Genomic DNA, 54,943 nt, shown 5'->3' on the forward strand with positions numbered 1-54,943 from the left:
AGTCCACATCCGACTATGTTTTTAATTCAATTAGGTGGTGGCTTTGTCGATGGTGACCGCTACCGGATGCACATACACTTTGAAAAAAATGCGCATGCTGTTTTAACAAATCAAGGGGCGACCATTGTTTTTAAAACGTTGGCAGATCGTGTGGAACAATATCAAACTTTCATGTTGGAGGATGAAAGTTTTATGGAATACATTGGAGATCCAATTATTGGTTATACACACGCTAAATTTTACCAACATAATGTTTTTAAACTGTCAAAGCATGCGACAATGTTTTATTCAGATATTCTGACTCCGGGTTATGACAAAGAAGGGCGTATGTTTCAATACGACTACTTACATTTATTAAATGAAATTGAAGTGGATGGTCAATTGGTTGTTTATGATCATTTACGATTAGACACTCATAAAAATAAAGTATCTGATATTGGATATATGGAAGGCTTTACCCATCTAGGGACATGTTTTTATATGAGTCCACACGTGAACCAAAAATGTGTTGAAGCGGTTCAGGATGTGGTCACTCAGCACATTAATCCTACATGTCGTGTCGGCGTCACATTATTGCCGACACATGGGCTAACGGTACGTATATTAGCACAGTCTACGGATGTCATTAATCGCGTGATTCATGATGTACATCAATTTGTGATGACGACCTATCACGAAGAAGATGCACAATTTTTACGGAAGTATTAATTAGTGGTGCATACGCTTAAAAAGTTGCTACCTCAACTTTAATTGACTCTAAAATAAAAAAAGGCAGTGACAAAGCAGACCTGTTAATTAAAAATAAGCCAACAAAATTCATTGATACATGAACTTTGTTAACTATTATTTATCTATATATATCGATTTAGTCTTAGTGATAGACACTATGATGCATTGTGATTGATCCCTTAGCCGAGACTTCTGAGGCATTTAGCCGTAATCGAAAATCCATTTTGAGAGCAAAAATCTAAAAGATTTTTGCTCTCAAAATTAGTTGAGGTAAGGCGCCTAGAAAAGCGAGGCGTTAGGGACAATCATAAGTTTAATGATTTATATCCCAGCTCTTTTTTATTAATGATATCATCTTGTTTAAATGATTTATAATGCGATGAAACCATTGCTATCTAACGTATTATTAAATTCTTCTAAATCTTCTTCTGAATTTAATTCGTCAATTTCTTTAGTCGTATCGTCTTTGGTTAATCGGTTGCCTTCTAAAAGATAATTTGAGTAACCAGAGTACGCATATTTTACCTCTGGGTCAGAGTATTTGCTTGTTTCAGTGACTTTTACTGCAGTAATTAACGTCACTCTAGTGTCTTCGATGTCGTTCACGGGTGAGATTTTTTCAGACGTGTCATCACTATCGCTTGAACCAAAAGCAAATTCTGATTCTACATTATTGCTCGTTTTAAAGTATTGACCAATTTGTTCGGTAGAGGATTTTGAATAACTTGAACTTTTAAAACGATCATTAATAAGTTTAGTGTTGTCTTCTAATAAAGCGCTCACGTTTTCTAGCTTATTAATGTCTTTTAAATCTTTTACTTCTAATTCATATGTTGTATTGCCCTTAAAGTTCGTGGATTCACTATCATTAATTTGCTTGACAACTTCTTCAGGTACTTCTAACTTGACTTTATCTCCATTTTTCAGTTTTCCATTATTTGGGACGGTAAATTCAAAGTTTGAAAGAGATAGCTTTTTGATTGATTCAGGTGCATCTTTATATAAAAGATGTAGTTGCCCGCTACCATTCAATCCAGTAAATGTTGGATTTAAGCCTTCAAATAAAGATTTTGCATCAAGAGATTTCGGATTTTTTAAACCGGACACTTTAAATTCTTTAGTGAATTCTTTTGCTTTTAGTTGATACTCTTTTGACATGTTTTTCTTAATTTTTAACGTGACTTTAATTTTGTCACCATTTGATAATTTATCTTCTTTATCAATATCAAGGTCAAAGCTTTCTAATATCTTTCCTGCTTTCAACAATTGATCTTGTTCTTCTTTAGTGAATTTTTCGCTATCTAAGTCGTCTGTATTACCTTTTTCAATCATCTCAATGACATCTTTATTTTTAAAATCTGCCTGTCTTAATGCTTGAGCTAAAAGTTTATTTGTAATTTTTTCTAAGGACTTATCAGTGATATGTGCATAACCTGATCCGTTGTATCCTGAAAATTCGACTTTGACATCATCTTCTACATTTACTTTCTTATTTTTAATGAATACGAATGTGAGTAAAATAATGACAGCTAACGCCACAATACCACTGATAATAAACCATTTGTACTTTTTAATGAAATCCATCTGCGCTCCCACCCTTTTTTAAGTTTTTAAATATCAATAAAAATTGTATTGTGGTAATCATAACATAAAATGATAAAATGTAGGTTGGTATATATACTTTAAATAATATAAGTTGTTATTGTTTTTAAAATTACAAAAATAACATTCTATAAATCTATTAAGTTAAAGTGCATTTAATGAGATAACATTTATATGGATGCCGAAAAAAAAGAGAGGTGATATTGAACACCTCTTAAGAAAGTTAAATATAAGTAGAATTATAAAAGTTGAAGAATGTTTTTAAGGATGATGATTGCTACGACAATGATAATGATACTTGAGCATTTGTTTAATATAATAATAAATTTACCCGTACGATCGACATGACCTACAAAACGTCCCAATAAGACTAACGTGATAAACCATACCCATGATACCGTAATCGTTGCTAGCGTAAAGATGACTTTTTCACTTCCTGTATAAAGCGCTGCACTTGTCCCGATAACGCCGATAGTATCCATAATCGCATGCGGATTTAACAGTGAAACTGAGAGGGCAAAGCCAATTTGTTTCTTAGCCGACATTTGTGTCTGCTTTTCTATTGACGCAGGCTTTTCACGCCATAATGACCAGGCCATATAAAGTAAAAAAATGAAACCAATGATATAAACGACCAATTGAAGCGTAGGTAAAGACATCAACACTAAAGAGACGCCTAAAACCGCAAGTAAAATTAATAACGTATCACATAAACCTGCAGTCACGATGACCGGTAGGGTACGCACCCAATTTTTGTGATTTGCCCCTTGATTAAAAACAAAGACATTTTGAGCACCTAACGGTAAAATCAAGCCTAATGCGAGTAAAATGCCATGTAACACTGCTTGCAACATTTTAATCACACTTTCTCTTGATATTTCGGTTTATTACGTTCTTTGATTGTTAATGTAATATTAATCACCATCCAAGTAAATTGAATCGTGAACGGAATAATGAATTGTGCCAGCCAAATTAGGATTATAACGAAATAAATATGTATAGCGTCAGATGAAATTTGATGAGCTGGGCCATTCATATTTAATATGACGATTACTCCAATAATAGACAATAATAACCAAAAGGCATTAAAAATCCACCATATAATCCACGATATTTTCATAAAAAATCCCCCTAAGATAAGTATGACATTGATGTTGATGCATCATTTAAAAAATATGACGTCATCATTAACGTTGATATATGTAAACTTTTGAATACGAAATAATGCAATTTTTGCTTGGTGTTGTATTAGCGGTATAACGGCTATTTTTTAGATTTAATCAGATTGAAAATGAACCATATGATTTGAATGCAACATGGAATGATATAAAATACACTCCATACACCGATGGAAATCAGTTTTAATTCTGGCGTTTGAACTGTACCGGTACCGTCAACTTCACGTAACCATAAAAAAGCCGATACACTTAAATATAAAATGAACCAAAAAGCTGTTATGATGCTCCACAACACCCACGATGCTCTCAACATAACGTCCTCCTATAAAAATTATTTATTATTAAATATAATAACATAAAAATGATGGATAGGACGTAAAGCTTTTCAATTTATAATTGTCCCTAACACCTCGCTTCTAGGCGTTTTACCTTAAAAAGGAATTTCGGATTCGGCTTTATGCCTCAGAAATCTCGGCTAAGGAATCAATTGCAAGTCATCATAGTGTCCATCATTAAAAATATATTTATTTATATAGAAAAATAATAGCCAACAAATTCATTAGTTCATGAAATTTGCTGGCTTTTTGATTTTTAGAGTTGTTATTTTTGAGTCCCCGATAAATTATCATTTTTTATTCTGGAAGTATCGCAAAACTACGCACAGGAAATCCAGGAGCTTGATCAGGTTTTGGCGGGATGTGATAAATGATTGCGCCACGTGTAGGAAGTTGATCTAAATTGTTTAAAAGCTCAATTTGATACGTATCTTGTCCTAAAACATAACGTTCACCTGCGATATCACCATGTTTTCGAATATCAACAGAAGCATCGGTATCAAATGTTTCATGACCAATGGCTTTTACGTGACGTGTTTCGATTAAAAATTTTAAAGCATCAAGCCCCCAACCGGGAAGATGTTGATGGCCTTCAGCATCTTTATTTTCAAATTGTTCCGTATGAGGCCAACGTTTCGACCAATCACTTCGAAAGGCGACGAACGTGTCAGGTTCGATTGTCCCATTTTGTGCTTCCCACTGTTCAACGTGTTCACGTGTAAGCACAAAGTCAGCATTTTCCGCTACTTCTTTAGAAAAATCGAGCACAATTAACGGGAGTACCAATTCTTTAAGCGCCAATTCATGTAAGTACCGTGTGTGATCTACAAAGTGAATAGGGGCATCAATATGGGTGCCGTATTGTGTCACAAGCTGCCACTGTTGAACAAAAAATCCATCTTTTTGAACAGTGAATGGGGTGTCAATTTGAGCACCTTCAAACGCACTAAAGTGAGGGGAGTGTGCGTTGAAGGTATGTGTTAAATCCACCCATGTCAGGGACTTTAAATGATCAAGTTGTTGCCATAATGGATAGGACATGGCTATCATCCTTTCTAAAAGTGATTATGCTGTCGGTGTTGTCGTATGTTGACGTAGTTTTTTCGCGCTGTTCACGAGAACGTTTAAAGCGTCTTTCACTTCTGCTTCTTTACGCGTTTTCAAACCACAGTCTGGGTTCACCCAGAAGAGTGAGCGGTCAATTTGTTGTAAGCCTCTTTGAATGGCCGTCGTTATTTCATCTTCAGTAGGAATACGCGGACTATGAATATCGTATACGCCTAAGCCGATACCTAAATCATAATTGATATCTTCAAAGTCTTTGATTAAATCGCCATGACTACGTGATGTTTCAATAGAAATAACATCCGCATCAAGTTCATGAATCGCATGAATGATTTGACCAAATTGTGAGTAGCACATATGTGTGTGGATTTGTGTATGATCCGCCACTGATGATGTCGCCAGTTTGAAGCTATGCACGGCTTTACGTAAATAATCTTCATGATAGGCTTTACGCAGTGGTAAGCCTTCACGTAATGCAGGTTCATCCACTTGAATGACTTTAATACCAGCTTCCTCGAGCGCTAACACTTCCTCATTAATAGCTAAAGCGATTTGGTTTTGTACCTCTTCTCGCGGTAAGTCTACACGTTCAAATGACCAGTTTAAAATCGTCACAGGACCCGTAAGCATACCTTTGACAGGTTTGTCTGTTAAGCTTTGTGCATAAACAGTTTCTTTGACTGTTAGCGGTGCTGTCCATTTCACATCACCATATATAATCGGTGGTTTCACCGCACGAGAACCATAAGACTGCACCCAACCGAATTTTGTCACTAAAAATCCTTGAAGTTTTTCACCAAAGAATTCAACCATGTCGTTACGTTCGAATTCACCATGGACAAACACGTCTAAGCCAATATCTTCTTGAATATCGATCCAACGTCCAATTTCCGCTTTTAAGAATGTTTCGTATTCCTCATTTGAAATACGATTGTTTTTCCAATCCGCACGTTTTTTTCGTACTTCTGGAGATTGTGGAAATGATCCAATCGTCGTTGTAGGTAAATCAGGTAAATTTAAACGTTCTTGTTGTAATACTTTACGTGTTTCAAACTTAGATTCACGTGAAGCACGCACACTGTCAAAGTCGTATGTTAAATTTTTGAAATCTTGATTTTGGAAACGATCATATTGGGCCTGTAATGTGTCTAATTTTTCATGATTTCCTTCATTGATTGCACGCTTTAATGCATCTAATTCTTCTAATTTTTCTGTCGCAAAACTTAAACCATCACGTACCGTTTCATCCAATGTTTCATCATCTAATGATACCGGAACGTGAAGCAATGATGATGAAGGGTTGATATAAAGATCATCTGTATAAGTTGTTAATGTTTCAATGAGCGCTTTTTTAGCTTGAACATCAGCCGCCCATACATTACGACCGTCAATGATACCAGCGAATAATGTTTTAGATGAATCGAAGTCACCGTTTTTAATTTGTTTCAAGTTTTCTCCACGGTCATGTACAAAATCTAAACCCAACCCTTTTACCGGAAGGCTGCTTAAGAATTTGACGTTAGCGCGTTCAAAATACGTTTGAATGATTAATTTTTGAGCCACTTCAGCCCCTGCAAAAGCCTCATACGCCTCACGTGTAATGGCCTCTAAATCTTCACCATCATCTGTGACTAACACGGGCTCATCAACTTGAATCAATTCCGCACCTGCTTGAATTAAAGCTTCGAAAGCTTCGATATATAGTGGAAGTAGGGTACGTACTTTTTCTTCAAGTGATTGTTCGCCGCCTTTTGATAATTTGACGAAAGTAATAGGGCCGACAATCACAGGGTGCGCATTAATGTTAAGCGATTTCGCATAGTTAAAGCGTTCTAAAATGACATGACGCCCTAATTTAGGTGTGACATGATCCCATTCAGGTACAATATAGTGATAGTTTGTATTAAACCATTTAATGAGTGCACTTGCGACGTGTTCTTTATTACCACGTGCAATATCAAAAAGTAAATCATCATCAACCTCACGTCCTTGGAAACGTTCAGGGATAATATTAAATAGTAAAGATGTATCTAGAATATGGTCATAAAGTGAAAAGTCACCGACTGGTACACTATCTAAATGATGATTTTTTTGAAGTAATAAATTTTCACGTTGTAAATTGAGTAACGTTTCATCTAATTCTGCTTTCGTAATCGCTTGATTCCAGTAGTTTTCAATCGCTTTTTTCCATTCACGTTTACGTCCAAGTCTTGGGAATCCTAAGTTAGTTGTTTTAATTGTCATAATATAACCTCCTGATTGGTTGATGTGATTGATTTTGAGTAAGCTGCAAGTTCTAAAGAATAGTCGACACGTTCGAACGGTGTAATGAGATATAAACCATTAAAGTATTGATGTACGGTATCAATTAATGATTTACAAATGGAAATGGAAAGTTCGTATGTCGCCGCTTTATCACCTGCAACAGCTTTGAAGCGTGCTAATACATCGTCAGTCATTTTGATGCCCGGCACTTCGTTATGAAGAAATAGCGCATTGTTATAACTCGTGATAGGCATGATACCTATAAATAAAGGCACGTTGAGATGTTTCGTTGCTTCATAAATTTCAACAATTTTTTCTTTAGTAAATACGGGTTGCGTAATGAAATAATGCATGCCACTTTCAATTTTAGTTTCGAGTTTTCGGACAGCTGCATCAATATTTCTGACATGAGGGTCAAAACCACCAGCGATGTTGAAATTGGTACGTCTCTTCAGCGCATCACCGTCTGTGTTAATACCTTCATTAAAGCGTAAGGCAAGTTCTGTTAATCCTTTAGAGTTCACATCATAAACATTCGTCGCACCTGGGAGATGGCCTACTTTTGAAGGGTCTCCAGTTATGGCTAAAATTTCGTTAATACCGAGTAGTGATAAGCCAAGAAGATGTGATTGTAAACCGATGAGATTACGATCACGGCAAGTAATGTGAACAAGTGGCTCAATATGATACTTTTGTTTGATTAAACTTGCTGCGGCCACGTTGGAAATGCGGACCGTAGCGAGTGAATTATCTGCTAGCGTTACGGCGTCAATATTGGCGCGATCCAGCGCTTCGATATTTTTAAAAAAACGCCCGGTATCAAGGTGTTTTGGTGTGTCCAACTCAACAATAATGGTAGGTTGTCTTGTCACGCGTTCTTTTAAATTAAGTTTTGATGACGGATGTTGCGTACTCTCTTGTTTCTTATGAATGGGTATCACTTTTTTATGTTTAATCGGTTTTAACCCCTGCACGGACGTTTTAATATGATGAATATGTTCTGGCGTGGTCCCACAACAGCCGCCGATAATCCGAACACCTTCTTGAATTAATTGTTCTGCGACTTCTCCAAAGTACGTCGCATTATTACTGTATTTAAAGTTATTATTTTCAATATCTAACAAGCTGGCATTTGGATAACAGGAAAGATACGCGTGCGATGGTAGGGCAATATGGCTAAAGGTATTTTTCATATGGTGCGGTCCATGGTGACAATTTAAACCGACGATATTGGCCCCAGCCTGAATGACTTGTTCTAGTGCATCATTAATCACAGTGCCATCTCTTAAATAATTTGTATTCGAAGCGGTTAATTGGGCTATGATTGGAATGTTGTACTTTTTACGCGTCGCTTTAATAACGGTGAGCAGTTCATCCAAATCGTAGTATGTTTCAAATAAAAGACCATCCACACCGCCTTGTACTAAACTATCTACTTGAATTTCAGTATGATATTGAATGGCAGGTAGTGAGAAATTACCTTGTTTAATGCCGCGAAAGCCACCTATAGTGCCAAGGATGAACGTATCTTCTTTAGCAGCACGCTTTGCGATGGCAACAGCAGCTTCATGAATGTCACGTACTTTATGTTCTAAACCGAACGCTTTTAACTTTTCAAAATTGGCACCGTAAGTGTTAGTTTGAATAATGTCAGCGCCAGCCTGTATATAGGAACGATGAATATGTTCAACTTTTTCTGGGTGCGTTAAATTGTAAGCTTCTGGACATGTATCAAGTCCTTCAGAGTAAAGGATTGTTCCCATTGCGCCATCAGCCACTAGAATATTGTCTTTTAGGGTGTTTAATAAGCGACTCATCGTAAACCTCCTTTAATGCGTCATCTAAGTCTTTAATTAATGTATCGGTGTCTTCTAAGCCAACGCTAAGTCTAAATAATCCAAATGTGATGCCCCTTGCTTCTCGAATGTGTTGAGGTATGGCCGCATGGGACATAGAGTGGGGATGTGATAGTATCGTTTCTACGCCACCCAAACTTACAGACACTAACGGCAGGTGTAATGCATCGACAAAAGTTTGTGCAAGATGTTCGTGTTTAAGTCTAAATCCAAATACAGCACCACCATGCGTGGCTTGGTTAAGATGCACGGGGCTATAACCTGGGTAATATACGTCAGCAATAGCCGGATGTTGTTCTAAAAATCGCACGATGCGTTGAGCACTTTTAGATGCGTATTGAAAGCGCACATCGAGCGTTTTAATGTGTTGTGTTAATGTCCAACTGTCGTAAACAGAAAGGCCTGAACCTGTACCGTTTTGTATTAAATAAATGGCTTCAGCAAACGTAGCATGATTTGTAACAACGGCACCGGCAATTAAATCGCTATGACCGCCCAGAAATTTCGTAGCACTATGAATCACGATATCAGCGCCTAAATCTAATGGATTCTGAGCCATTGGTGTCATAAACGTATTGTCTACAGCTAATAAAAGATTGTGACGTTGTGCAATTTTAGCGACTGCGCGAATATCCGTTATTTTAAATAATGGATTAGACGGTGTTTCAATATAAATCAATTTTGTACGAGGTGTAATATATTTTTCAAAATTTTCTGTCTTTTCAGCGTCGACTGTTGTGAACTGAATATCGAATTTACTTAAAATTTGTTCTGTTAATCGGAAGGTGCCACCGTAGACGTCGTCAGGCAATAGGACATGATCACCTGCTTTTAGAGTAAGAAAAACACTCGTAATCGCACTAATACCTGAGTTAAATGCAAAGCCATGTGTACCGTTTTCGAGTTCAGCCAGTTTTCTTTCGAGTAGTTCTCGATTAGGATTACCACTTCTTGCGTAATCATATGTGGTTTCTCCACCTAGCTTATGTTGGTGATACGTCGATGAATAATACAAGGGTAAATTCGCACTTTGATACGTTTTGCCGCGATGGTGGTCATGAATCAGTTGCGTTGTTTTGGAATGGGTCATTGTATCACCCCTTCTCGTGATTGATTTAAAGCCTGTATAAAATCTGATTCAATATCTTCATAGGCTTCGATACCTAAAGACAAACGTATTAAGTGTTGATCGATACCACGTGCATCTTTTTCAGCGTCCGGCATATCGACATGTGTTTGCGTGTAAGGAAAAGTGATAAACGTTTCCGTTCCACCTAAACTTTCTGCAAATCGAGAAACATGAATATGATCGAGTAACTTTTCCACACTATAATTTTGTTCTAAACGTAAACTTAACATGCCCGTTCGTCCACTGTAGAGGACCTCTTGAATACCCTCTAAATGTTTACAGCGTGCAGCTAAACGTTGCGCATTTTCTTGAGCGCGTGCGACTCGTAAATGTAATGTCTTTAAACCACGTTGTAATAAGTAGCTGTCAAATGGTGACAATGTAGCACCAATCATGTTGTGAAGGAGCGCAAACTGATTGACCAAATCAGGATCTTTGACAGTAACAACGCCAGCTAACACATCATTATGTCCACCGATATATTTTGTGGCGGAGTGTAATACGATATCTGCGCCGTCATTTAATGGCGTTGATAAATAAGGTGTTAAAAATGTATTGTCTATAATCGTGATAAGTCCATGTTGTTTGGCTAACGAGTAGTATGGTTCAAGGTCTATTTCGATCATTAATGGATTGGAAATCGGTTCAATAAAAAATGCTTTTGTATGGGATGAAATCTGTTGTTGTACATGCGTAACATCTTCAAAATGCACATATTTAAAATGAACTCCGTATTGCTCTTCGTAATATTGAAACAGCCTAAACGTCCCACCGTATAAATCATAGGAGACAAGGATTTCATCTCCTGGTTTAAAAAGGCTACAGACTAGTTGTACGCTTGCCATCCCACTCGCAGTTGCAAAGGAGGCTACTCCGCCTTCAAGTTTCGCAAACGCAGTTTCAAAAGCATGACGTGTGGGATTTTTTGTACGTGTATAGTCATAGCCCTTAGAGAGACCCAAACCTTGGTGCTGGTAAGCAGTAGATAAATAAATGGGATTTGCTACAGCACCTGTCGTATCTTCAGTCAATGCAATTTGCGCGAGTTCTGTATCTTTCATATGGTTTAACCTCCTCTATCGTTTTAGAATAAACAAACAAAAAAGCTTCCTTCCTTTACACCCGATTTGTAAATCGGAAATAAAGGACGAAAGCTTTGTTCGTGGTACCACCTTAATTTGCTACGCCATCACTGAAGTAGCCTCTTCCAGTACGCCATGTTAATAAAAGGTACATAGAAGTGTGGAACAATTCCAGTACGCCATTAAAACATGTTAATACTGTATCGCTATAACGGGCGAACCCGGTGACACCTCATATCGGCGCCAACACTCCAAGGCCATTTTCAAACTTTCTTTCAATATCTTCTCTCAGCAAATGAAGACTCTCTGTAAAAGCAGTGTAAGTTCTACTTTCCTTTTTATCGTGTTTAAAATCATGCGGTTGTAATTGGATAGTCACACTTTAGCATGGTAATTATTTATATGTCAACACATTTTTCAGAAAATTATGATTTAACACACTATTTTAAGTGCCTTGTAATTTTGTGAAAGTCTTGTATATCAAGGCATCAAACAGTACAATAAAAACGTAAAAATTTTTGAAAAGAGGGATGTGGATGGCAGATTTACACGATATGCCACTTTCGGAAAATATAGTGCAACTGAACCTTGAAGAAATCCGTCCCAATCCATATCAACCACGACAACATTTTGATCAAGACAAGTTAGCAGAGTTAGCAACGTCTATACAGCAACATGGTGTACTTCAGCCCATTGTCGTCACACCTTCCGTAAAGGGGTATTACATCGTAGCAGGTGAACGTAGGTTCCGTGCTTCTGAACGTGCAGGTCTTCAAACAGTGCCAGCTATAATTAAAACGATGGACGATTCACGTATGCGTGAGCTCGCAATTATTGAGAATCTACAACGTGAAGATTTAAACCCTCTGGAAGAAGCAGAGAGTTATCAACAACTGATGGAGGCATTAGGTCTTACCCAACAACAAGTTGCAGAACGTCTTGGGAAATCACGACCTTATATTGCAAATATGTTGCGCTTACTACAATTGCCTGTTAAAATCAGAACTTTGATTCGAGAGGGACAATTGTCAGGAGGTCACGGACGGACATTGTTAGCACTTAAAGATGCCTCATTAATGCAACAATATGCGCAAAAAGTAATTCAAGAATCTTGGAGTGTGCGCACATTAGAGGCAAAAATTGCTGAAAAACAACCAAATGTTAAAAAGAAGACATCCGGGAGTCTAAATGCGTCAAAAAAAGCGAAACCTTCAATAATCAAACAACATGAACAACAGTTAGCTGTTCAATATGGCACAAAGGTGGATGTCTCGACTTCTGGTACAACGGGTAAAATTACATTAGAATTTTATTCGGAACAAGATTATCGTCGCCTCATACAGTTATTGAAAAAAGACATTTAATATGACTTAAAAAGAAAGGACATTTACATGAAACAGCTCGAGAGTATACTAAAAAATATGATTCAACCTTTATTAGAGCCTGAAACGTATTCCAATCTTTTAACGAAATTAATCATTGTGCTGATATACGTACTCGCAGCATTTATTGTGACGCGAATTTTAAATAAAGTCATTGCACAATTTTTCAAAGTGAATAACAAATCTAAAAAGACGCCGCGTGCAAAACGGTCTAAAACATTAATTACACTTGTGCAAAACGTCGTTGGTTATATCGTATGGTTTATTACGGGAACAACGATTTTAAGTAAATTTGGTATTAGTGTTGAAAGTATTCTCGCCGGAGCAGGGGTTGTCGGTCTTGCGATTGGTTTTGGTGCTCAGACGCTAGTTAAAGATATTATTACTGGATTCTTTATCATTTTTGAAAATCAATTTGATGTCGGCGATTACGTCAGTATTAAAAATAATAGCTCACCGATTGCTGAAGGAACTGTTAAATCCATTGGGCTACGCTCTACACGCATTATGTCGATTACAGGTGAATTATCCACGATTCCAAATGGTACGATGAGTGAAGTCACCAACTTCTCGGTAACCAATGGGGTGGCACTGGTCGATATTCCCATTTCGACCAGTGAAAATATTGAATTGGTTGAACAAAAATTGGGCGTATTTTTAAAATCAATTCCAAAAAAATATGGTATTTTTATAGATGTACCGCAAGTGTTAGGTGTGGATTCTATTGAAACGTACCAAGTGACATTACGTGTGTCTGCCGAGACGTCGCCAGGTGAAAATTTTAAAGGGGCGCGTATTTTACGTCGAGAAATTAGAGGGTTTTTACAATCTGAAAATATTGAAGCACCTGTCCCAAACTTAGCACAAATGTATAAAAACATGACGCAACCGAAACCGTGATGATGAATAAATTAGGATGAGGAGTAGATCGATGTCTTCAAAATATGAAATCAATGATATAGTAGAAATGAAGAAACAACATGCATGTGGTGCCAATCGATTTAAAATCATTCGTATGGGTGCAGATATAAGAATTAAGTGTACCGCTTGTCAACGAAGTATCATGTTGCCACGTCAGACGTTTAATAAAAAATTAAAAAAAGTACTCGAAAAAGCGAGTCAAGATGAGAAGGAGTAATGAAATATGGCTTTAACAGCTGGAATTGTTGGCTTGCCAAACGTAGGGAAGTCTACACTTTTTAATGCAATTACAAAAGCGGGTGCGCTTGCGGCGAACTATCCATTCGCAACTATCGATCCAAACGTTGGGATTGTAGAAGTACCTGATACACGTTTATCAGAATTAGCACGTATCGTTAACCCGAAAAAAACGATTCCGACAACGTTTGAATTTACAGATATTGCTGGGATTGTAAAAGGTGCGTCTAAAGGTGAAGGACTTGGGAATAAGTTCTTATCACATATTCGTGAAGTAGATGCGATTTGCCAAGTGGTTCGTGCGTTTGATGATGAAAATGTGACGCACGTCGCTGGCCGTGTTAACCCAATTGATGATATTGAAGTCATTAATATGGAGCTTGTTTTAGCAGATTTAGAATCTGTTGAAAAACGCTTACCACGTTTAGAAAAATTAGCGAAACAAAAAGATAAAACAGCATTAAATGAAGTACGTATTTTGTCACAAATTAAAGAAGTACTTGAAAATGGGCAACCTGTACGTAGCATTGAATTTAATGAAGAAGATCAAAAATATGTGAACCAAGCACAACTCCTTACAGCTAAAAAAATGTTATACATCGCAAACGTTGGTGAAGATGAAATTAACGATGCGGACAACGAAAAAGTACAAGCGATTCGCGATTATGCTGCCCAAGAAGGTTCAGAAGTCATCGTGATTAGTGCGAAAATCGAAGAAGAAATTGCGACATTAGACGATGAAGATCGTGAAATGTTCTTAGAAGATTTAGGTATTGAAGAACCAGGACTTCACATTTTAATTCGTAAAGCGTATGAATTACTAGGTCTTGCTACTTACTTTACAGCTGGTGTACAAGAAGTACGTGCTTGGACGTTTAAAGAAGGTATGACAGCACCACAATGTGCAGGGATCATTCACACAGACTTTGAGCGTGGTTTCATCCGTGCCGAAGTGACAGGATATGAGGATTTTGTTACGAATAATGGCGAACAAGGTGCGAAAGAAGCAGGTAAAATGCGCCTTGAAGGTAAAGAATATATTATGAAAGACGGCGACGTTGTTCATTTCAGATTTAATGTATAATGATAAAAACATCCATTTCGAAGTTATGTTCGAAATGGATGTTTATTTATAAACGCACAGTTTTGCGACGACGGAGTAAAAATGGATTAAATCTACGTTTGATTTTTAGCGATATCTTACTTTTACATCCAGGGCATTTGTTAGGTTCTGAATCTAACGTAATCAGTACTTCTTCACCACAATTCGGACAAAATACAGACGGTCGACCTTCTGGATGGCTAAGGCTTTTTTCAAACTTTCTACTTTTAACTTTTAGCTCAACACTCATTGATGACACTCCCTTTTATGTGACATATGTATATACCCGTTTTGATTGTTCTATCATACATATTTACTTAAAGTATTTCATTTAAACGCACTTTTCGTTAAATAGTATAAAAAACATGCTGGGACATAGCAGACCTGTTAATTAAAAATAAGCCAACAAAACTCATTGATACATGAACTTTGTTAGCTATTATATATATATATCGATTTAGTCTTAGTGATGGACACTATGATGAATTGTGATTAGTCCCTTAGCCGAGACTTCTGAGGCATTTAGCCGCGACCGAAAATCCATTTTGAGACAAAAATCTAAGACTATTGGCTTTTACAATATATAAGGCAGTAGCTGACTGGATTGCGTATGCGCTTAAAAGCTTTACGCAACTTAGGCTATTGACCACCTATTCACGCATGTTCATAGGTGTACTGAAGACGTAATTCATTTCATTCCTAACGTCTTCATGCACCGGCGGGCATTACTACGAAATCAATTAGATTTATGTAATGCTCCCTAGTTGAGGTAAGGCGCCTAGAAAAGCGAGGCGTTAGGGACAATCATAGGTTTAATGATTTATGTCTCATTTCCTTTGTTTTGTCAATCATATGATTATGCTTTTTCACTTACAACGGTAATGTGTTGGTTAACGAAGTCTGCATTTTGAATTTCCTTCACTATAGCAAGGGCATAATCCGGATAACTCACATAACTTTCGCCTTCTGAATTCATCAATATAACATTTTGTCCGACACGATAATTGCCAGTGCGTGGACCTTCAGGATCATAAAAAGCAGAAGGACTGACAAAAGTCCATTTTAACTTCGAAGTTGCTTTAATATCTTCAAAGTTTTGATTTTGAGCTTTCGCAATAGGTAACGCAAATTCTGGCACCATTGACGTATCTATTAATTTTTTAGTTTTTGAGTCATCAGTATAGAGACTGCCGGCACCTCCTACAACGATGAGACGCGTGTTTGTACCTTCTAAAGCTTCAATTAACTTCCGTCCAAGTTCAACATGTTGCTGTAAATTATCCATGGGTGCAGCAAATGCATTGACAACAACATCAAATTGCGTCAAATCCTCACGCGTTAACGTCAATGCATCTTTTTCTAAAATGGTTACATGATGCATTACGCACAATTGCTGTGACGTCTAACTTCTCATTAAGCGCTTCTTTTAAAATGAGCTGCCCTGTCTTACCAGTCGCGGCAATAATACCGATTTTCATAGATAAAACCTCCATTTTAGTAGTATAATTATTATACTTAATGCGATCATTAATATCCAACGCATTGCTTATAAAATATTCCTTCAAATTCCGATTGTAAAAAGTAATTGGGTATGGTAAAATACTTGAATGTGAGTAATGAAAATTATTCCTTGCTTAACGATTGAGATCGTTAAGCCGCATAGACCACAAGGAGGTGCAAATATACAATGAGAAAATATGAAGTAATGTACATCGTGCGTCCAAACATTGAAGAGGATGCAAGAAAAGCTGTTGTTGAACGTTTCAACGGAATTTTAGCTTCTGAAGGCTCTGAGGTATTAGAAACTAAGGACTGGGGTAAACGCCGCTTAGCTTACGAAATCGAAGACTTCAAAGATGGTTACTACTACATCGTACGTATCCAATCTGAAAACAACGTTGCTACTGATGAATTCCAACGTTTAGCAAAAATCAATGATGATATCATTCGTTACATTGTTGTACGTGAAGACGAAGACAAGTAATAGAATAGAAATGAGGCGTGAATATGCTTAACAGAGTTGTATTAGTAGGTCGATTAACAAAAGATCCAGAATACAGAACGACACCCTCAGGTGTAGGCGTAGCAACGTTTACTTTAGCAGTGAATCGCACGTTTACAAACAACCAAGGGGAACGTGAAGCAGACTTTATTAACTGTGTTGTTTTTAGAAAGCAAGCAGAAAACGTGAGCAATTTCTTGTTCAAAGGGAGTCTCGCTGGCGTTGATGGTCGCTTACAATCACGCAGTTACGAAAATCAAGAAGGCCGACGTGTCTATGTGACAGAGGTAGTATGTGACAGTGTTCAATTCCTTGAGCCAAAATCACAAAACCAACGTCATTCGAATAACCAAGGCAATGACTTCCAAAGTTATGGTCAAAGTTTCGGTGGACAACAACAAGGTCAAAATTCATCATATCAAAACAACAATAATCATTCATCGAACAATGATAACCCATTTGCCAATGCGAATGGCCCTATCGATATTAGTGATGATGATTTACCATTTTAAAATAATGAACGTATTATAAAAAATGAAGCAAGGGAGGCACAAATCATGGCAGGTGGACCAAGAAGAGGTGGTCGTCGTCGTAAAAAAGTTTGTTACTTCACAGCAAACGGTATTACACACATCGACTACAAAGACACTGAATTATTAAAACGTTTCATCTCAGAACGCGGTAAAATTTTACCACGTCGTGTGACTGGAACTTCAGCTAAATACCAACGTCAATTAACGACTGCAATTAAACGTGCACGTCATATGGCGTTATTACCATTCGTTAAAGACGAAGTTTAAGATTTGGTAAAAAAAGTCCCGAACCGTATTAGGTATCGGGACTTTATATATATTTATAAAATTATTTTATAAAAAGTATTGCAAATAGATGTGGCAGCCCATATAATGTGGAGTAATTTCACAACAAAAGATGAGACATAGGAGTGAACAATATATGGCATGGTTAGACAAAATAAAGACTACATTGAAGGACGCGTTTACAACTGTACCATGGGAAACGACTGAAAATTCTAGTGGGAGCACGACGATTACTAAAAAAGCAAGAATCTCAAGCATCGCTGTTGCTATCATACTTTACATCGGATTTATGAGTATTAATTTCGATACATTTTCATTAGTGAGTGTCATCATAGGTATCATCGCTTTTTCAATTGCAGCGATGTTATGGAAATCGTCACGATTAAAACTATTTAAATTTGAACGTATTAAAGGCGCACATCTGTTACTTGCGTTCGGTGTGTTCATTCTCGTCGGATTAATCGATCTGCTATTGTTATCCATGTTAGGGACGGGTAAAACGACAAATGATCAAGCCATCGACCAATCGATTCAACTACGTTCGACAATTTGGTTCGTCATTTTAGGCACATTTATCGGACCATTCGTTGAGGAAGTTGTATATCGTGGTATGGGGCTTAAATATATGTTTAGAGGTTTACCGTGGGTGGGTGTCATTGTGTTATCGACAATATTTGCACTCACACATGTACCATCAAATGTCATAGAGTTTCTAATTTATTTTCAATCTGCAGTATTATATAGCTTTGTTTATTTAAAAACGAAGCGTTTCGAATTACCGTTACTGATGCATATGTTGAACAATGCATACACATTTATTCCATTATTATTTCAATAAATCATTAAGGCGCACGATAAGGATTTGGGTTTTGTGAACCCTGTATTCCTACGTGCGCCTTTTATTGTGCTTCAATTATTCACGCCAAAATTTTGTCGTATGTTGTTTATCTGCAATATTTTTATCTATCATTTTACGTATAAGATCAAAATTGACGTCATCTGTCCATTTAATTTTAATAATCATTTTTGTCGCATCATAACCCGCTTGTTTGATGGCATCATCAAAATAATTACGTGTCTCAATTTCAGGGGCAATCGCGAAGTGCGGTTTTGCTTTACTGAATCCTAAAATAAATGTGCCATTGTCTTTTAATAATAACATTGGCTGGTTCCACTTAATTTCTAAAGTAAGTTCAGGGTACTCATTCATCAATTGCTCGACAACATTTTTTAGTTTCTCACGATGCGCTGGCTTTTCAATGGTCTCTAGAAATGCTTCAAATGTTTTCATGCACACACCTCAATTTTAAATCCATCTATAGATTGTTTTTTTTACTATACCATATTTCATTTTCTAAAGGGTCGCATTTAGAATGCAGATATGTTACTTTAATATCGAAAACCGATATTAGAAAAAGGAGGACGTTATTTGAAAAGTAAACTAGAACGCCGTATGTTTTTAGGGTTTATATATATTCATATTTTATATCATGCGCTTGAAGCACCGATTTACGGCAGTTGGATGATTGAGGAGTTACGTGAACATGGCTATGACATGAGTGCGGGGACGTTATATCCGATTTTACATCGTATGGAAGAAGAGGGATTGCTTGAAACCGAGAAAGTCACGGTGAAGGGGCATCAGCGTATTCATTACAGCTGTACGGATTTTGGTGCTCAAATGTTGAAGGAAAGTAAGCGTAAATTAGCTGAGTTACTAAATGAAATTTAGGAGGATGACGCTATGAAAGAGTATGTTCATTTATTTTTAATTGCTTTAAGGTTGGGCTGTACTTCTTTCGGAGGGCCTACAGCACATTTGGGATATTTTTATGATGAGTATGTGAAACGGCGTCAATGGTTAACAGATGCGCAATATACGCATTTGGTTGCTTTGTGTCAGTTTTTACCAGGACCTGCGAGTAGCCAGGTAGGATTTGGTATTGGTGTGGCCAAAGCAGGACTCATTGGGGGCATCATATCATTCCTCGGTTTTACACTGCCGTCTGTCTTGATTTTAGTCATATTTGCAAGCTTGCTTCAAACATCTGGGATGGATATGAGTTGGGTGAACGGTTTAAAAATTGTAGCGGTCGCTGTGGTACTTAATGCTATCTTAGGTATGGCTCAAAAACTACTCCCAGATATGAAAACGAAACTATTTGCATTGTTCACGCTCGTCGTTACAGTGCTTATTGCACACCCAGCGTCGCAAGTGCTCGCATTAACTATAGTAGGTCTCATTGGTTTATTTGTATTTAAACATGAACAAGGTGAAACATCACAAGTGCGACTATTTCAAATCCGTCGCTCTGTGGGTATTAGCGCACTGATACTCTTTTTTAGTTTACTCATTCTATTACCCATCGCGAATGCGCTGTCACAATCGTCATGGATAGCGATGATAGATCATTTCTACCGTTCCGGTGCACTCGTTTTTGGTGGGGGACACGTCGTATTACCTTTATTAGAAGGTGCATTTGTAGGAGGTAACATGATTAGTGCAGATGATTTTATTACGGGATATGCACTCGCGCAAGCCGTACCGGGGCCGTTGTTTACATTCGCATCTTATATTGGAACCGTCATGTCAGGTTGGCTCGGTGCTATTGTAGCAACGCTCGCCATCTTTTTACCTGCATTTTTACTTCTTGTAGGCGTCTTGCCATTTTGGGAACGCGTTCAAAATAATACGCACATGCGTAAAGTTTTAAAAGGCGTCAGTGCAGGCGTGGTAGGTATATTGGTCGCTGCGTTTTATGATCCTATCCTGACATCAGCAGTGCATACACGCATAGACTTTGTATTTGCTGCTGTTATATTTGTATTGTTGGCGTACTGTAAAGTGCCTTCTTGGGCGATTGTGATTTTAGGTATTATTGGCGGTGTCGCGCTGTATTAAATATACAAAATAGTAGTTCGCTTTTTAATCGTTTTTTAATTTTTCTTTAAGTCAATTTCAATCTCTAATGATTAAAGTAACCATATATAACAGGGCGTTATTTAATTTGAGGAGTGTTGAAAGATGAAATGTACAGTGATTCCATCAGGATTTAAAGAAAGTCTGAGTGCAGAAGAAGTGGGTTATGCGATTAAAAAAGGGATTCATAATGTTTCGCCGACACATGATGTTCACGTCATTCCTATGGTGGATGGTGGTGAAGGATTCGTTGAAACAATGATTAAAGTGAAAAATGGTTACAAAATAAAGACGCAAGTGACAGGACCTATAGGTAAACAAATCTCTTCATTCTTTGGTGTTTTTAAAGAAGACGGCCAAACTGTGGCGGTGATTGAAATGGCAGCCATTGCAGGACTGAGACATGTGCCTAAAACGAAGCGTAACCCTCTATATACAACGACATATGGTGTAGGAGAAACGATTTTAAAAGCGCTAGATTATGGTGTGGATCGTATTTTGATAGGTTGTGGGGATTCAGGCACATCGGATGGTGGCATTGGCATGGCCCAAGCAATAGGAGTACAACTATTCGACGCACAAGATGCGCTGCTTCATATACAAGGTGCTGCCGATATTCATAAAATTGCGTATATGGATTTGTCAGGTGTCGATCCACGGATACAACTTACGCAAATTGATGTCGCTGTAAATTGGACTAATGTGTTATGCGGTGAAAACGGTGTTGCACGAGTGTTTGGACCTCAAAAGGGAGCGACATCAGAAGAAGTAGAACACTTATCTGCTAACCTTGAACATTTCGCAACTCTAATTGAACGTGAGACAGGTAAAAATTTACGCACAGTTGAAGGGTCAGGTGCTTCAGGTGGTCTCGGGGCAGGCTTAAGCGCATTTGCAAATGCGACGTTACATCCACGTTTTGATGTCATTATGACTTATATTAATGTTAAAACGGCGATTAAAGATAGCGATGTTGTTATTACCGCTGAAGGTTGTATTGATGATCAAACGCCTAATGGAAAAATACCAGCTGAAGTCGCACGAATCGCTAAAATATATGACAAACCCGTCGTGGCACTTGCAGGTACAATTGGTAAAAATGCGAAACGCAATTATCAAAGTGGTATCGATGCGTTTTCAAGCATTATTCCGGGTCCTACGACACTTGATAATGCTATTGAAGATGCAGAAAAGTGGCTGGAAGGCTGTGCAGAAAGCGCCATCCGACATATTACAATTGGTATGTCTTTGATAGAATCAGAACAAGAATTTGATGCATCAAGCAAGAAAGTAGCGCTATAAAATGTTCAATAACGTATCATTAACCCAACTGACGGCGTGGTTAGGTTTTATCATTATCGCATTAAGTATCTTTTTAGGAACATCGTTAGCGTACCTAGGTAAGGTCAGTTTAATGTGTTTTATTTTGGCACTAGGGCTATTTGTATTTTCTAAAGTACCTGCTGGACTTGTAGGGATGTTATGTCTTGTTGTTGCAGTAGTGTTAGGTGTGCCTGAAGCGATGTTATTTAATGCACTGAACCAACACATTGTATGGTTAATGATAGGTGCCTTTATCATGAGTGCTGTGATCGAATCGAGTGGATTGCTGCAACGTTTGGTAAAGTGGATGGCTATGCACTGCTATACACCTGTCCGTGCGATAGGGTTTATGAGTCTAGCTATTTTACTCATGACGTTTACGATTCCGTCCACATCGAGTCGTGCTGCAGCATTTATGCCTATTTTTCAAGCGCTAAAGACGCATTTCCCTAAATATCAAACATTCTTTGGTCTTTTAATTCCAATGTTGATTCTGATGATGACCAATGCCACATTAATCGGGGCAGGTAGTCATCTGATAGGTATTGGTATTTTAGAAGGTCAAACAAACGCTCAAATCAGTTACATGTCATTTTTACTATGGGGGTTACCATTTGCATTAATCATAAGCTTATTAACGATTCTTGTACTGAGATGGCACATCAAGCCTCATACCGTCAATGTGCCTCTTGATAATGCGTCTGCACAGTACATTGAACATGCACGCGAGCCATTGACATCACAAGAAAAGATTGCGTTGAGTTTGATTGGACTAACGATTTTATTATGGCTTACAGAGGCACTGCATGGCTTTGATATAGCGTTTGTGACGATAGCGATGAGTTGTATCATGATGTTACCACAGTTCAAGTTAATTACTTGGAATACCGCGTTAAAAAAAGTGTCTTGGAGTTTAATCTTTTTTGTCTCAAGTGCAACAGTGTTGGGAGAACTCCTTGTGAAGTACAAAGTGATTGCCCATTTCCAAACACTATTTATGCAAGGGTTACAACATATATCAATTAAGAATGAATGGTTTTTAATTTTACTCATTAGTGTCATTAGCGTGATGTCACATTTATTGATTACAAGTCATACGACACGAGCGGTAGTGCTTATACCGACATTTCTAGTACTCTGTAAGATGTTTGACCTTAATCCTGTTGCAGTAGTTTTTATTGCACTTATAGGTATTAACTATTGTGTGACATTTCCAGTAAGCTCTAAAGCATTACTTATTTTTTATGAGTTAGAGGAACGACCATTTACAACAAGACAACTTGCTTATTTGAGTCTTTATTTAATGCCGATGTACATCATTGTAATGGTTGTAATGTATTTTATTTATTGGCAGTTTACGGGGTTACATTTAAAGTAGGGGGCTGACATGGAACATATTTTAATAGTTGAAGATGATGAAAAAATTGCACGTGTATTACAATTAGAACTTGAATTTGCAGAATATCATGTGACGAATGTCTACACAGGTAAAGAAGCATTACATGCGTATAATGAAGGGGCCTTTGATTTAATTTTATTAGATGTCATGTTGCCTGAACTCAATGGATTAGAAGTTTTAAGGCGCATTCGAATGAAGGATAAAAATACAAAAGTGATTATGTTGACGGCGAGAGATGCAGTTACTGACAAAGTCGGTGGTCTTGACTCTGGAGCGAATGATTATGTGACAAAACCGTTTGAAATTGAAGAGTTGTTGGCACGTATTCGTGTGCATTTAAAATCAGCACAAATCGAAGCTAAATCACCTTCACACACACTTCAATATAAACATATTCGTGTAGATACAAATTCACGAGAAGTATTCCGCGATGATACCTTAATCAATTTAACACCCAAAGAATATGAGCTCCTTGTGTTTTTATTAGAGCACAAAAATCAAGCGTTAGAACGTGAAAAAATTATAGAAAAAGTATGGGCCTATGACTATCAAGGAGATACCAATGTTGTAGATGTGTATGTACGTCATTTGCGAAAAAAGCTCGATCAATCTAAGCCATCGCTCATTTCTAGTGTTCGCGGTTATGGCTATATGATAAAGGATTGAAGCCATGCGTTTAGGAACTCGAATTCAACTGTATATTACGTTAATGACGGTAATTATAGTCATTTGCGTGAACATACTTGTTTATTTTTTATTTAAACATTATGCACTGGAATCCGAACTGAATCAACTCGAAAACCGTAGTGTCAATATTATGGAAGAAATGAAAGCTTCTGAAAACCAAACGAATACGGAAATTATGAACCACGGGTATATTTTATCAGATGGCTATATTAGCGTGGTGAACCAAGATGATGTAGCAATTGTAAAATTTGCGACAGATGTGACATACAACAATATGGAATTAGACTATCGTGCGCATCAATATAAAAGGACGATGGACTACAAAGGCCATCACTTTGCGATGGTGTCATTACCTATTGTTTGGAAAGATGGCAATGTCGTTAATTTACAATTATTTGAAAATGTCGACTTTAAATATGAATCTTTTCAAATGTTGAAATGGATTTTAGTCGGCTCCACCTTGTTTGTATTAATCCTCATTTTTTATATCAATAATATGGTAACCCGTATCATTACAGAACCGATATTGCAATTAATTCAACATATTAAAAAAACAGAGGATACTAAAGACTATCAACCTGTTCACATTCAAAAAAATGATTCGTATGAAATTAAAGTATTATCAAATTCGTTTAACGATATGATGAATAAATTAAAAGAACATGATGAGAAACAACAAGCATTTATTATGAATGCGTCACATGAATTAAAAACGCCAATCACGGTCATTAGTTCCTACAGCCAAATGTTGAAACGTTTTGGAAAAAAAGATGAAAGAACGTTAGATGAAAGTATTCACGCAATTCATGATGAAGCGCAAAAAATGAAGTTTTTAACTGAACAGCTACTGTATGTGGCTCAAATTACAGAAAATAAGACGGAGCGCAGTCTTGAATATGTCCATCTACCGACCATTGTTCGAGAATTAGTAGACAGAATGACTAATGTCTACACTCATACCTTGAAAGTGGAAGATCATACGGCATCAGGAAATGTACAGATAGATGTCCAATCCTTTAAACAATTGGTTCATATATTTTTAGATAATGCACATAAATATGGACACACATCAATTAATCTTATATTAACCGAAACTAAACAGCACGTGATTCTATCGATATCTGATGACGGTATAGGAATTCCTCAAGCGGAACTGCCGCACATTTTTACGCGATTTTATCGTGTGGACAAAGCACGTTCACGAAAAACAGGCGGTTCTGGTCTAGGGTTATCCATTGCCCAGGAAATCGCTAAGAAAGAACATATTACAATTCATGTGGATAGCGAAGTGAATCATGGAACGACTTTTACATTAACGATTCCAAAGGAGGTAAACTATGAAATCACTCCTTAAAATAGTTGTACTTATCATTAGCATCATATTAGCCGTTGTTTTAGGTATCGTTATTTATCTTAGCGCCAATCAATCATACATGAGTAAAGCGAGCGCAAAGCAATTGGTGGAAAACCGTTATGACGGCACAGTAAAATCCATTCATACGAATCAAAATGAAGCTGAATTTAATGTGAGAATGGTGAATAAAGAGGCAGAGTATCACATTGTGATAGATAGAAAAAAAGCGTCAATTAAGCAAATGACGAAGACGAAAACGTTTAAAAAGCAAACAGCTCAGAAAAAAAGCCAAAAACAAAAGAAGAGGACGCATCACATCAGTGAAAACGAAGCGAAAACCATCGCTAAAAAGCATGTCGGAGGTACGTTTGTCGCAATCAAATTACAACAATCGAAAAATGCGCCACACTATGCGGTGACACAACATGTGAATCAAAGCGAAGGCGCCAATGTGATGATACATCGCCTAACTGGTAAAGTGACCTCAGTGTCATGGTTCACCCGTGCAGGCGCGACAACTCAAGAAGAACATGCTGCGACGGATCATCCTTCACATGATGCATCAGCACCACAGTCCCATGAAACGCCTAACACGTCACAAGTGCCATCTTCGCCACAATCACCAACATCTACTTCTGACGATGATGATATTGGAGAGGATGACTGGGGTGAAGACGACTAACACGACAAAATGCAATGCTAACCTGATTCGACATCAATCATGGGGACGTTGCATTTTTTTAACGACGAATGTAAACTTATTTAAAATTTTGTTTACAATTATGCTATACTGTCCTATAGATTAGGAGGTTTTAGAATGAATTTAGCAATGCGCATTTTACAAGGTCACCCTTTAACACATCAAGAAGCTTATGACATATTTATTGATGATACGATGGATACGATGGATTTGGTACATGAAGCGTATCAACTGAGAAAACATTATTATGGGCACAAAGTGAAACTGAATATGATATTGAACGCTAAAAGTGGTATTTGCCCAGAAGATTGTGGTTATTGTGGTCAATCACGTGAAATGAAAGAAAAACAACGCTATGCTTTAATTCCTGAAAACCAAATTACTGAAGGGGCTAAAGTGGCAGCGGAACATGAAATTGGTACATATTGTATTGTAATGAGTGGTAGAGGACCAAGTGATAAAGAAGTAGATCATATTACGAAATCTGTTGAGCGTATTAAATCAGAACATCCTCAATTGAAGATTTGTGCATGCTTAGGATTAACGAATGAAAAACAAGCAGCGCAATTGAAAGCTGCGGGTGTGGACCGTTATAATCACAACTTAAATACGAGTGAAAATTATCACGACGAAGTTGTTACCACACATTCATATCAAGACCGCGTTGATACGATTGAGACGATGAAGGCACACAATATTTCACCATGTTCGGGTGTCATTTGTGGTATGGGGGAAACGAACGAGGATATCGTGGATATGGCGTTTGCCTTGAGAGACATTGACGCAGACAGTATCCCGGTCAACTTTTTACATCCGATTAAAGGAACGAAATTTGGAGAGATGGATGACTTAACACCAATGCGTTGCTTACGTATTTTGGCACTATTTAGGTTAATTAATCCAACGAAAGAGATTCGTATTGCTGGTGGCCGTGAAGTCAACTTGCGTTCATTACAATCTACAGCTTTGATGGTAGCGAATTCTATTTTCGTTGGTGATTATTTAATCACAGGGGGTCAGCCAAATCAATTAGATTACGATATGATTAAAGATATGGGATACGAGATTGATTATAACCATGACGTTGCACAACCGGTTAAAACGGTATAATGATGTGCGTAAAAACTGTCGATGAAGCCGTGTGCTTGATTGGCAGTTTTTTATTTAAAGTAAAAAGATTATAATTACGTCTATGGAAGGATAGCACGACACATAATTCATGTTAAAATAACGTTAATGGTAAAAGGAAGTGAACACATGTATAAGAAATTACTCGCTAGCGGTCTAGTCATCACCTTATTAACGACAGGCACAACGTATCAAGCTGAAGCGGCCAATGAACATAAACCTAAAGAAGATATCTTTATCCAAGGGGCGGATTTAAATCAAAATCAGCTACACAAAACGAAAGAGCTCCTTGGCGTCGGTAAGAACGTTACAACATACGAAGTTAATCATAATGACGTTGTTCGTTATACAGGGACAGAATATGATTTCATTCATTCCAGTGCTTATATTAAGCCGAAGAAATTTGGTAGAGGTGTCTCTGTAACGATTGAAACCCCTGACAACATTACGCGCATTACACGTGAACAATATATCAACGCTGCGATTACCGCGGGTATTCAAGATTCGAAAATTAAAATTGCTGCTATTGATCGCGTTTCTGGAGAAGGCGCGCTTACAGGTATATATAAAGCGTACGAGACACAAGGTCACACATTAAATCAAAAAGACATTCAAAATGCACATCAAGAAATGAATGATTTAGCGAATATTAGTGAAACGCATGCGAAAAAAGAAGGCTATTCAGATGAAGTGTTGAACCAATCCATTGCTGATATGAAAGGTCAAATTGCAGAAGCCAAACAGAATAATCAACAAATTAATCAAACAACAATTAACCATATCGTTAATCAAACGATACATGAACATAACTTACATCAAATATTAAGTGATAATGATATTGCAGTGATTCAAAATTTGATGATGAATGTTGCAAAATCTGATGTCATTAACCAAGATCCGAAAGCATATGAAAAACAAGCGAACGCACTAAAAGATGATATTCGTAAACATGCAGGGGATAAAATTGAAGCGTTAAAAAACTTAAATCCTGAAGAAGCAGGCAACTTCTTCCAAAGAATATGGAATGCGATTGTTGATTTCTTTCAACGTATCTATTTATGGCTCATGTCATTTTTATAATGAATAATGCGTACTGGATATGTCTAACTAGATTAACAAATAGCCTTCAAAATTCATTCTAATCAATGAATTTGAAGGCTTTTTATATTGGGAAGTTATAAAGTATGAGTGTGGGCGTGAACTATTTACATAGCGCTTGAATCACAGGACGTCGGCTTAATGTTGGATAGAGTAATGAAACAACGATAAGTGTAAAACAAATGCCTGGCAATGCATGAGCAACCAGTACAATTGGCGGCAAATGTAAAAATTCAGCAAGAACAATACGAGATACTAGTGTTCCTACGCATCCAGCAATGCATAGCGTTCTTAACGATACCCCTAAACAATACACCACACTTATTGAGAGTATTCTAAAAATCAAAGAGATACATAAATGAAGCGGATTGAATGCGCCAATGATGAATAGAATCGCACTTGAAATCAGGCCACCAATAAAATAGCGTTTAATTCCAAAAAAAGCCAATATTAAAAGCGATACAGGTGCCGAGAGTTGAAATTCCAACCCTGGCAATATAGCCGGTAGCTTAAACAAAGCAAAAACAGTTAACAATGCAGCAATGGCACTGATTTGAGTAATAGATTTCGTCGTCATGATGAATTAACCTCTAAATAATAACTTATAATATTATTATATATTATAAACACATATATGGTTAGGGTCAAATGCCAAAAGCATAGTGTTCTATTGTAGGTGTTCATGAGACGTATGAAGAGGCAGTCAAATTTAGAGATTCTACATTTTTATAAATAAAAAAGACTGGTAACATGAAGTGTTCATGTCGCCAGTCCGTTGTATTATTAATTTTAATTACGGATGAGGTAATCAAATGCAGATAATGCTGCGCTTGCACCAGATCCCATTGAAATAATAATTTGCTTGTAACGTTGGTCTGTGCAGTCACCTGCTGCAAAAATGCCAGGGACATTTGTTTGGTTTAATCTATCCACTTCGATTTCACCCATACGGTTACGTTGGACAGCATCGCCAACCCATTCTGTGTTAGGTGATAAACCGATTTGAACAAAGACACCGTCTAGTTCAACGTGTTTAGATTCGTCAGTTGCACGGTCTGTATACGTAATGCCGTTAACACGGTCAGTACCTGTAATTTCAGAAGTTGCAGCATTTGTGATTACTGTCGTATTCGGTAATGAGCGAAGACGATCTTGTAACACAGAATCTGCACGCATTTCTTCACCAAATTCAAACAATGTAACGTGGTTACAAATACCAGCGAGGTCAATCGCTGCTTCGACACCAGAGTTACCGCCACCAACTACAGCGACATCTTTACCTTCAAATAAAGGACCGTCACAGTGTGGGCAGTAAGCGACACCTTTGTTCGCAAATTCGCTTTCGCCAGGAACGCCAAGTTGACGCCAACGAGCACCTGTTGCAATGATTAATGATTTCGTTTTTAATGTCGCACCGTTATTTAATGTCACGTCTGTGCTGTCATCGGTTTTATTAATTTCTTCTGCACGAACACCTTTCATCACATCGACTTTATAGTCTGCAATGTGTTGTTCAAGATTTGATGATAATTCAGGACCTGTCGTTTTCTTCACGCCGATTAAGTTTTCGATATCAGCCGTATCATTCACTTGACCACCAATACGGTCAGCGACAATACCTGTTTTTAAACCTTTACGCGCAGCATAGATGGCTGCGCTTGCGCTTGCAGGGCCACCACCGATGACAAGAACATCAAATGTTTCTTTACCTTCAAATTCAGATGCATCAGGACCTTCGCCTAATTCATTTAAAATATCAGAAACAGTCATACGGCCATTTCCAAATGATTCACCATTTAAGAAGATAGCTGGAACTGCCATAATGTCTTCAGCTTCTTTTTTGAATACTGCACCATCAATCATCGTATGTGTAATATTTGGATTGATTACAGACATTAAGTTTAATGCTTGAACGACATCTGGACATTTTTGACATGTTAAGCTAACAAATGTTTCAAAGTTTAATGGTTTGTCGATAGCTTTAATTTGATCGATAACAGATTGAGACTCTCTTGGTGCACGACCACTGACTTGTAATAATGCGAGTACAAATGAATTGAATTCGTGACCTAATGGTACACCTGCAAATGTGATACCAGACTCTTCATTTGGACGATTAATACTGAAACTTGGTGTGCGTTTTAAATCAGCTTTTTCAACTGTAATGCGAGATGACATATCTGCAACTTCATTAACTAAGTCGCTTAATTTTTGTGAGTGTTCATCAGTGCCAGCACTTAATTTGAACACCACGTCACCTTCCATTAAATCAAGAAGCTGTGTAAGTTGTTGCTTTAACTCTTGGTTTAACATATGTTTTGGCCTCCTAAAAATGTGAATGGATTGAGAGCGGGACAACAATCTCATTCAACGGGAAGATTGCTGTCCCGCCCAGGCAATAAGGAAACGTTTGAATACCTTCAAAGGAGGCAATCAAACGCTTCATGTTGTGCCTAGACGGAATATTTATGAATAGAATTGGAATAAAATTTTATGGACAGTATGAACGGAGGAGCCAGAACTTAACGCCTGGCTTGCCTAGTCTTTCATCATAAATACTAAAATTCATATTTTGCTTGGGTGATTAGATAAAATTTTAGTATTTCATGTAGGCGTTGCCGCTCATGCATCATAAAGATTGTATTCGAACTTCTTAGATTTTACCTACTAAGTCTAATCCTGGTGTTAATGTGTCGTTACCTTCTTCCCATTTTGCAGGACAAACTTCACCTGGGTTTTGACGCACGTATTGCGCAGCTTTGATTTTGTGTACTAATGTGCTTGCGTCACGACCGATACCATCTGCGTTAATTTCAGCTGCTTGAACAACACCGTCAGGGTCAACGATGAATGTACCACGTTGTGCAAGACCAGTGTTTTCATCTAACACGTCAAAGTTACGTGTAATCGCTTGAGATGGGTCACCAATCATTACGTATTGTAATGTGCTGATCGCATCTGAATGATCATGCCACGCTTTGTGTACGAAATGTGTATCAGTTGAAACTGAGTAAACATTTACGCCAAGCTCTTGTAATTTAGCGTAGTGGTTTTGAACGTCTTGTAATTCTGTTGGACATACGAATGAGAAGTCAGCTGGATAGAATACAACTACACTCCAGTTACCTTTTAAATCTTCATGAGATACCTCAACGAATTCGTCTGTTTTTGCATTGTACGCTTGTGCTGAAAATTCTTCAATTTGTTTACCGATTAAAGACATAATGAAATTCCTCCTAAAAAATGATAATCATTATTATTGATTAGAATTGATGTGATTTAGTTCTTTATCATCATTCCTTATTAATAATAATTCTAATCTTGATTCTTATTATACACGAAAAGTAATAGACGTCAAACGAAATTACTCTCTTTTTACTTTAAATGCATTTTAAAGAATAACTAAATTCTTGTGAAAACCTCATACTTAACGTATCGGCCTCAATACAATTTATACGTTTTCAATATCATTGACGATATAATTTTCTCAATTAGAGCTATATTTTATCAATTAAAAGCATTGAAGTTGATAGAATAACATAAATAGAAGTAAAGCCGACTCACACTCATTCAGCTTTACTTCTTAAATGCGTTATTCAAATGTGACATTGACACTACCAATATGCGTATAGTCTACATGATACGCACCGACCTCTGCTTGAAGTGGTGTAATAAAAGTGCCTGAAGAGACGATGTCGCCCGCTTTTAATGATTTGCCATGTGCAGCCAATTTTTCAGCCAACCATTGAATTGCTTTTACAGGATGACCTAAGACGGCAGACGAATGTCCTTCAGCGAGGGCGGTCTCATTATGTTGAAGTGTCATGGAGATATCTCCAAGCGTATCATAATCAGGGGTATCTACAGCTTCTCCAACAACGACAAGACCTGTAGCAGTATTATCAGCTAGTAAGTCACCCAGTGTAAAATGTGGGAACCAATCGATATAACGTGCGTCTGGTACTTCAATCGCTGGGGCAATCTTTGATTTAGATAGTACTTCTTCTACAGTAGGGTGATTGGATACTTCTTCTGTAAACTCAAATACCAATTCAGGTTCAATTAAAGGTGAAAACAAGTCGTGTAAGTTAAGCGTGGTATTAGACGCTTTAACGACATGGCTTAATAATGTTCCATATGCCGGTTCATGGGTGTTTGCATATGCTTGAGTTGCTTTACTTGTCATACTGACTTTGTATCCAGCAACTGTTGATCCTGTCGCGGATTGAATGCGTTGTGTCAGTTCTTGTTGTACCGCATACCCTAACGTTTCATCTACAGCTGCATCGGGATTAAGAAAAGGGATGGGTTGATGATTTAAATACGCTTGATGAAGTTGTTTTGCTAAAGATTTTGTTTGATTCGTCATAGTGTCTACCCCTTTATTCTGAAAATTGTTACAATTAGGATAACTTTTATTTAAAAGTATTGCAAGTTAAGGTGAAACACGATTTATGCGCTAGGAAATAGATTTTGATAAAATGAGAAAAAAGTAATAGGGGTGGCACATATGTCTGAACATGTTTATGCGTTAGCGAAGCAACATCATTCGGTACGGAAATTTAAATCTAAAGCGATTGACCGAGAAGTGATTCGTAAACTGATTGAAGCTGGTCAAATGGCTTCGACATCAAGTTTTTTACAAACGACTTCCGTCATTGGTGTTGAAAGTCTAGACAAGAAAGAAGCATTAAAAGAAGTATCTGGACAACCTTACGTTGTTGAAAATGGCTATTTATTAGTATTCGTTTTAGATTATCATCGACATCATTTAATTAGTGAAAAGCGAGACGCACAATTAGAAGGTAGTTTTGAGTCAGCTGAAGGTTTACTCGTAGGTACAGTAGATGCAGCCTTAATGGCTCAAAATATTGCGTTAACTGCAGAGGATATGGGTTACGGCATTGTTTATTTAGGATCATTGCGCAATGATGTACCACGAGTACGTGAAATTTTAGGACTACCAGAGTTTACATTCCCGTTATTCGGCATGGCGATTGGTGAGCCTGCGGATGATGAAAATGGTACACCAAAACCCCGTTTGCCGTTCGAACATGTCTTTCATGTCGATGGCTACAACACAGATGACACCCAACTAGAAGCACAACTTGAGGACTATGATGAGACAGTTTCTAACTATTACAACGCACGCACACATGGAGAACGTACGGAAACTTGGTCAGAACAAATTTCGCAATTTATGAGCAGTAAACAACGTTTAGAAATGTTAAACTGGTTACAAATGTCAGGATTTAATAAGAAATAAAAAATAGAGAGTGTGACTTATTAGGGCACACTCTCTATTTTTTAATGCTGTGATGCTAGTTCGTCATAGTGGTTAGATTTAAATGTTTCTTCATCTAATTGTTTCGTTAATTTTGCAGTGCCTGTACCGGCGAGTAATGAATCGTTCACGTTAAGTGCTGTACGTCCCATGTCGATAAGGGGTTCGACTGAAATTAAGACACCCGCAAGACCGACTGGAAGGTTGAGTGCGGATAACACAAGAATGGATGCGAATGTCGCACCACCACCTACACCTGCCACTCCGAACGAACTTAGTACGACAACTACGATTAACGTTAAAATAAATTGCCAGTTCAGTTCAACACCTGCCACTGGGGCAACCATCACGGCTAACATGGCGGGATAAATACCCGCACAGCCATTTTGACCGATAGATAGGCCGAATGATCCTGAGAAGTTTGCAATCGCTGGTGGCACACCTAAACGTTCAGTTTGCGTTTGAATATTGAGGGGTAACGCACCTGCACTTGAACGAGACGTAAACGCAAATAAAATAACTTCTGCTGTTTTCTTCATAAACTGAAGGGGATTCACGCCCAATATTGCCAAGATAATCATATGAATGAGGTACATCGTGAGTAAAGCTGCATATGAAGCAATAACGAATTTACCTAATGTCCATATGGCCGCAAAGTCACTTGTCGCAATCGTCGTAATCATTATCGCTAAAATACCATAAGGTGTAAGGCGTAAAACAAACGTCACAATTGCCATAACAAGTGAATAGACGGCGTCAATGCCACGTTTTAAAATGTGACCTTTTTCTGGTTCTTTACGTAACACACGTAAGAAAGCAAATCCGATAAATGCTGCGAAAATCACGACAGCAATCGTAGACGTTGCACGCGCACCGGTAAAATCTAGAAATGGATTTGAAGGTAATAATTCTAAAATTTGTGCTGGTAACGTCGTTGCAGTCATTTCTTTTGCTTGGTTCGTAATTTCAGAGCTACGGGCATTTTCAGCCTGGCCTAAATCAATCGATGAGGCATCTAAACCGAATAATAGCGCAAAAACAATTCCAACTATAGCAGCAATGGCTACAGTGCCAATTAAAAACATTAAAATGAGACTACCCATTTTAGCAAATTTTTCACCAATGTCGATTTTTGTAAATGCAACGACAATTGATACGAAAACAAGTGGAATTACAATCATTTTAAGTAATGAAATGTAACCTTGACCGACGATGTCTATCCAAGATGTTGTTTCAGTTATTATTTTACTTCCCGCGCCATAAGAAATATGAAGAATTAGACCGAGAAGAATTCCTAAACCTAATGCGATGAAGACACGTTTAGGGAATTTTATATGTTTTTTAGCCATCCACCATAGCCCGACGAGTGCAATGATGAAAATGACGAGATTAAGAATAATTAAAAATGTAGACATGGCAACACGCTTCCTTTTAATTCCGATTTATATAATAAGAATAATCGGTATGCGGTACAAAAGCAAGTACATTTTTAGTTTTGTTGCACGTTTGGTGTAAAAGGTTGCAATGTATCGAGCGCTTGCACGTCACCTTGAATCGCTTTCGCCATTAATTGACCTACAATTGGAGAAAGTAAAATACCATTACGGTAATGTCCCGTCGCTACAAAAAGCGTAGGGCTAATTGGACCCATGATAGGGACATCTTGATGTGTAATTGGCCTAATACCCGTCCAAGTTTTAATAATGCGATGGTTTCGAAGTTGTGGGAGCATTTCCTGACTTTTATCATCAAGCCATTTTAAATTTGATGCATCATTATTAGTCGACCAATTGTCCCATTCAGACGTCGCACCGATTAAATACCGATTGTGACGTTTAGGAACAATATAGCAACCATTGGCATTAAAAAGGGTCGTCTTTAAAATAGGGGATTGGGTTTCGATTAACTTCACATCGCCTTTCACAGGACGGGTAGGTAGTGAAATATGTATATCTGATAACAATTTGCCACTCCAGGCACCTGCCGCAATAACGAGTAAATCTGCCATCATAGCGCCTTGAGAGGTATGAACGGTATAGCCATCTCGATGTTTTTCAATGTGTGTGACTTCAGTATGTGAATACAATTGCGCGTTTTTTTGAGATATTACCGCTTTTGTAAGCGCTTGAGTATAAAGGTTAGCATGGATTTGGCCATCATCTTGAATTTTAAATGCGGCTGTTGTTTTGGGGTTGAGGTGTGGAAACAAACGGTGCAAATCTTTCGGATGGAACCATTGAATGTAATGGTCATCTTGTTTTAAAAATGAAAATTGATTTTTGATATTTTCGATATGTGTGACTTCTGTCGCGATTTTAATGAGGCCGTGACATTGGAATTCAATATCTATACCTGTATCACGTTGGAGTTGTTGAGCAACATGTGGCATCAACGCACGACTTTGCATCGCTAATCGATAGAGTGGGGTAGCTTCAAAAAATTCATTTTGAGCACCTAACATTCCTCCAGCTGCATACGATGCATTCATGCGAGGTGTGGTGCGATCAATAATAGAGATATTATAGGGAGCGTTAGATAATTGGCGAGCGATAGAAAGCCCCATTACGCCGCCACCGATAATGATTAATTTTTGCATAAAAAACCTCCTGCAATCTTGTGCAAGAGGTGTCACCTGTATTGAAACAATCTGAAAAAAGGACTTTTCCAGATACATAAATTGTGTTCACATACGGCTTCCCTTCGTTGGTACTAACCACTTCAGGTTCAAAGAGTTAAGATGACGTCTTTCTCAGCTCACTTAAGAGCACCCCTAGCACTTGTATTGCGTATTAATTTTAGTGAATCTTAGCCGCCGAATAAGCGTGCCCAAAAACCTTTTTGTTCTTGGTTGTTTTTAATCGTTGTCACAAGTTCTTGTTGTTCTTTAGTTTGTGTTTCGATGCTTTCTTGTGTTTTAGATAATTGATCCGCTTGTTGTTTTTGACTTTCGGTAATGGCATTTAAAGATTTTGCGTTTGTTTCAAGTTGGTTGTTTAACTGTGTATGTAATGATTTCAATTCTTCTTGTTGTTGGTGAACTTGAGAAATCATTTGTCCCAAAAGTTGGCGTTCTTCGCGCATTTTATCGATTTCTGCTTTTAGTTCTTGCATCATTTGAGGGAACTGTTGGTCTGATGGTAAGTTTTGACCATTATCTTTGACGATGACTTGTAAAAAGTCTTTTTCTTGTTCTAATTCTTCAAATGCAAGTTCATAACTGTTCGTGCGTCCAACACGTTCTGCAATTTCTTGGAATAATTCAATGTCTTCTTCCTGGAAATCCGTTGCTTCACGTCCACGGTATTCCGTTTTTTTCAACTGGTAGCCACGTTCTTCTAGGTGCTGTACAATTTTGCGCACTTGCTTTTCACTAAGCTCTGATTTCTGTGCAAACTCTTTTGTTAGCATGTTCATAAATCCTTTCTGTCAGTCATTTTAGACTTACGGTAGCCTGAGTTCAGTGACCCGTCAGTCTTACCTCTACCTTATTGTAACGGCTTTACGACTGGATTTCAAGGGCTTAAGCATTCATATCTTTACTCAAATTCATTTTTATTAATAGTGGATAAATCACACGTCTTGGAATGCGATTAGCAAAGACGTATTTCAAAATATAGCATGATTTTACACTTGTACCGTAGATATCTTTCGTTAAAGGAATGTTTGCTTTGATATATAAATCAAGAGGTACAGGTTTTCCTTTACGGTCTAATGAAGGCTGAATATAAGGGATTTGCGTTTGTTTTTCATAACCATGATGTGTTAAGAAATGACGTCGAAACGCGATGTCTTCTGCTGTTTCAGCATCAACATCTGGATTTTCAAGCGTTGATTCAAACATAAAGAAGTTCACATCTCTCCCGTGCAATTGATTAGATAATCGATTAATGCCTTTTTCCACTTCTTCTAGCATCATAGCTAAATACGTTTCCTGTTGTGCACCAGGTTCTGCGATTAAATAGACAATGAAGCCTGTGTTTGTTGTTGCTTCATAATGTGCTGTCGCAAAACTCACCACACGATTGTCTTCAATGCCGACTAAAAAAACGTAATCATTGTGTGTTTTTTCAGTTTTTAAAGATTGCACAAAGACAGATTCGTCTTCTGTTACGAGGGGATCTAATTTATCCATATAAAAATCGAGTGCGGGTTCATACCATTGATCTTGGGTAGATTTTATTTGTACAAATTTCATTGCGTTCACCTCTCTTGATTGATAACAGTATAGCACAGATAGTTAAAAACAGGCGTGGTAGACTGGCGCTTTCATGTAAAAAGGACTAGAACATTTTACAATGTCCTAGCCCCAAAAATTCATCATTATGAATGATTTGAATTTCACTCGATATCGCCTTTATGTTCAGACGGCTTATGTGTATCCGTTGAAGGTTCAATATAGGCTGCGTTATTTTGTGTTACTTCACCGTGTTTCGTTGTATCTTTTTGAACAACGACTACAATTTTATTGTTGTTTAAGTCTTGTTTTAAATCTTCAGTTTGTTCTTCACCGAAGTTATAACGACTTAAAGCGGCACCTTCAGCATCCTCCCCAATAAACATACGCATAAATTTGTCGCTGACTGTACCATTTGTAGACTTATGCTGAATTTGACAATCGTTGAAACGATCAGTTTTGAGTTTCTCTTTACTAATTACTACAATTTCAGATTCTTTATATCCGTTTCGTAAAAAAGAATCTACGACTTCAATTGCATCTTCTTCTGTGCGTGCTACTTTAAAATCTGCCATAATCGACGCCTCCGTTTTTAATATTCATATTAGTTTTACCCATGTTACATCGCAAATAACCGTTTGATACCTATAAGACAATCATAACAAATTTACGGCATTTAATTAACAAATTTATGATTGCGCTTCCATTATTATGATGCCCTTAAGGAAGGGGATTCTGAAATTAATTTACATAAATTTCTGAAAATAATTGATTTGACGCGACGGTATTGCGTATTAACTTCAAATTTGCTATTATCATTAAATAATTTATACGCACTCATATAATCTGAAGAATATGGCTTTGGAAGTTTCTACCACGTTGCCTTAAACAATGTGACTATGAGTAAATGAAAATCAATGTAATGCTTTGTATCATTTTGTCATGTGCATCATGATTTTAATGATATTTTTAGTGATACCTTTTATGTCTCACCCATTTCATGTCTATGACCCGCGTATCAAATTGAACGGTACGATTATTATGTTGAATGAAAAGGGATTATAAAACGTGTCACACTTACAACTGTATTTCACTTACTCGTTCCTAAAACTATATTCTGAAGTTTTGGGCTTTTTTATTATCTTGACCAAAATTGAGGAGGAACCGAAGTGGAAAGGTTAAAAAACAAAGTCATTGAAGATGGCGTTGTCATTGATGAAAAGATCTTAAAAGTGGATGGTTTTTTAAATCATCAAATTGATGCTGAACTGATGCACGAGATAGGAAAAGTCTTTCATGAACAATTTGCGCATGAAAACGTCACAAAAATCTTAACGATTGAAGCCTCAGGTATTGCCCCGGCCATTATGGCAGCTTTACATTTTGATGTCCCTTGTCTCTTTGCGAAAAAAGCAAAACCGAGCACATTGAATAAAGGTTTCTATCAAACAGATGTGCACTCATTTACGAAAAATAAAACGAGTACCGTTATCATTTCAGAAGAATTTTTATCACCTGATGACCGCGTATTCATTATCGATGACTTTTTAGCGAATGGCGAAGCGGCACTTGGGCTACACCGTCTCGTACAACAAGCGAACGCGACAACTGTAGGAGTTGGGATATTAGTAGAAAAAAGCTTCCAACAAGGGCGCACACGTCTTGAAGAAGCAGGACTCAATGTATCGTCACTGTGTCAAATTGCCTCTCTTAAAGGTAACAAAATTACATTAGTTGGAGATCAAGCATAATGAAAAGATTTCTATTAAGTTTACAACATCTCTTAGCTATGTATGCGGGTGCCATTCTTGTACCTATTATTGTAGGAACAAGTTTAAAATTCACCCCTGAACAAATCGCATTTCTTGTTACTGTCGATATTTTTATGTGTGGTGTTGCGACGTTTTTACAAGTGTACCGCGGTGTCGGAATTGGACTCCCGGTCGTGTTAGGATGTACGTTTACTGCTGTTGCGCCAATGATTATGATTGGGCAGTCTAAAGGGGTAGACGTCTTGTACGGTTCACTTTTCGCATCAGGGATTTTGGTCATTATCATCGCACCATTTTTCGCTTATCTTGTGCGTCTTTTTCCACCAGTTGTGACGGGAAGTGTCGTAACCATTATCGGTATTACGTTAATGCCAGTCGCAATGAATTATATTGCTGGTGGGCAAGGTGCCAAAGATTACGGTTCGCCGAAGCATATTTTACTTGGTTTTGCGACACTCATCATCATTTTAGTCATTCAACGTTTTGCGACAGGTTTTATTAAATCTATTGCCATTTTATTAGGATTAGTGAGTGGGACAGTAATCGCAAGTTTCTTAGGACTTGTGGATATCGCCCAAGTGGGTCAAGCCCATTGGTTTGAGTTACCACGTCCATTCCGATTCTACGGATTCGCTTTTGACTTTGGTGCGATTGTCGTTTTCTTTATCGTCGCGCTCATCAGTTTAATCGAGTCAACGGGTGTGTATCATGCGTTAAGTCAAATTACAGGACGTCAATTAGAACGTAAAGATTTTAGAAAAGGCTATATGGCTGAAGGAATTGCGATTACGTTAGGTGCCATTTTTAATGCCTTTCCTTATACCGCGTATTCTCAAAACGTAGGGCTTGTGTCCTTATCTGGCGCTAAGAAAAACGATGTCATTTACGGCATGGTGATCATGCTTATCATTTGTGGATGTATTCCTAAAATTGGCGCTTTAGCGAACATCATCCCATTGTCTGTTTTAGGTGGTGCGATGTTAGCGATGTTTGGTATGGTGATGGCTTATGGTGTCCGCATTCTTGGTGACATTAACTTCAAAAACCAAAATAATTTGTTAATCATCGCGATTTCAGTCGGTTTAGGTGCGGGGATTACTGCTGTTCCAGAAGCATTTAAAGCGCTCGGTGATCAATTTACATGGTTTACTCAAAATGGTATCGTTTTAGGAACAATTTCAGCGATTATATTGAATTTATTTTTTAATGGTCTAAACTATCAACAAAACGAAGAAAATGTGAAATAATATAACTATCAATTTGAATGGAGGCTATACGAAAAATGTGGGAAAACAAGTTTGTTAAAGAAGCACTAACGTTTGATGATGTATTACTAATTCCAGCAGAATCAAATGTATTACCGAAAGAAGTAGATTTAAGCGTTAAACTTTCAGAACGTATTCAATTAAATATTCCAATCGTATCAGCAGGTATGGATACTGTTACAGAATCAAAAATGGCGATTGCGATGGCACGTCAAGGTGGTTTAGGTGTCATTCATAAAAATATGAGCATCGAACGCCAAGCAGATGAAGTTCAAAAAGTTAAACGTTCTGAAAATGGCGTTATTACAGACCCATTTTATTTAACACCAGAAGAAAGCGTATATGAAGCTGAAGCATTAATGGGGAAATATCGTATTTCAGGTGTGCCAATTGTAAACAATAGAGAATCACGCAAACTTGTCGGCATTTTAACAAATCGTGATTTAAGATTTATTGAAGACTTCTCAATCAAAATTTCTGATGTTATGACTAAAGAAGACTTAGTGACAGCACCAGTAGGTACAACACTTGAAGAAGCAGAGAAGATTTTACAAGACCACAAAATTGAAAAACTTCCATTAGTAGAAGATGGTATTTTACAAGGCCTCATCACGATTAAAGATATCGAGAAAGTGAACGAATATCCATATGCGGCAAAAGACAGCCACGGTCGTCTTATCGTAGCAGCGGCGATTGGTATCGCTAAAGATACAAGCATTCGTGCTGAAAAACTTGTAGAAGCGGGTGTTGACGCATTAGTGATTGATACGGCACACGGTCATTCACAAGGTGTTATCAATCAAGTGAAAGAAATCAAAGCAACATATCCTGAAGTAACGGTGATTGCAGGTAACGTTGCGACAGCAGCTGCGACAAAAGCATTGTTTGAAGCAGGGGCAGATGTTGTGAAAGTGGGTATCGGACCAGGTTCAATTTGTACAACACGTGTTGTAGCAGGTGTAGGTGTACCTCAAATTACAGCAATTTACGACTGTGCAACTGAAGCGAAAAACCACGGAAAAACAATCATCGCTGATGGCGGTATCAAATTCTCTGGTGACATCGTGAAAGCACTTGCGGCAGGTGGTCATGCGGTTATGCTTGGTAGCTTACTTGCGGGTACTGAAGAAAGCCCAGGTTTAGTTGAAATGTTCCAAGGACGTCAATACAAAGTGTACCGCGGTATGGGTTCATTAGGTGCGATGGAAAGTGGTTCAAACGACCGTTACTTCCAAGAAGATAAAACACCTAAGAAATACGTTCCAGAAGGTGTTGAAGGGCGTATCGACTATAAAGGACCATTACAAGATACAATTTATCAATTAATTGGTGGCGTGAAGAGCGGTATGGGTTATACTGGCTCAAAAGACTTAGAAGCGTTACGTGAAGAAGCACAATTTACTAAAATGAGTGCTGCAGGTCTAGCAGAAAGCCACCCACATGATGTTCAAATCACAAAAGAATCACCAAACTACTCATTCTAAGGGATAAAGGAGTACACACATTATGGAAATGGCAAAAGAACAAGAACTGATTCTTGTCCTAGACTTCGGAAGTCAGTATAACCAACTGATTACACGACGCATTCGTGAAATGGGTGTGTATAGTGAATTACACGACCATGAAATTTCTATTGAAGAAATTAAAAAAATGAATCCAAAAGGGATTATTCTTTCAGGTGGACCGAACTCTGTGTATGCAGATGACGCGTTCACAATTGATACAGAAATCTACAACTTAGGCATTCCTGTTTTAGGTATTTGTTACGGTATGCAATTAACGACAAAATTATTAGGTGGTAAAGTTGAGCGCGCGAACGAACGTGAATACGGAAAAGCGACAATCAACGCAAAATCAGACGAGTTATTCTTCGGTTTACCAGAAGAACAAACGGTTTGGATGAGCCACTCTGATAAAGTTATCGAAATTCCAGAAGGCTTTGAAGTCATTGCAGACAGTCCAAGCACACAATATGCGGCTATCGAAGACAAATCACGTCGTATTTATGGGGTACAATTCCACCCAGAAGTGCGTCATACAGAATTTGGTAATGACTTATTACGTAACTTTGTACGTCGTGTATGTAACTGTACAGGCGAGTGGACGATGGAAAACTTCATTGAAATCGAAGTAGAAAAAATCCGTGAAAAAGTGGGCGACCGTCGCGTGCTTTGCGCAATGAGCGGTGGGGTAGACTCCTCTGTAGTTGCGGTATTATTACACAAAGCGATTGGCGATCAATTAACATGTATCTTCGTTGACCACGGTCTTTTACGTAAAGGTGAAGGCGACATGGTAATGGAACAATTCGGTGAAGGCTTCAACATGAACATCATTCGTGTGAACGCACAAGACCGTTTCATGTCTAAACTTGCAGGCGTATCAGATCCTGAACAAAAACGTAAAATTATCGGTAACGAATTCGTGTACGTCTTTGATGATGAAGCATCAAAATTAAAAGGTGTAGACTTCTTAGCACAAGGTACACTTTATACAGACGTCATCGAATCAGGTACAAAAACAGCACAAACAATCAAATCTCATCATAACGTAGGTGGCTTACCAGAAGACATGGAATTCGAATTAATCGAACCAATCAACACGTTATTTAAAGACGAAGTACGTGCATTAGGTATCGAATTAGGTATTCCAGAACACCTCGTTTGGAGACAACCATTCCCAGGTCCAGGATTAGGTATCCGTGTCCTTGGTGAAATTACAGAAGAAAAATTAGAAATCGTTCGTGAATCCGATGCGATTTTACGCCAAGTCATTCGTGAAGAAGGCTTAGAGCGTGACATTTGGCAATACTTCACAGTATTACCAGATATCCGTTCAGTAGGTGTAATGGGAGACTACCGTACGTATGACTATACAGTCGGTGTACGTGCCGTAACGTCAATTGACGGTATGACAAGTGACTTCGCACGTATCGATTGGGAAGTCTTACAAAAAATCTCAACACGTATCGTAAACGAAGTGGATCACGTTAACCGTGTGGTCTATGACATCACTTCAAAACCCCCAAGCACAATCGAGTGGGAATAATTATATATAGTAAATGATAGGCTAGAATTACCGTTATTATGCGGTTTCTAGCCTCTTTTATTTTGCGTTGAATACGTTTTGAATACGTTATGCTTAAAAATTGATGTATTTTGCGAATTTTTCAGCCACTTGATCACGTTGTTTTTCAGTTACGTGAGCGTAAATATCCATAGTTGTTTTAATGTCTCCGTGACCTAATCTATCTTGTACTTCTTGAATAGATAGACCAGCCTCAAATAAAAGAGAACAATGAGTGTGTCTAAACCCATGAACTTTAATCCTCTTAAAATTATTCTTCTCACAAATTAAGTCTAATGCTTTATTGCAATGCTCGGGGTATAGCGGTTTATTATCACGTATAGTAGTAAAAACATGTTGATGTTTATCAGAGGTATTGTGACCATATTTAAGAGACTCCACTCTTTGATAAGTGCGCCATGATTTCAATACACTTGCAGTTTTATCATCAATACTTATTGTTCTATAAGATGATTTAGTTTTAGGTTCTTGTATTACCAGTTTATAATTTGACCCTCTTGCACAAGTTTTATTGATAGATATGGTTTGTTTAGTAAAGTCAATATCGTTCCATGTTAAAGCCATTAATTCCCCACGTCTAAAGCCAGTAAAAGCTAATGTTCGAAAAATAGCATAATATAATGGGTCATCTTCAACAAAAGTTAAAAACTGTTTCAATTCATCACTTGAATAATACTTCATAGACGCGTCTTGTTGCGTTTCTTTTTTTCTAGGTGCTTTTGTATGTGTAAATGGATTATCAGCGATTATCTTAAGGCTTACGGCATATTTAAACACATTAGATGTGTATATTCGTATAGCTTTAATATCAGAGTACTTTTTGTTCCATTTATTAATAACTTTTTGGCAGTATGGCACGGTTATTTTCTTAATAGGTATATCTTTGAAATGTTCTAATATAGCTGTATCAAATAAAGTTAAAACACGTTGATATGTACTTTCTCTTACGGTGTTTTGATACTGTTCAAGCCATAGCTCATATACTTCTTTAAACGTCGTTATATCGTTGTTTAGAAAGCCGTTTTGGCTTACCTCTGTTTGAAGTTTTGCCTCTGCAATTTTAGCTTCTCTTTCAGTCTTAAAGCCTCGTCTAGTAGTTCTCTTTTGTTTACCCGTAATTGGATCAGTCCCTAAATATGCAACAAACATATAGGCAGTAGAACCGTCTTTCTTCTTGTATTTCTTAATCATATAAATCAATCCTTTCTATTTGCCTGCAACGCGTGAGATTGGATTGACACGCCGTTAAGGAATGGCTACCTTGTGGCGTGATGATTAATTATTTTCTTTTTCAAGAATAAAATTCTTATGATCTTCTAATCTATCTGGATATACATTTAAGTACGTTTTATACATTGGTTCTCCCTTAATAGCATCATAATGATAGTTAGGAACAAGCTGTAACCTTTCACCTAAATTTATAGCTTCTTTCTTTAGTGATTCTATTTCTTTTAATGCTTTTTTTCTATCCTCGTGACTATCTAAATTTTTAAACATTAATGATATATATTTCTCGTGGAATTCAGTTATTTCTTCGAATGTAACTATACCCTCTTGCTCGTTTAATCTCTTCCTTTTTGCCAAAGTTTCATAATTTGCTATTGAAGTATTTAAACCACCTGACAAAATTTGTTTATATAAGTCTAAAACGTATTCGTAACTTATTCTGCTAATATCAATTTTTGACTCATTTAATAATTCTAATATTTTTATAGTTTCATCATATAAATCGTAGGACGAAAAGTATATATCACTTTCGTTATAGTAAGCTTTTTTGACATAATTATAAATTTTATCGAACTTAGAAAAATCATTTAAGGTAGGACTATAACCTTTTTCTTTAAGTTCATCAGATATCCGATGTATAACGTAACTTGGTATACCTAATCCTTTACTGTAATTTTCAATTTCATTAACGCCTATATTTCTTTTGCCGTTTTCATGATTTGATATGGTGTTTTGGCTAAATCCGGTTAGTCTACTCATCTCGACTTGAGTTAACTTCATATATTTTCTTAATTTTTTAATAATAGTTCCGTAATGTGTGGGTAATTCTGACATATTAAATCGCCTCCATTCTCCCAAATAATAACACATTAAGAAAAATATCTCAATTTGCAATATTTTTTGTTGATTAAAATATCTCATTATGAGATAATCTGTTCAGGAGGTGAGAAAATGGTTACCAAAAAGAATGAACTAAAACAAAAATATATAAAGCCTAAACAAAAGTTGAGGGAAGAAAGATTGAAAAGAGAATTGTCTACTACATATATGGCTCAGTTAATAGGAATAGATAGAAGACAATACGAGTTAAAAGAAAAAGGCATTTATTCATTTCATGATTATGAAATTAAAATAATTTCAGAGTATCTTAATATAAATAAAGAAGTCTTTTTTATTTAATTGATAATATCTCAAAATGAGATAAAAAGTTAGGTGATTATAATGCAACCATTTCTAAGTGATCAAGCTAGTCAGCAGTTAGTCAATAGCATAGTTAATATCGCTGAAAAATTAGCTTTGGAAAAAGTTAAGCAATCACGTAAGCGATATCTCATTCAAAAAGAAGTTATGGAAGAGTACAACGTGACTCATAAAGTTATAACTGAATGGGAAATGAATGGCTTACGGAAAGTTAAAATCGGTAAAACTATTCGCTATGACCGTCATGACATTGAAGATGTAATTGAACAAATGAAGAATTGAAACGCCTGCAACGCGTGAGAAATCAAACCTATTATGGAGGTTAATATGAAGAATATTTTATTGATGGTATTACTCGCTTACTTTTTACTAAGCACATTGGATTTTCATTTAGCAATAGCAGCATATTTTTACTGTGTGTTGACTTTGCTAGGAATTGAAGGACTAAAAAATATGGAGGTATTCAAGTATGGAAAATAATTTATTTAAAGAGATTTATGAAATTCTAGAATCAACTGTTAATGATCCTCGTTCAGAATTTGAACACAAAGTTTCTCAAGACGGTAAAGAATGGATTGAAGTGTACAACAGAGAGCAACATTTACAATTTGTTTGTGAGGTAGTTATGGAAATGATTGAAAATAATATTGATTTTGAAGGGGAGAAAGAGTAATGAATTGGGAGTTAAAAAACATCATTAGTGAAATTGAAATTGTAAAAGAGAAACTAGATGACATTACAACAGTACACACATGGTTTGTAGATGGGAATTATGTACTGGATGATATTTCATCTCATTCAGACTTAAAAGAATACGGGTTTAAGTATAAAGAGCATCGCATTCATAATAATCATATTTTAGATTTATTGATGGTTTATATGAAAAGATTTGATGATCTTATTAAAGAGATTGAACAAATAGAAAAAGCGTCATCAGCGAAGTTTGGCGACAGAACTGATAACGCATAGAAATAATAACACAAAAGCGTTTAGTGACTAAACACTATTGAAAGGAGTTATAAATACCATGTTTGATTTAAAACACGATGATGAACTTATGATTTTATTATATCAAAGTTTAACATCTAAAGGAACAGAAAATGCAAAAAATATTATGTGGTCTGACTGGTGCGAGTTTTTAACTCGTCCAGTTGTCAGCCATGATAAATACGCTAATAAGATAGCCATATACGGTGATGTTGCTGACAGTGAAGGTATATCACACCGTCGTTTAAAAGAAAATGTGATGTATCGACAAGTGTTTTCATTGGATTATGATGATATCGACGATATGAACCGATTTCTCGATAACGTCAAAAACAAGATGAGACACTTTGCTTACTTCATATATAGCACATATAGACATCGTGATGTTCATGATGAAAATGATCAGTCATTACGCCCAAGATTTCGTTTGCTTATTCCTGTAGACGATATCTTAGAGCCTGATGAGTATACAAAGTATGCTGGGGCATTATCGAGGTATATCGGGGAAGTGATTGATGAATCATGCTTAGACCCTATCCAATTATCGGCATTACCCGTAATTAGTAGCAAAGATGCGCCATTTCACTGGTATATCAATGACGCACCATTTATCACACGTGAACAATTGGACAGTTGTCTTGCGAAATACCCTCTCGCTGCAACTGAGGCCGAATCTCAGAACATCAATGTTGTATATAACAAACGAGGTTCAGAATATTGGCGTGATATTGCATGGGGTGTAGGTGAAGGCTATCGGAACCAGTCTCTAGCATCAATTATAGGTCATTTATTACGACGTTATGTTGACGCAAATTTAGCGTATGGCCTTGTGAGTGCTTGGGCGATGACCTGTAATCCCCCTATAAAACAAAGTGAAGTCAATAAAACGTTTAAATCGATTTTAAAAAAGCACCATAACATGTAGAAAGGGGTCTCATATGGAAGTAACTAAAAATGACGTCTTTAAAGATATTGAAGCACTTGAAAAAAGTGATGAAATATCTCAAGAAATCATACCTAAAGGATATGAAGTTGAACATCATCAATATGGTGTGGCATTGTATCAGATTATTCCAAGCAAAAAAGAGGGAGAACCTGACAAAAAAGTCTTTATTACAAGTACAATACCAATGATTACTGAACGATTTGAAGATATCGAAAGTAATGAAGTTAGTTTTAATATGAAATTTTACGATAACAAATATCCAGTAAATTTAAGTGTTAGTGCTGAAGAAATATCAGATCACCGTCAACTGTTAAAGTTGGTTAATAGAAAGCTCGATGTGACATCTTCGACTTCAATTAAACTTATAGATTATATCAATAAAGTTAAGCGTTATAACCCTCCAATTAATGTTAAAGTAGCGACACGACTAGGCCATGTTAAGCAATATTTTATTTATCCTTATCAAGAGGAAATGAAAAACAGCAATGTGAAATTATTTAATAACGATAAAGGATTTCAAAAGTTGATTAATTCGTTTTCTAGTAAAGGGACTCTACAAGATTATTCTGAAAAAGTATTTCAGAAAATTAAAGATTTACCAATGGTTATGGTGATGTTATATGCGTCATTAGGATCCGTTTTATTACGTGAATTTGGATTACCTCCGTTCATAGTAGAAATATCTGGGAGTACTTCTACAGGTAAGACTTTTACGTTGAATTTAGTATCAAGTGTTTGGGGGACAAGTGAACTTGTCACTTCATGGGGTTCTACAAAAAATAGTATTGAGGCAATGGCATCATTTTTGAATTCATTTCCAGTGTTTAAAGATGATACACGAAATACATCTCCTTATATGGTGACTGATACTGTTTATAATTTCTCAAGTGGTGAAAGCAAAGGACGCAGTAATAAGAATTTAACCATAAACGAAAAGAAAGAATGGCGAAATATCTTATTGTCAACAGGTGAAGCATCTATAGCGAATATGGCAGATGAAAAAGCTGGTGTGTCAGCTCGTGTCATTACATTGCAAGACCAGCCTTACCCAGACGATTTTGATTTTATAGCCCTAGATAAAGCTTTTAGAGAAAACTATGGCACATTAGGTATGACGTTTATAAAACAATATGAACTCAAAAAAGAGTCTTATAAAAAGGCGTTTGAAAGTTCACTGCAGTATTTCAATGAAAAAGGGACTAATGAAATCATGAAACGTTTAGGACGAGCTTTTGCCTTATTACAAATTACTGGCGAAATACTTAATGACATTGACGGTTTTGAACATGATCACTTTAAAATAATCGACCAAGCCTATAAGAGTATGGTTGAAAATAATAAAACTATAGACAAACCCAAGCAGCTACTGGAAGAAATATTGCAGTATTTGGATGCGAATAGAAATAACATTGCTGGTGAAGGTTATGACCAAGTTAAACATGGTGACCTCAAAGCTATATATAAGCGTGACTTCTTGTGCATATTAGGTGAGACTGTACACGATAAATTAGGTCATGAAATGCAGACTATTACAGGACAATGGGATAAAAAAGGTTATTTAATTAAAGGCGAGAAAGATCGTTTGCAAAAAAAGGTCAGTTATAAAAATGTTAAAAACAGAGGATTTGCTATAAAAAAAGAAATACTTGAAGAGTTGGGTTTTGATTTTTCGAATTCAAATCATCCTTATTCAGATTATTAACTGGTTCCCAAAGTTCCCGTGATGTTCCCGTTAAAAATGTGCAGTCGGGAACTCTGGAATCACTATAACTACAAGCAATTAATGTTTATAGTTCCCGAAGTTCCCACTAGATAATAATCTTATTTATTGTTTGAAAAAACAAAGGATATTTGGTTTTTTAAACTATATGACGGAAAACTTTTAGCGGGCACAACGGGAACTAAGTTTATTTAAAGCTTATGTATCAAGGGTTCAACTAGTTCCCGGTAAGTGTTTGGATTTGGGAACTCAACGGGTACTAGTTCCCACTTATAAAATATGGAGGTCAAAAATGACAACAATTACAGAACAAGGTCATCAACTTTTTAAAGCATTAAGTAACAGTTCAGCATTTAGAAAACATGTTAAATCGAATCAAGATGAAGTGATAAAAGGTGCTTGTTTAAGTGTATTTCTTGCACCTTCTGAACCACAATTGACGTTTGTAAAAAAGGTTGTTCAACTTCATAAGAAATACTATTTATATTGTGACAGTGGAAATTTTTTACTATTCACTAAAGATTTTAAAGGAATGATTAAATTTAACATCAGGAAGCCTAATATCAAATTTAAACAACATTTTAAGAGTAATTGGATGGTCGAAATAGATAATTTAAATTCTCTTAAAAAAGGCTATGGGAAGATGTTGTTAGAAGAAGTTTTAACGATAGCTGATGAAATACAATGTGACGTTTGCTTGTGGACGGAAAATCAAAGTAATACCTATTATTTTAAAAAGTTTGGATTTGAAAGTTATGGTTGTATTGGTGACGCAAAAGAAAACTTAATGATTAAAAGGCAGGTTATATGATATGAACATAGAAATTATCGCAAATCAATTTGAAACACGAGCAGGTACGTTATTAAGGTACTATACAGGTTTATTAGAAAGTAGTAGAGATAACAATTTCGCTTTTAAAATTTACAACGATCCTTTTGATGTAGTTTATATCGTTATGAGAGGTAAATTGTTTGGTCATGTATACATTAAAGATTGCAAAGTAAGACAATCGTTTAAATTAGCATCTCCTAAGCATACAGAGGGGCTTATAAGAAGTATAGAGGGGCATTATACAGGATATGAACTACATGACGGTACAACGCTTTCTATAAGCGATATGATGGCTAAAAGTCTATTTGAAGATGAGTATTTCATGTATGGATTAGAAACCTTTGTCGAAAGTAATAACACGGACATGTTTGAGTACATGGAAGGTGGAGTGAATGTTGAGGAGTTAGAAGGGGTTCAATCTAGTAATGCTGATGTGATAGGCAATATTGTAGTGTTGTATCAGTTGGCTACAGGAATAAATGAACCCGCACATGAGCTTGTTGAGGGGCTTAAATTAGTAACGGAATTTGTACAAGATGAAAAGGCTACAAAAGAGGATTACAAAGCGTTAGAACGTAAATTGAATGATCTAAAATCGTCTTACTATAGTTTGAGTAAATAATGTTATGAGGGAGTCGCGTGTATTATGTGGCTCCTTATAAAACAACGGCAAGGTTTGTGCAAGGTATAGCAGTTTAAAACCCAAAGGTTTCCCAAAGGTGCGAAGAATTTAAATTTGAGAGGCGAGAGGAATTAAAAAAATTATATAACGTTGATACTAAGCTATTTTATAGTTTTGAAAATGATAAGTTTATGTAAAGGTATTAGCTTTTAAAGCCCAAAGATGAGCAGCCTCTGAGAACAAAGAAATAGGAAAGGTTTAAGGAAGGTAAACAAGATTAAAAAGGGCGAGGAATAGAATGTTTCAGGTAGAAATAAAACAATGTTTTATACAAAGGTTATACAAAGGTTTCTGAAAAAATACCAAGTTTATACCAAGGTTACAAAATGGTGAGAAAAAGGATAGGTAGGGGCAATTGAATCAATTAGAAGTAAAAGCCTCAAGTTTTTCCGTAGGTTGTAAAATAGTGCGATTTTAGATAGGTACGAAGAATTTCGTCAATAAAGAAAACTAAAGGTAAGTGTTTTTTGAAATTGATAAAAGTAATAAGGTATACGAAATTTGAAAGAGATAAAATATGTTAATGTTCGTTATTTTTTGAAGAGGGCAAAAGTTTTGTTGTTCGTATTTTGTTCGTGTAAAAAATGAGAACTTAAGTTCTGTACTAATTACTACATTTTACTACAAAAAAGCTTTTTTATAATTGTTTTAATAGGAATGCGAAATGTTGCTAAACAACTGATATAATGCGGTTTATAGCGAACATAAGTTTGATTTCAAGGTGTAAAATTGGTATAATTAGAGTAAGGAAATAATAGGAAGTGTGGTGAGACAATGAGCGAATTTGAAGTGAAAGAAAAGACGTACAACTTACCGAATGAACACCGCCAAGTACTCAATGTGATAAGAAATACGTCTAATAAATATATTACTAAAACAAAGCTGCTTAATCAATTGGGATATGAAGTCAATAAGGCTAACAATAGATGGTTAACACAAGTCATTACAAGCTTAATCATTAATTATCATTATCCTATCGGATATAGCTATAAAAAAGACGCTAGGGGCTATTACATCATCAAAACACAAGCCGATAAGGTAGAAGCTATCAAAAGTATTAAAGGTTTAATTGAGGGCAGTCAGAACCGTTTAAAAGCCCTAGAAGATATTGAAGTGTAACATGATAATTATGAAATGAAAGAGGTTAACATAAATGAAATCAAATCATTTATTTGAAAAATATTCCGATGAAATAAAAGGCTACAAAGAAGAAATTAATAATTTAGAATCTAAAATTGAAGATACTACAAAGACTATTGAAGATCTATCTTCCAAATATAAAGAGTACATAAAAGTTGGCAACGATAATGAAGCTGATAAGACGTTTAATAAGATTTCTAAATTAGAAGATGAGAAAGCAAAAGATATTAAAAGGTTCGAAACTAAAAAGGAATTATTTAACAGCATTAAACGAGAAAAACTCATAGACTTATTGTTGAATAGGAAGAATATTCCTGAATTATATCAAGATGAAGCACAAGGTTTAGCACGCGAGTTAGAAGATACAATCGAGCAGTTTAATAATGTTATTGATAAAATCAACAATGTGAATGAAGAATATCGAAAAGATATGCTTAAGTTCGATTCCTTGATAGATCAAAATGAAATGAAAAAAGATGATTTATTTAGACAACGATATGGCGAAGTGATTGTACTTTACCTCAATAACTTTCTTATTAATACAAAATCAATTCGTTTCAATGAGCACCAAAAATTGGAGGTTGAGAAATAATGCAATTTAGTAAAACATTAGAATCAATAAATAATGCTGAATTAGATGAAAACCAACGCTTATCAATTTTAGAAGCGCTTAAAGAAGATGTGAACGATGAGGAAAAAAGAAACGTAAGAGATGTTCCAACTATTTCAGATTTAGCTGATGAAGTAAATATTAGAAAAAACAAATAGACAAAAGCCAAGCCTTAATTGGTTTGGCTTTATTAAGTAGTGGGGTGGATAAATGAAACTGAGTAAATCTAAGAACGTTTTATATTATCGTAATAATGGCAATAAGCTATCCGAATATCAACTATTAACACAATTTAACCCAGTGTTTATTAACAAGAAAATTCAGATGTGTGAGTATCAAATCGAGAGTATGTATCATATGAATACGTCTACGACAACGTGTGATGAAATATTTGGCGTTGTGTCCATCTCTTATCCTATTGAAAAGTTGGCTATTAAAATTATTGAGGCGAAAGCTGGCTTAGTAAATTATAAAAAACGTTCTATGCGTAATATGGAGATATTAAAGTCTGTCCTTAATCAATATTCTGAAAAAGAAAAGAAACAAGTTGTAAGATACATGCGTTCTAATGGTCGATATAAGCCCTATAACGTGATTGAACGACTACAGGTCGATTTATACCACCTCAACATTAAACAACGTATAGCGCGTCAAAAACAAAGGGATATGATGATTGAAAATAGTAAGCGTGAACGTGTGAATGAGTATCATAAGAAACCCATGTTAAAAGTGGTGTAACTATGGATAAGCAGCACATAAAAGACTTCATATTTCGCTATCATAAACAAATTGATAATGATGACACACTAAAAGATGATGATTTCAACACTGATGACTTCTTTAACGTTGGCAATACGGTTACAAACGAATGGATAGAAACTGATAATGTAGATGATCACATTCTAAAGAATCACTTAGAGATGTTAGTTGACCAAGTGGCATCAGATAAAGAGTTCTATATCTTCGATGCCTTATTACATGGACGGAGTTACAAAGATATTAGCCAAGTCTTAGAGTGTTCCACAGAATCAGTCAGACAATTGTTTGGAAAATTATTAGATAAAATGATGGAGGTGATAGAATGAGTGAATTAACACCCAGACAAGTCCGTTTCGTGAATGAGTATATTAAGACACTAAACATCACGCAAAGCGCTATAAAGGCAGGATATGCGCCAAATTCAGCGCATGTGACGGGAAGTAGATTATTACGTAATGAAAAGGTCGATGAATACATCAAAAGTCAACAGGACAAAGTAATGGACGACAGTATTTTAACTGCTAAAGAGCTATTACATCTTTTAACCAATGCGGCAGTTGGTGATGAGACTGAAACAAAAGAAGTGGTGGTAAAACGAAGTTCATTTGAAAAGAACCCAGACACTGGACGTATGAACCTCGTTTATAATGAACATGTAGAGCTTATCGAAGTGCCAATCAAGCCAAGTGATCGTTTAAAAGCAAGGGATATGTTAGGTAAATACCACAGCTTGTTTACAGATAAATTAGATGTGAGTCTTGTGACACCAGAATTTGTTGATGATATATCATCTGTTGATAGTTAAAAATACTTAATATTAGTGATTTTAATGATATGATGGAAAATTACTAATAAAGTCTATTGTAAATGTTTATACAATATCATAGTATAAATGAGCGACCCTTTATTTGTAATATTATGCAACTTTGTAAGTAGTGCTTTAGAG

Annotated in this window: 59 protein-coding genes, 1 pseudogene, 2 riboswitches and 1 other annotated feature (1 of these 63 running past the window's edge); of the genes and pseudogenes, 37 read left to right on the forward strand and 23 right to left on the reverse strand. The window is 36.6% G+C overall.

Features of this window, described 5'->3' with window-relative positions:
• Positions 1 to 708, forward strand: partial view of an urease accessory protein UreD gene (locus tag CD172_RS01250; protein WP_103345217.1) — the 3' portion only. The gene continues 126 nt to the left of window position 1, outside the view; the window shows 708 of its 834 coding nt (coding positions 127–834); the start codon falls outside the window, past its left edge; the stop codon is at positions 706 to 708.
• Positions 709 to 1,098: 390 nt separating this feature from the next.
• Here CD172_RS01250 and CD172_RS01255 read toward each other — a convergent pair whose 3' ends face one another.
• The 9 genes from CD172_RS01255 to CD172_RS01295 form a co-directional block, all read right to left on the reverse strand.
• The gene (locus tag CD172_RS01255; RefSeq protein ID WP_103345218.1) at positions 1,099 to 2,313 is read right to left on the reverse strand and encodes a hypothetical protein; all 1,215 of its coding nucleotides are present in this window, start codon (positions 2,311 to 2,313) and stop codon (positions 1,099 to 1,101) included.
• Between the two features lie 257 nt (positions 2,314 to 2,570).
• A complete protein-coding gene (locus CD172_RS01260) occupies positions 2,571 to 3,185 on the reverse strand; it encodes a LysE/ArgO family amino acid transporter (RefSeq protein WP_103345219.1) in 615 nt (204 codons plus the stop codon).
• A gap of 5 nt (positions 3,186 to 3,190) precedes the next feature.
• Positions 3,191 to 3,451, reverse strand: coding sequence for a hypothetical protein (locus CD172_RS01265; RefSeq protein ID WP_103345220.1), 261 nt, complete (start codon positions 3,449 to 3,451; stop codon positions 3,191 to 3,193).
• A 143-nt stretch (positions 3,452 to 3,594) separates the two neighbouring features.
• Positions 3,595 to 3,822, reverse strand: a complete 228-nt coding sequence (locus tag CD172_RS01270) for a DUF3923 family protein (protein WP_103345221.1) — start codon at positions 3,820 to 3,822, stop codon at positions 3,595 to 3,597.
• Between the two features lie 319 nt (positions 3,823 to 4,141).
• Positions 4,142 to 4,885, reverse strand: coding sequence for a cyclase family protein (locus tag CD172_RS01275; RefSeq protein WP_103345222.1), 744 nt, complete (start codon positions 4,883 to 4,885; stop codon positions 4,142 to 4,144).
• Between the two features lie 24 nt (positions 4,886 to 4,909).
• On the reverse strand, positions 4,910 to 7,156 hold the full coding sequence (metE, locus tag CD172_RS01280; protein ID WP_103345223.1) for a 5-methyltetrahydropteroyltriglutamate--homocysteine S-methyltransferase: 2,247 nt from the start codon (positions 7,154 to 7,156) through the stop codon (positions 4,910 to 4,912).
• The gene (locus CD172_RS01285) at positions 7,150 to 8,991 is read right to left on the reverse strand and encodes a bifunctional homocysteine S-methyltransferase/methylenetetrahydrofolate reductase (RefSeq protein ID WP_103345224.1); all 1,842 of its coding nucleotides are present in this window, start codon (positions 8,989 to 8,991) and stop codon (positions 7,150 to 7,152) included. The genes metE and CD172_RS01285 overlap by 7 nt, the downstream gene beginning before the upstream one ends.
• Entirely contained in the window at positions 8,945 to 10,120 is a 1,176-nt protein-coding gene (metC, locus tag CD172_RS01290) for a cystathionine beta-lyase MetC (RefSeq protein WP_103345225.1), read from the reverse strand. Before metC ends, CD172_RS01285 begins: the two co-directional genes overlap by 47 nt.
• A complete protein-coding gene (locus CD172_RS01295; protein WP_103345226.1) occupies positions 10,117 to 11,220 on the reverse strand; it encodes a PLP-dependent transferase in 1,104 nt (367 codons plus the stop codon). The genes metC and CD172_RS01295 overlap by 4 nt, the downstream gene beginning before the upstream one ends.
• Before the next feature lie 79 nt (positions 11,221 to 11,299).
• Positions 11,300 to 11,592, reverse strand: a binding site (T-box leader).
• A 179-nt stretch (positions 11,593 to 11,771) separates the two neighbouring features.
• Between CD172_RS01295 and CD172_RS01300 the strand changes: the two genes are divergently transcribed.
• Genes CD172_RS01300 through ychF form a run of 4 tightly spaced genes read left to right on the forward strand, consistent with a single transcriptional unit; the run spans position 11,772 to position 14,865 of the window.
• Positions 11,772 to 12,605: a ParB/RepB/Spo0J family partition protein gene (locus tag CD172_RS01300; protein ID WP_370672131.1), complete on the forward strand. Its 834-nt coding sequence runs from the start codon at positions 11,772 to 11,774 to the stop codon at positions 12,603 to 12,605.
• Positions 12,606 to 12,632: 27 nt separating this feature from the next.
• Positions 12,633 to 13,523 (forward strand): mechanosensitive ion channel family protein, encoded by an 891-nt coding sequence (locus tag CD172_RS01305; RefSeq protein WP_037565100.1) that lies wholly within the window; start codon positions 12,633 to 12,635, stop codon positions 13,521 to 13,523.
• A 31-nt stretch (positions 13,524 to 13,554) separates the two neighbouring features.
• The gene (locus CD172_RS01310; protein ID WP_037565097.1) at positions 13,555 to 13,761 is read left to right on the forward strand and encodes a DUF951 domain-containing protein; all 207 of its coding nucleotides are present in this window, start codon (positions 13,555 to 13,557) and stop codon (positions 13,759 to 13,761) included.
• A 6-nt stretch (positions 13,762 to 13,767) separates the two neighbouring features.
• The gene (ychF, locus tag CD172_RS01315; protein ID WP_103345227.1) at positions 13,768 to 14,865 is read left to right on the forward strand and encodes a redox-regulated ATPase YchF; all 1,098 of its coding nucleotides are present in this window, start codon (positions 13,768 to 13,770) and stop codon (positions 14,863 to 14,865) included.
• 46 nt (positions 14,866 to 14,911) lie between these two features.
• On the opposite strand, the gene CD172_RS01320 is transcribed toward ychF, so the two are convergent.
• Positions 14,912 to 15,133: a hypothetical protein gene (locus tag CD172_RS01320; protein ID WP_103345228.1), complete on the reverse strand. Its 222-nt coding sequence runs from the start codon at positions 15,131 to 15,133 to the stop codon at positions 14,912 to 14,914.
• A gap of 606 nt (positions 15,134 to 15,739) precedes the next feature.
• Positions 15,740 to 16,361, reverse strand: a pseudogene (locus CD172_RS01325) (NAD(P)-dependent oxidoreductase).
• 209 nt (positions 16,362 to 16,570) lie between these two features.
• Here CD172_RS01325 and rpsF point away from each other — a divergent pair.
• The 4 genes from rpsF (at position 16,571) to CD172_RS01345 (ending at position 18,541) form a co-directional block, all read left to right on the forward strand.
• On the forward strand, positions 16,571 to 16,867 hold the full coding sequence (gene rpsF, locus CD172_RS01330; RefSeq protein WP_037565086.1) for a 30S ribosomal protein S6: 297 nt from the start codon (positions 16,571 to 16,573) through the stop codon (positions 16,865 to 16,867).
• A gap of 23 nt (positions 16,868 to 16,890) precedes the next feature.
• Positions 16,891 to 17,397 (forward strand): single-stranded DNA-binding protein, encoded by a 507-nt coding sequence (ssb, locus tag CD172_RS01335; RefSeq protein WP_037565084.1) that lies wholly within the window; start codon positions 16,891 to 16,893, stop codon positions 17,395 to 17,397.
• Positions 17,398 to 17,442: 45 nt separating this feature from the next.
• Entirely contained in the window at positions 17,443 to 17,685 is a 243-nt protein-coding gene (gene rpsR / locus CD172_RS01340) for a 30S ribosomal protein S18 (protein WP_103345229.1), read from the forward strand.
• 154 nt (positions 17,686 to 17,839) lie between these two features.
• The gene (locus CD172_RS01345) at positions 17,840 to 18,541 is read left to right on the forward strand and encodes a CPBP family intramembrane glutamic endopeptidase (RefSeq protein WP_037565080.1); all 702 of its coding nucleotides are present in this window, start codon (positions 17,840 to 17,842) and stop codon (positions 18,539 to 18,541) included.
• 75 nt (positions 18,542 to 18,616) lie between these two features.
• Here the strand turns inward: CD172_RS01345 and CD172_RS01350 are convergent, their stop codons facing one another.
• Entirely contained in the window at positions 18,617 to 18,994 is a 378-nt protein-coding gene (locus CD172_RS01350; protein ID WP_103345230.1) for an iron chaperone, read from the reverse strand.
• A 138-nt stretch (positions 18,995 to 19,132) separates the two neighbouring features.
• Here CD172_RS01350 and CD172_RS01355 point away from each other — a divergent pair, with 138 nt between their 5' ends.
• The 9 genes from CD172_RS01355 (at position 19,133) to CD172_RS01395 (ending at position 28,294) form a co-directional block, all read left to right on the forward strand.
• Entirely contained in the window at positions 19,133 to 19,435 is a 303-nt protein-coding gene (locus CD172_RS01355; protein ID WP_103345231.1) for a PadR family transcriptional regulator, read from the forward strand.
• 12 nt (positions 19,436 to 19,447) lie between these two features.
• Complete coding sequence (gene chrA, locus CD172_RS01360; protein WP_103345232.1) at positions 19,448 to 20,605, forward strand: chromate efflux transporter; 1,158 nt, start codon at positions 19,448 to 19,450, stop codon at positions 20,603 to 20,605.
• A gap of 123 nt (positions 20,606 to 20,728) precedes the next feature.
• A complete protein-coding gene (locus CD172_RS01365; RefSeq protein ID WP_103345233.1) occupies positions 20,729 to 21,925 on the forward strand; it encodes a glycerate kinase family protein in 1,197 nt (398 codons plus the stop codon).
• A gap of 1 nt (position 21,926) precedes the next feature.
• Entirely contained in the window at positions 21,927 to 23,324 is a 1,398-nt protein-coding gene (locus tag CD172_RS01370) for an SLC13 family permease (protein ID WP_103345234.1), read from the forward strand.
• A 9-nt stretch (positions 23,325 to 23,333) separates the two neighbouring features.
• On the forward strand, positions 23,334 to 24,011 hold the full coding sequence (locus CD172_RS01375) for a response regulator transcription factor (RefSeq protein ID WP_103345235.1): 678 nt from the start codon (positions 23,334 to 23,336) through the stop codon (positions 24,009 to 24,011).
• A gap of 4 nt (positions 24,012 to 24,015) precedes the next feature.
• On the forward strand, positions 24,016 to 25,386 hold the full coding sequence (locus CD172_RS01380; RefSeq protein WP_103345236.1) for a sensor histidine kinase: 1,371 nt from the start codon (positions 24,016 to 24,018) through the stop codon (positions 25,384 to 25,386).
• A complete protein-coding gene (locus CD172_RS01385; RefSeq protein WP_103345237.1) occupies positions 25,370 to 26,068 on the forward strand; it encodes a PepSY domain-containing protein in 699 nt (232 codons plus the stop codon). The genes CD172_RS01380 and CD172_RS01385 overlap by 17 nt, the downstream gene beginning before the upstream one ends.
• 135 nt (positions 26,069 to 26,203) lie before the next feature.
• Positions 26,204 to 27,196 (forward strand): biotin synthase BioB, encoded by a 993-nt coding sequence (gene bioB / locus CD172_RS01390; protein ID WP_037565066.1) that lies wholly within the window; start codon positions 26,204 to 26,206, stop codon positions 27,194 to 27,196.
• A 147-nt stretch (positions 27,197 to 27,343) separates the two neighbouring features.
• Positions 27,344 to 28,294 carry a DUF1002 domain-containing protein gene (locus CD172_RS01395; RefSeq protein WP_103345238.1) on the forward strand — a complete coding sequence of 317 codons (951 nt, stop codon included), beginning with the start codon at positions 27,344 to 27,346 and terminating at the stop codon, positions 28,292 to 28,294.
• A gap of 121 nt (positions 28,295 to 28,415) precedes the next feature.
• Here CD172_RS01395 and CD172_RS01400 read toward each other — a convergent pair whose 3' ends face one another.
• The 4 genes from CD172_RS01400 to CD172_RS01415 form a co-directional block, all read right to left on the reverse strand.
• Positions 28,416 to 28,889: a hypothetical protein gene (locus CD172_RS01400; RefSeq protein WP_037565064.1), complete on the reverse strand. Its 474-nt coding sequence runs from the start codon at positions 28,887 to 28,889 to the stop codon at positions 28,416 to 28,418.
• A gap of 212 nt (positions 28,890 to 29,101) precedes the next feature.
• Complete coding sequence (ahpF, locus tag CD172_RS01405; protein WP_103345239.1) at positions 29,102 to 30,625, reverse strand: alkyl hydroperoxide reductase subunit F; 1,524 nt, start codon at positions 30,623 to 30,625, stop codon at positions 29,102 to 29,104.
• 340 nt (positions 30,626 to 30,965) lie between these two features.
• Entirely contained in the window at positions 30,966 to 31,535 is a 570-nt protein-coding gene (gene ahpC / locus CD172_RS01410) for an alkyl hydroperoxide reductase subunit C (protein ID WP_037565060.1), read from the reverse strand.
• 369 nt (positions 31,536 to 31,904) lie between these two features.
• Positions 31,905 to 32,681: a 2-keto-4-pentenoate hydratase gene (locus tag CD172_RS01415; protein WP_103345240.1), complete on the reverse strand. Its 777-nt coding sequence runs from the start codon at positions 32,679 to 32,681 to the stop codon at positions 31,905 to 31,907.
• A gap of 141 nt (positions 32,682 to 32,822) precedes the next feature.
• Between CD172_RS01415 and nfsA the strand changes: the two genes are divergently transcribed.
• Positions 32,823 to 33,578, forward strand: a complete 756-nt coding sequence (gene nfsA, locus CD172_RS01420; RefSeq protein WP_103345241.1) for an oxygen-insensitive NADPH nitroreductase — start codon at positions 32,823 to 32,825, stop codon at positions 33,576 to 33,578.
• Between the two features lie 41 nt (positions 33,579 to 33,619).
• Here nfsA and CD172_RS01425 read toward each other — a convergent pair whose 3' ends face one another.
• The 5 genes from CD172_RS01425 to CD172_RS01445 all read right to left on the reverse strand — a co-directional run bounded on the left by CD172_RS01425 (position 33,620) and on the right by CD172_RS01445 (position 38,345).
• The gene (locus CD172_RS01425; protein ID WP_085622253.1) at positions 33,620 to 35,011 is read right to left on the reverse strand and encodes an L-cystine transporter; all 1,392 of its coding nucleotides are present in this window, start codon (positions 35,009 to 35,011) and stop codon (positions 33,620 to 33,622) included.
• Positions 35,012 to 35,085: 74 nt separating this feature from the next.
• Positions 35,086 to 36,192 (reverse strand): glycine oxidase ThiO, encoded by a 1,107-nt coding sequence (gene thiO / locus CD172_RS01430; protein ID WP_103345242.1) that lies wholly within the window; start codon positions 36,190 to 36,192, stop codon positions 35,086 to 35,088.
• An 82-nt stretch (positions 36,193 to 36,274) separates the two neighbouring features.
• Positions 36,275 to 36,378: riboswitch (TPP riboswitch) on the reverse strand.
• 23 nt (positions 36,379 to 36,401) lie between these two features.
• Positions 36,402 to 37,004 carry a DNA-binding protein gene (locus CD172_RS01435; RefSeq protein ID WP_037565048.1) on the reverse strand — a complete coding sequence of 201 codons (603 nt, stop codon included), beginning with the start codon at positions 37,002 to 37,004 and terminating at the stop codon, positions 36,402 to 36,404.
• A gap of 112 nt (positions 37,005 to 37,116) precedes the next feature.
• Complete coding sequence (locus CD172_RS01440; RefSeq protein ID WP_037565047.1) at positions 37,117 to 37,791, reverse strand: hypothetical protein; 675 nt, start codon at positions 37,789 to 37,791, stop codon at positions 37,117 to 37,119.
• 143 nt (positions 37,792 to 37,934) lie between these two features.
• Positions 37,935 to 38,345, reverse strand: coding sequence for a general stress protein (locus CD172_RS01445; RefSeq protein ID WP_037565046.1), 411 nt, complete (start codon positions 38,343 to 38,345; stop codon positions 37,935 to 37,937).
• Positions 38,346 to 38,587: 242 nt separating this feature from the next.
• Positions 38,588 to 38,690, forward strand: a riboswitch (purine riboswitch).
• 249 nt (positions 38,691 to 38,939) lie between these two features.
• Between CD172_RS01445 and xpt the strand changes: the two genes are divergently transcribed.
• The 4 genes from xpt to guaA are packed head-to-tail and all read left to right on the forward strand — an operon-like array spanning position 38,940 to position 43,855.
• Positions 38,940 to 39,521, forward strand: a complete 582-nt coding sequence (gene xpt / locus CD172_RS01450; protein WP_037565043.1) for a xanthine phosphoribosyltransferase — start codon at positions 38,940 to 38,942, stop codon at positions 39,519 to 39,521.
• Positions 39,521 to 40,789 (forward strand): xanthine permease PbuX, encoded by a 1,269-nt coding sequence (gene pbuX, locus CD172_RS01455; protein WP_103345243.1) that lies wholly within the window; start codon positions 39,521 to 39,523, stop codon positions 40,787 to 40,789. The genes xpt and pbuX overlap by 1 nt, the downstream gene beginning before the upstream one ends.
• Positions 40,790 to 40,824: 35 nt before the next feature.
• Entirely contained in the window at positions 40,825 to 42,291 is a 1,467-nt protein-coding gene (guaB, locus tag CD172_RS01460; protein WP_103345244.1) for an IMP dehydrogenase, read from the forward strand.
• 22 nt (positions 42,292 to 42,313) lie between these two features.
• Positions 42,314 to 43,855 carry a glutamine-hydrolyzing GMP synthase gene (gene guaA / locus CD172_RS01465; protein WP_037565037.1) on the forward strand — a complete coding sequence of 514 codons (1,542 nt, stop codon included), beginning with the start codon at positions 42,314 to 42,316 and terminating at the stop codon, positions 43,853 to 43,855.
• A 93-nt stretch (positions 43,856 to 43,948) separates the two neighbouring features.
• On the opposite strand, the gene CD172_RS01470 is transcribed toward guaA, so the two are convergent.
• Both CD172_RS01470 and CD172_RS01475 read right to left on the reverse strand, forming a co-directional pair.
• Positions 43,949 to 45,085, reverse strand: coding sequence for a site-specific integrase (locus tag CD172_RS01470; protein ID WP_103345245.1), 1,137 nt, complete (start codon positions 45,083 to 45,085; stop codon positions 43,949 to 43,951).
• Between the two features lie 84 nt (positions 45,086 to 45,169).
• Entirely contained in the window at positions 45,170 to 45,955 is a 786-nt protein-coding gene (locus tag CD172_RS01475; RefSeq protein WP_103345246.1) for a helix-turn-helix domain-containing protein, read from the reverse strand.
• Between the two features lie 117 nt (positions 45,956 to 46,072).
• Here CD172_RS01475 and CD172_RS01480 point away from each other — a divergent pair, with 117 nt between their 5' ends.
• The 14 genes from CD172_RS01480 to CD172_RS01540 all read left to right on the forward strand — a co-directional run bounded on the left by CD172_RS01480 (position 46,073) and on the right by CD172_RS01540 (position 54,802).
• The gene (locus CD172_RS01480; protein ID WP_103345247.1) at positions 46,073 to 46,300 is read left to right on the forward strand and encodes a helix-turn-helix transcriptional regulator; all 228 of its coding nucleotides are present in this window, start codon (positions 46,073 to 46,075) and stop codon (positions 46,298 to 46,300) included.
• Positions 46,301 to 46,342: 42 nt separating this feature from the next.
• Positions 46,343 to 46,603, forward strand: a complete 261-nt coding sequence (locus tag CD172_RS01485) for a MerR family transcriptional regulator (protein WP_103345248.1) — start codon at positions 46,343 to 46,345, stop codon at positions 46,601 to 46,603.
• 187 nt (positions 46,604 to 46,790) lie between these two features.
• The gene (locus CD172_RS01490) at positions 46,791 to 46,994 is read left to right on the forward strand and encodes a TscA family type II toxin-antitoxin system antitoxin (RefSeq protein WP_103345249.1); all 204 of its coding nucleotides are present in this window, start codon (positions 46,791 to 46,793) and stop codon (positions 46,992 to 46,994) included.
• Complete coding sequence (tscT, locus tag CD172_RS01495; protein ID WP_103345250.1) at positions 46,994 to 47,290, forward strand: type II toxin-antitoxin system toxin TscT; 297 nt, start codon at positions 46,994 to 46,996, stop codon at positions 47,288 to 47,290. The genes CD172_RS01490 and tscT overlap by 1 nt, the downstream gene beginning before the upstream one ends.
• 58 nt (positions 47,291 to 47,348) lie before the next feature.
• A complete protein-coding gene (locus CD172_RS01500) occupies positions 47,349 to 48,233 on the forward strand; it encodes a primase alpha helix C-terminal domain-containing protein (RefSeq protein ID WP_103345251.1) in 885 nt (294 codons plus the stop codon).
• 13 nt (positions 48,234 to 48,246) lie between these two features.
• Positions 48,247 to 49,956 carry a DUF927 domain-containing protein gene (locus CD172_RS01505; RefSeq protein ID WP_103345252.1) on the forward strand — a complete coding sequence of 570 codons (1,710 nt, stop codon included), beginning with the start codon at positions 48,247 to 48,249 and terminating at the stop codon, positions 49,954 to 49,956.
• Between the two features lie 310 nt (positions 49,957 to 50,266).
• Complete coding sequence (locus CD172_RS01510) at positions 50,267 to 50,785, forward strand: GNAT family N-acetyltransferase (protein ID WP_103345253.1); 519 nt, start codon at positions 50,267 to 50,269, stop codon at positions 50,783 to 50,785.
• Between the two features lies 1 nt (position 50,786).
• Positions 50,787 to 51,428 carry a pathogenicity island protein gene (locus tag CD172_RS01515; protein WP_103345254.1) on the forward strand — a complete coding sequence of 214 codons (642 nt, stop codon included), beginning with the start codon at positions 50,787 to 50,789 and terminating at the stop codon, positions 51,426 to 51,428.
• An 834-nt stretch (positions 51,429 to 52,262) separates the two neighbouring features.
• Positions 52,263 to 52,607 (forward strand): pathogenicity island protein, encoded by a 345-nt coding sequence (locus CD172_RS01520; protein ID WP_103345255.1) that lies wholly within the window; start codon positions 52,263 to 52,265, stop codon positions 52,605 to 52,607.
• Positions 52,608 to 52,641: 34 nt separating this feature from the next.
• Positions 52,642 to 53,220: a coiled-coil domain-containing protein gene (locus CD172_RS01525; protein ID WP_103345256.1), complete on the forward strand. Its 579-nt coding sequence runs from the start codon at positions 52,642 to 52,644 to the stop codon at positions 53,218 to 53,220.
• Positions 53,220 to 53,396, forward strand: coding sequence for a hypothetical protein (locus CD172_RS12655; RefSeq protein ID WP_165805581.1), 177 nt, complete (start codon positions 53,220 to 53,222; stop codon positions 53,394 to 53,396). The genes CD172_RS01525 and CD172_RS12655 overlap by 1 nt, the downstream gene beginning before the upstream one ends.
• A gap of 52 nt (positions 53,397 to 53,448) precedes the next feature.
• A complete protein-coding gene (locus CD172_RS01530) occupies positions 53,449 to 53,976 on the forward strand; it encodes a spore coat protein (protein WP_103345257.1) in 528 nt (175 codons plus the stop codon).
• Positions 53,977 to 53,978: 2 nt separating this feature from the next.
• Positions 53,979 to 54,323, forward strand: a complete 345-nt coding sequence (locus tag CD172_RS01535; protein WP_103345258.1) for a sigma-70 RNA polymerase sigma factor region 4 domain-containing protein — start codon at positions 53,979 to 53,981, stop codon at positions 54,321 to 54,323.
• The gene (locus tag CD172_RS01540; RefSeq protein WP_103345259.1) at positions 54,320 to 54,802 is read left to right on the forward strand and encodes a terminase small subunit; all 483 of its coding nucleotides are present in this window, start codon (positions 54,320 to 54,322) and stop codon (positions 54,800 to 54,802) included. Before CD172_RS01535 ends, CD172_RS01540 begins: the two co-directional genes overlap by 4 nt.
• The last annotated feature ends 141 nt before the right edge of the window (positions 54,803 to 54,943 follow it).

Source organism: Staphylococcus agnetis, assembly GCF_002901865.1.
GTDB lineage: Bacteria > Bacillota > Bacilli > Staphylococcales > Staphylococcaceae > Staphylococcus > Staphylococcus agnetis.

Coding starts and splice junctions, on each gene's coding strand:
- CD172_RS01500 (WP_103345251.1), top strand. CDS start 47,349: ATGTTTGATTTAAAACACGATGATGAACTTATGATTTTATTATATCAA.
- thiO (WP_103345242.1), bottom strand. CDS start 36,192: ATGCAAAAATTAATCATTATCGGTGGCGGCGTAATGGGGCTTTCTATC.
- CD172_RS01260 (WP_103345219.1), bottom strand. CDS start 3,185: ATGTTGCAAGCAGTGTTACATGGCATTTTACTCGCATTAGGCTTGATT.
- CD172_RS01320 (WP_103345228.1), bottom strand. CDS start 15,133: ATGAGTGTTGAGCTAAAAGTTAAAAGTAGAAAGTTTGAAAAAAGCCTT.
- ahpF (WP_103345239.1), bottom strand. CDS start 30,625: ATGTTAAACCAAGAGTTAAAGCAACAACTTACACAGCTTCTTGATTTA.
- CD172_RS01285 (WP_103345224.1), bottom strand. CDS start 8,991: ATGAGTCGCTTATTAAACACCCTAAAAGACAATATTCTAGTGGCTGAT.
- CD172_RS01400 (WP_037565064.1), bottom strand. CDS start 28,889: ATGACGACGAAATCTATTACTCAAATCAGTGCCATTGCTGCATTGTTA.
- CD172_RS01375 (WP_103345235.1), top strand. CDS start 23,334: ATGGAACATATTTTAATAGTTGAAGATGATGAAAAAATTGCACGTGTA.
- CD172_RS01485 (WP_103345248.1), top strand. CDS start 46,343: ATGCAACCATTTCTAAGTGATCAAGCTAGTCAGCAGTTAGTCAATAGC.
- bioB (WP_037565066.1), top strand. CDS start 26,204: ATGAATTTAGCAATGCGCATTTTACAAGGTCACCCTTTAACACATCAA.
- CD172_RS01480 (WP_103345247.1), top strand. CDS start 46,073: ATGGTTACCAAAAAGAATGAACTAAAACAAAAATATATAAAGCCTAAA.
- CD172_RS01525 (WP_103345256.1), top strand. CDS start 52,642: ATGAAATCAAATCATTTATTTGAAAAATATTCCGATGAAATAAAAGGC.
- CD172_RS01435 (WP_037565048.1), bottom strand. CDS start 37,004: ATGCTAACAAAAGAGTTTGCACAGAAATCAGAGCTTAGTGAAAAGCAA.
- ychF (WP_103345227.1), top strand. CDS start 13,768: ATGGCTTTAACAGCTGGAATTGTTGGCTTGCCAAACGTAGGGAAGTCT.
- CD172_RS01365 (WP_103345233.1), top strand. CDS start 20,729: ATGAAATGTACAGTGATTCCATCAGGATTTAAAGAAAGTCTGAGTGCA.
- metC (WP_103345225.1), bottom strand. CDS start 10,120: ATGACCCATTCCAAAACAACGCAACTGATTCATGACCACCATCGCGGC.
- CD172_RS01370 (WP_103345234.1), top strand. CDS start 21,927: ATGTTCAATAACGTATCATTAACCCAACTGACGGCGTGGTTAGGTTTT.
- CD172_RS01270 (WP_103345221.1), bottom strand. CDS start 3,822: ATGTTGAGAGCATCGTGGGTGTTGTGGAGCATCATAACAGCTTTTTGG.
- CD172_RS01310 (WP_037565097.1), top strand. CDS start 13,555: ATGTCTTCAAAATATGAAATCAATGATATAGTAGAAATGAAGAAACAA.
- ahpC (WP_037565060.1), bottom strand. CDS start 31,535: ATGTCTTTAATCGGTAAACAAATTGAAGAATTTTCAGCACAAGCGTAC.
- CD172_RS01385 (WP_103345237.1), top strand. CDS start 25,370: ATGAAATCACTCCTTAAAATAGTTGTACTTATCATTAGCATCATATTA.
- guaA (WP_037565037.1), top strand. CDS start 42,314: ATGGAAATGGCAAAAGAACAAGAACTGATTCTTGTCCTAGACTTCGGA.
- CD172_RS01415 (WP_103345240.1), bottom strand. CDS start 32,681: ATGACGAATCAAACAAAATCTTTAGCAAAACAACTTCATCAAGCGTAT.
- pbuX (WP_103345243.1), top strand. CDS start 39,521: ATGAAAAGATTTCTATTAAGTTTACAACATCTCTTAGCTATGTATGCG.
- CD172_RS01520 (WP_103345255.1), top strand. CDS start 52,263: ATGAGCGAATTTGAAGTGAAAGAAAAGACGTACAACTTACCGAATGAA.
- ssb (WP_037565084.1), top strand. CDS start 16,891: ATGCTTAACAGAGTTGTATTAGTAGGTCGATTAACAAAAGATCCAGAA.
- CD172_RS01395 (WP_103345238.1), top strand. CDS start 27,344: ATGTATAAGAAATTACTCGCTAGCGGTCTAGTCATCACCTTATTAACG.
- rpsF (WP_037565086.1), top strand. CDS start 16,571: ATGAGAAAATATGAAGTAATGTACATCGTGCGTCCAAACATTGAAGAG.
- CD172_RS01515 (WP_103345254.1), top strand. CDS start 50,787: ATGAACATAGAAATTATCGCAAATCAATTTGAAACACGAGCAGGTACG.
- CD172_RS01475 (WP_103345246.1), bottom strand. CDS start 45,955: ATGTCAGAATTACCCACACATTACGGAACTATTATTAAAAAATTAAGA.
- CD172_RS01300 (WP_370672131.1), top strand. CDS start 11,772: ATGTGGATGGCAGATTTACACGATATGCCACTTTCGGAAAATATAGTG.
- rpsR (WP_103345229.1), top strand. CDS start 17,443: ATGGCAGGTGGACCAAGAAGAGGTGGTCGTCGTCGTAAAAAAGTTTGT.
- chrA (WP_103345232.1), top strand. CDS start 19,448: ATGAAAGAGTATGTTCATTTATTTTTAATTGCTTTAAGGTTGGGCTGT.
- CD172_RS01425 (WP_085622253.1), bottom strand. CDS start 35,011: ATGTCTACATTTTTAATTATTCTTAATCTCGTCATTTTCATCATTGCA.
- CD172_RS01275 (WP_103345222.1), bottom strand. CDS start 4,885: ATGTCCTATCCATTATGGCAACAACTTGATCATTTAAAGTCCCTGACA.
- nfsA (WP_103345241.1), top strand. CDS start 32,823: ATGTCTGAACATGTTTATGCGTTAGCGAAGCAACATCATTCGGTACGG.
- guaB (WP_103345244.1), top strand. CDS start 40,825: ATGTGGGAAAACAAGTTTGTTAAAGAAGCACTAACGTTTGATGATGTA.
- CD172_RS01255 (WP_103345218.1), bottom strand. CDS start 2,313: ATGGATTTCATTAAAAAGTACAAATGGTTTATTATCAGTGGTATTGTG.
- CD172_RS01510 (WP_103345253.1), top strand. CDS start 50,267: ATGACAACAATTACAGAACAAGGTCATCAACTTTTTAAAGCATTAAGT.
- CD172_RS01295 (WP_103345226.1), bottom strand. CDS start 11,220: ATGAAAGATACAGAACTCGCGCAAATTGCATTGACTGAAGATACGACA.
- CD172_RS01380 (WP_103345236.1), top strand. CDS start 24,016: ATGCGTTTAGGAACTCGAATTCAACTGTATATTACGTTAATGACGGTA.
- CD172_RS12655 (WP_165805581.1), top strand. CDS start 53,220: ATGCAATTTAGTAAAACATTAGAATCAATAAATAATGCTGAATTAGAT.
- tscT (WP_103345250.1), top strand. CDS start 46,994: ATGAATTGGGAGTTAAAAAACATCATTAGTGAAATTGAAATTGTAAAA.
- CD172_RS01530 (WP_103345257.1), top strand. CDS start 53,449: ATGAAACTGAGTAAATCTAAGAACGTTTTATATTATCGTAATAATGGC.
- CD172_RS01470 (WP_103345245.1), bottom strand. CDS start 45,085: ATGATTAAGAAATACAAGAAGAAAGACGGTTCTACTGCCTATATGTTT.
- CD172_RS01490 (WP_103345249.1), top strand. CDS start 46,791: ATGGAAAATAATTTATTTAAAGAGATTTATGAAATTCTAGAATCAACT.
- CD172_RS01305 (WP_037565100.1), top strand. CDS start 12,633: ATGAAACAGCTCGAGAGTATACTAAAAAATATGATTCAACCTTTATTA.
- CD172_RS01265 (WP_103345220.1), bottom strand. CDS start 3,451: ATGAAAATATCGTGGATTATATGGTGGATTTTTAATGCCTTTTGGTTA.
- CD172_RS01540 (WP_103345259.1), top strand. CDS start 54,320: ATGAGTGAATTAACACCCAGACAAGTCCGTTTCGTGAATGAGTATATT.
- CD172_RS01345 (WP_037565080.1), top strand. CDS start 17,840: ATGGCATGGTTAGACAAAATAAAGACTACATTGAAGGACGCGTTTACA.
- CD172_RS01350 (WP_103345230.1), bottom strand. CDS start 18,994: ATGAAAACATTTGAAGCATTTCTAGAGACCATTGAAAAGCCAGCGCAT.
- CD172_RS01505 (WP_103345252.1), top strand. CDS start 48,247: ATGGAAGTAACTAAAAATGACGTCTTTAAAGATATTGAAGCACTTGAA.
- CD172_RS01445 (WP_037565046.1), bottom strand. CDS start 38,345: ATGGCAGATTTTAAAGTAGCACGCACAGAAGAAGATGCAATTGAAGTC.
- CD172_RS01440 (WP_037565047.1), bottom strand. CDS start 37,791: ATGAAATTTGTACAAATAAAATCTACCCAAGATCAATGGTATGAACCC.
- CD172_RS01535 (WP_103345258.1), top strand. CDS start 53,979: ATGGATAAGCAGCACATAAAAGACTTCATATTTCGCTATCATAAACAA.